The organism is Streptomyces filipinensis, assembly GCF_014649495.1.
Classification (GTDB): Bacteria; Actinomycetota; Actinomycetes; order Streptomycetales; family Streptomycetaceae; genus Streptomyces; species Streptomyces filipinensis.
Genome location: NZ_BMTD01000002.1, coordinates 284,884 through 342,554 on the forward strand (window position 1 = coordinate 284,884; position 57,671 = coordinate 342,554).

Below are 57,671 nucleotides of genomic sequence, written 5' to 3' on the forward strand. Positions count from 1 at the left end.
CCGGCCGGCACCACACCGGCCGCTTCCACGGCGGCGACGAAGTGCTTCAGGTCCTGCTCGTCCCAGTCGATCACCAGATGCGCGTCGCACAGATCGCGGTTCGGGTCGTTCGGACGCTCGGAAACCAGAACGGGCCGTTGCCCCTTCTCCCGGAGCACCTCGACAACCGCCCGTACCGCCCCCGCGCCCCTCCTGGAAAAGACGAGTACGCCCTCGAAGTCGTTCACTGGAGCCAGCCCTCCCCATGCACCGCCCCGTCCGACGGGGCCGCGCTCTGTCAGTTCTGTGCCAGGGACGCGTCCCTGCTGCGCGCCGTCACATGCGACAACGCCGGTATCCGAGATCCGTCGGGGACCGATGTGGTCACCACCGAGTGAGCCCCTACGAACGTGTGCGCGCCGATATGCACCGGACCCAGAACGCTGGCACCCACCCCGATCACCACGTGGTTTCCGACCACGGGATGCCTGCGCGCCGATCTTCCCCGCGCCGTGTCCCGCCACCAGCCCACCGAGCCCAGCGTGACCTGGTGGTAGACCATCACGTCGTCACCGATCCGTGCGGTCTCCCCGATCACCACACCGCTGCCGTGATCCACGAAGAACCGGCGGCCGATGCTGGCTCCCGGGTGGATCTCGATACCGGTGAGCCAGCGTCCGACCAGGCTGATCAATCGCGCCACGATCCGGTGATTCGACAGATAGAGGGCATGGGCCGGCCGGTACAGCCACTGGGCGAGCATGCTGGGGTGCAGCAGCGCCTCGACAGCGGACGCGACGGACGGATCCTTGGCTCGCACCGTGTCGATGTCCTCGGAAAGGCGAGCCCTCCATGCCTTCACCACAACGGTCCCTTCGCCGGGTACGCCAGCTTCGTTCAGGAGAGGGTCACGGTCCCTTCCTGCTTGAGACGGCGGAGCAGCCTCTCCACCACGAGGAGGCCGACCGCGTAGGCGCACACCCCCAGCAGAAGCAGTGCGGTCAGCCTGCCGCCGAGATCAGCCACGGGGTCCGGGCGCACGGTGGACCTGAGCAGATCGGCCGCCCAGGTCAGGTAGATCACCTTGCTCACCGGATGCAGCCAGGACGGGAGCGAGGAAACGGGCACCATCACCCCTGAGAGCAGATAGAAGGGGTACCCGAGAGCGTTGGCGTAGACACGCGCCGACCTCGCCACCACGAACATCGCGGACAGCGAGGTGGCGACTCCGAAAGTGGCCAGTGCGGTGGCGGCCAAGGTCATGACGAGCGGCCAGAAATGGTAGACGGAGATGTCGGCGTCGAAGACCACTCGGGCGGTCGTCCAGGACTCGGCGAACATCAGGAAGAACAGCGACGATATGACGGCCACGCGGCCGCCTATCATGAAGGTGAACCGTGCGGGGGCGGACAGGAAAAGTTCGAGGGTCCCGTTGGTGCGCTCCGCGTCGATAGCCGATCCTGCCAGGTCCAGCGAAACCAGCCATACCCCCATGAGCGCCGGCGCTATGGCGGCATAGGATTCCATGCCGGGATTCCCCGCCCATCTGACCGTCGACAGAAGAATGGCCGTGAAGAGCGGTATGGTGGCGAAAATCTGCAGCTGACCGGCGCTGCGCCGAAAGAGCCGGAACTGCAACCGCCCTCCTGCGATGACCTCGTTCATGCCGCGCAGCTCCGATTCCTTGCCTGTAATCGCTATCGTCCGGACGTCAGTGATGTTCCGCAGGCCCATTCCACGATACGGGAGCTCTATTCCTCCATGGAATGGACGGATTGTGCCAAGGCCGAAAGAGTCCTCGGGTCAGGTGCCAGGAACCGCCGCACACCCGCCGCGACGGCCTCCGGGTGTTCCAGGTGGAAGAAGTGGCCCCCGGCGAACATGCGGCAGGCGAAGGACTTCGACGTGTGAAGCCGCCAGGCCGACAGCTCCGCGCGCCGGACTGCGTCGCGCTGCCCTCCCATCGCGACGATCGGCACGGCAAGCGGAGCGTCGGTCCTCCACAGCGGGGCCGTCTCCCCCATCTCGAAGTCCGCCTGCAGGACGGGCAGGAAGACGTCGAGCAGGGTTTCGTCTTCCAGGATCCGCTCCGGGGTGGCGCCCAGGCTCCGCATTTTCGCCGCCAGTTCCCGCCTGTCCAGCGGATGCACCAGCGGAAGGTCGGGCGGCATGTGCGGCGGCCGGCGGGCAGCCGCGAACAGGAGCGCCGGCAGCGGCAGCCCTCGCCGTTGCAGCACGGCGACCGTGCGGTGGGCCAGAAGCGCGCCCATGCTGTGCCCGTAGAAGGCGTACGGCTCCCGGCACCACGGTGCCAGGGCGTCGGCCACCGCACGGGCCATCACCTCGATGTCGCGGACCAGCGCCTCCCGCCGTCGCGCCTCCCGGCCGGGCAGGTGCAGCGGCAGCACCTGCGCCACGTCCGCCAGCAGGGGGACCCAGGGCCGGTACGCCGCCGCGCCGCCTCCGGCGAACGGGAAGCAGAAGAGGCGGATACGGCCTTCCGCGTGATCGGGGACGCGCAGCCAGGGCGTGCCGGGCACACCTGTCCCGCGGCCGACCGGACCGCTCATCGGCCGTTGCCGCCCGAGGCGACCAACTCGGTCAGGGCCGCCACATAGGGATCGCCCCACACCACTCGGGGCTGGACGTTCACCCCGAACTCGTCCTTGAGCCAGGCGACGAGGACGAGAGCCTCCTTCGACGTCAGGCCGTGGTCGAAGAGGTCGGCCCAGGCGAGTTCGTCGTCCGTCAGTGCGTCCGGCACCGCCAGGAGCGACCGGACCTGTCGTCCGATGCGCCACGCGATGTCACGGTCGTGGGCTGCCTGCGGAGTGTCCATGGGTGGGATTCCTCTCGAAGGACTCGAAGGACTCGAAGACCGGTCAGAAGCGTGGGGACAGGGCGTCGATCCCGGCCCGGGCGGCCTTGCGCCGGGATCGGGCGTCACCGCCGGCCCCGGCGGGGGCACCGGCCGCGCCCGCGTCGGACCGGTCGCCCTGCCGTTCCAGTGCCTCGGCCTGCCGCCGCACGGTCGAATGCTCGAAGACGAGAAGCGGAGAGACCTCGATGCCCAGTTCGGTGCGGATGAGTGCCTGCAGGCGCACCGCGGTCAGTGAACTCCCGCCCAGGTCGAAGAAGTTGTCGTCGAGGTCCCACACGGGTCTGTCGAGCGCCCGTCCCCACAACCGGCGCAGGTCGTGTTCCAGCTCGCTCCGGCCGCGGCCGTGCCCCGCGGGTGCCGCGGGTGGTGCGGGGGACGACTGCGCGCCGGGAAGGTCGAACCCGCTCGGGTCGAGCTTGCCGTGGTGGGTGAGGCGGAACTCCCCGACGATGCGTATGTCCTCCGGCAGGTGACCGGCCGGGAGACGCTGCGCCAGGGCCGCCATGACGTCGTCGCCTGAGAGCGAGGCACCCGGCTCCGGCATCACATGGGCGACCAGTCGAGTCGTACCGGAGGAGTCGTCGGGCCTGACGACGGCCTGGGCGACACCCGGCAGGGCGCGCACCTCGCCGGCGAGCTGCGTCGGCGACACCCGGTTTCCGCGTACCTTCACGAGGGATTCGCTGCGCGCCACGAACGACACGGTCCCGTCCCAGCGAAGCCGGCCGACGTCCCCCGTTCTGAACAGTCCGCGTGCGGGGTCGCCCCCCGGATCGGGCCCGTACGACCGCATCGTGGCCGCCGGCTCGTCCAGGTACCCGAGGGTGAGCAGGGGGCTGCGAACGGCGATCTCACCCAGGTGGCCGACCGGCACAGGACTGCCCTCCGGGTCGACCACGAGCAGCTGCGCCTCGACCGCCCCTGCCCCCAGGCAGCCCTCGCCACCGTCGAGCGGACCGTGTTCGTGCAGGCTCGCCGCCTGGGGGGTCTCGGTCGTGCCGTACACGACCACCGTCCTGGATCGGGGAGCGGCACGGTGCCAGGCGCCGGCGACGGCCGGCGTCAGCACGTCACCGCCGAAGCACGCCAGGCGTACGGATGTCAGCGGGGTCCGCGCGGCCTCGGCCGCCCCCGCGATGAGCGCACCGACCGGCGGAGTCAGGTGCACGACCGTGATCTCGTGACGGGCCATCCAGTGCACCAGCCGCGTCCCGTCGAGCCGAGTCCGCGACCCCGGGACGACGGCGGTGCCTCCGTTCCACAGCGGGAGGAGGAGATCCCGCAGCAGAGGGTCGTGCGACCGTCCCGACAGGACGGAGAACCGGTCCCGCGCGGTGATGCCGAACCGTGCCGACCACCAGTCGAGGAAGGCGACCAGGGGGGTGTCGGTGCCGAGGACCAGGCGGGGCCGGCCGGTGGATCCGGAGGTCGGCAGCACGTACCAGGGAACACCACGGGTGGGTGCCGGTGCACCGACGCGCTCCTGCGGCAACGGGGCGCCCGGGTCGACGGCCCGTACGCTCGGCCCCCGCTCCTCGCACCGTACGAGCCAGTGGGGCCGGGCCGCCGCGCTGAGGCCGTCCTGCCAGGCCGCCGGTGCCTGCGGGTCGGTCGGCATACAGATGCCGCCCGCCCGCCAGACCGCCAGGATCGCGGCCGGCAGGTCCCGGCCGTGGGCGTCCCGGATCTCCACCAGCTGCCCAGGGGTCAGCCCTTCCCGGGTGAGCTCGGCCGCCAGTGCCTCGACGCGTTCGGTGAGCTCCCCGTAGGTGCACGTTCCCTGCTCGTCGACGACCGCGGCCGACTCCCGCCGGTGGCCGAGGACCCGCTCCAGCAGCTGGGAGCCGTGGGCCCGTACCGGCGGCGGTTCGGCGGGCCCCGGTATCTCCCGGGGCGCCGGGCGGGGCATCTCCCGGGGCGCCGGGCGGGACGGACCGGGCTGAGGCCGGCGCACCCAGTCCGTCACGGTCTCCACCAGCTGGTCCAGCAGTTCCCCGGCCCACGGCGGCGCGAGACGCGTGGCGTCGAACGCCAGGTCCAGGTCGATCTCCCCGTCCCGGGAAGCGATGTACAACGACAGGTCGAACGGCAGGCCGGGCAGCGGCGCCACCTCGCGTGCGGTGTGCACGCCGTCCAGGCGAAGCCCGCGCCGCGGGTAGCTCAGCGCGTTGAACCACACGGAGAACAGCGGCCCCCGCCCGTGTCCGGAGGCGCCGCTCAGCGCGACGATGTCGTCGAACGCCACGTCCTGGTTCATCTGGGCGTCCACGAGCGTCCGGTGGGCGCGCCGCACCCGCTCGTCCGGCGAGGCGCCGTCCGGGACGGCCAGCCGCAGCGGGACGGTGGCGTTGAAGAACCCCACGGTGTCGTGCACGTCGGCCTCCGTGCGACCGCTGAGCGGCGCGCCGAGCACCAGGTCGGCCGTACCCGACCACCTGCCGAGCAGGGTGGCGAAGCAGCCGAGCAGCACCGCGACGGGAGTCGCGCGGACGCGCCTGGCCAGCCGGTCGATCCGTGCCGCCGTGTCCGCTTCGAGGGTGCGCGTGCTCCGTTCGATCCTGGGCGTCGCGGACGGGGGCCCCATCGGCAGGCGCAACGGTGCGGGGAGGTCCTCCAGCGTGCGCTTCCAGTAGGCGCGCTGCTCCGGTGGCGCCGGCCGGGCGGCGGAGCGTCTGCTGTGCTCGGCGAAGGACAGGGCGGCGGGGCGCGGACCGGGACCTTCACCGTTCCTGCGGGCCGCGTAGCAGCGCGACAGGTCGGCCCAGAAGATCTCCGCCGACCAGCCGTCCATGACCATGTGGTGGGCCGCGAAGACCAGTTGGTGGTGCTCCGCTCCCCGTGGCACCAGGACACAGCGGACGAGCGGTCCGGAGCCGATGCGGAAGGCGGTGCATGCCACCCGCCGCACCGCTTCCCGGGCGGCGTCGGCGCCCAAGGGGCCGGGCAGGACCTCCAGTTGGGACAGGGGTAGCGGGTGCACCCGCTGGACGGGGCCGCTGTCCGTGTCGTGGACGGTGATGCGCAGGGCGTCATGCCGGGCCATCACATCGTGTACGGCGGCTTCGAGGGCGGCGGTGTCGAGCGGGCCGGACAGGGTCCACACGTCGACGACGTTGTAGTCGACCTGCCCCGGTGCCACCTGTTCGGACAGCCACAGCCGGCGCTGGGCCACCGACAGCGGAGCCGTCCCGCCCGCCGGGAGGCGTGGGCCTTCGGCCGGGAGGCGTGGGCCTTCGGCCGGGAGGCGTGGGCCTTCGGCCGGGAGCCCTGTACCGTCCGCCGGGTGCCCCGGCTCGTCCGCCGAATGCCGTGGACGTGGACCGTCCGCCACGTGCCCTGAACCGCCCGCGGGACGCCGAGACCCGTCCGCCGAATGCCCTGGCTCGTCCGCCGGCTGCCCTGGGCCGCCTGCCGCGAGCCGTGGACCGTCCGCCGGGAGCCGTGGACCGTCCGTCAAGTGCCCCGGCTCGTCCACCGTGTGCCCCGGGCCGCCCGCCGGGTGCCCCGGCTCGTCCGCCAGGTGCCGAGGCCCGTCCGCCGGGTGCCCCGGCTCGTCCGCCGAATGCCGTGGACGTGGACCGTCCGCCACGTGCCCTGAACCGCCCGCGGGACGCCGAGACCCGTCCGCCGAATGCCCTGGACCGTCCGCCGGGTGCCCCGGACCGTCCGCCAGGTGCCCCCGGCCGTCCGCCGGGAGCCCTGTACCGTCCGCCGGGTGCCGAAGCCCGGGTGCGGTTCGGATGCGTTCGCTCATGCCGTGGACCGTGGGCTCGGACAGCAGATCCCCGATCCGGACCTCCACCCCCAGTTCGTCCCTGATCCGCACCAGCATCCGCGCCGCGATCAGGGAGTCACCCCCGCCGGCGAAGAAGTCGTCGTCGGGCCCGGCTCCGTCGTCCGCCAGCAGCTCCCGCCACAGCCGCAGCACGAACTCCTCGACCCGGTCACCGGCCGGCGGGTGCGGGGCGGGCGGCTCGCGTGTCTCCAGGAGCGCCAGCAGGGCCGACCGGTCGAGCTTGCCCGAGGACGCGATCGGAAGCTGTCCGACCACCTTGATCCACGACGGCATCATGCCGGGGGTGAGACGCTCGTCGAGCCGCGCGCGGATCTCCCGTACGCCGGGCAGTTCGCCCGCCGGGTCGACCAGGAAGGCGGCCAGCCGCACCCCGCCCGCCGCGTCCCGCACCGGCAGCACGGCGGCCTGCCGCACGTCCAGCGCCTCCAGGAGTTGCTGCCGTACCTCCGCCGGTTCGATCCGCTGGCCGCGCACCTTGACCTGGTCGTCGAGGCGCCCGTGGTACTCCAGTGCGCCGTCGGGGCCGCGCCGCACCAGATCACCCGTCCGGTACCAGCGGGCGCCCGGCCGTGCGGGGTCGGGGAGGAAGGCCTGCCGGGTCAGTTCGGGCCGGCCCAGGTAGCCACGGCCGACGCCGGGGCCGCCGATCCACAGTTCGCCGCTCCGCCCGGCCCCGACCGGGCGTCCCGCCTCGTCCCGGATGTCGATCCGGGTGCCGGCGACGGGCGTGCCGATGCTGACGGCGCCGGCTTCGTCACCGGGCTCGTGGATCCAGCAGGTGGCGAAGACCGAGCACTCCGCGGGGCCGTAGAGGTTCACCACCCGCGCCGCCGACCACGTCCGCAGGCCGGCGAGGAGTTCCTCGGGGAGCGCCTCGCCGCCGACGACGAGGACGCGCAGCCGGTCCAGCGCACGGAAGCCCGGTTCCTCCATGAGAACCGACAGCATGGAGGGCACGAACTGGGCCACCGTCACCCCGGAACGGCGCATCTCCTGTACCAGCCTCACGGGGTCCGCCTGTGCTCCCGGCGGCGCGACGCGCAGCCGGGCACCGCACGCCAGGGTCCAGAAGACCTCGCACACCGAGTAGTCGAACGTGTAGGCGGTCTTGTGCAGGGCGACATCGCCGGTGGCCAGGGGCAGCCGGTCCGCCAGCCACCTGATCTTGCCGGCGATGGCGCCGTGCTCGTTGAGCACCCCCTTGGGGCGTCCGGTCGAGCCGGAGGTGAAGACGGCGTAGGCCGCCTCCTGTTCCGTTACGTCGGGAAGGGTGAGGGGGCCGGGCGCGGCCCGGTCCAGTGCGGTGAACGGTACGACCCGGCTGCCCGCCGGAACGGCGGGCAGGTCGTCGCCGTCCTCCACCACGACGAGCTTCGCCCGGGCGTCCTCCAGCATCCCCCGGGTGCGGGCGGCCGGCTGGTCCCGGTCGAGCGCGAGATACGCCGCGCCGGCGCGCAGGACGGCCAGCAGAGCGGTGATCACCCGGGTCCCGCGCGGCATCACCACGGCGACGACATCACCGGGCGCGGTGCCCAGGTCCACCAGGCAGGCGGCGAGCCGCTCGCTGTCCGCCCACAGCCGGCGGTAGGTCAGGCTCCCGGTCCCGTCCTCGACGGCGACGGCGTCCGGGGTGCGCGCCACCTGCTCGGCGACCAGGCCGTGGAGCGTCCGGGCCGGGTGCCCCGGACGGCCCCGCGTCATCCCGTCGGCACCCGGCGCCGGCACCCGGGCGGCGCCCGCCGTCGCGGATTCCATGCCGGTCACCTCCTGCGCTCCGCCTCGGTGAGCAGTTCGGCCAGCGTGGGGTGGTCGAAGAGCACAGCCATCGGCAGTTCCACGTCGAGCTCCACCCTGATCCGCTCCACCAGCTGGACCGCGGCGAGGCTGTCACCGCCCGCTTCGAAGAAGTCGTCGTCCGGTCCGCTGGGGGCACCGACCACCTCCGACCACAACGCGGTGAGCCGGCCGGCGAACGCGCTGCCGCCCGCTCCGGCCGGTGCCGCGTCCGTCCCCGGGACGGCGGCGGGTGCCGCACCCGGCCCGCCCGGCCGTGCCGCGGACGTCATCGACGCGGATGTCATCGACGCGGCCGTGTAGTCGTCGGCCCTGCGGAGCTTCTCCGTCAGGCCCTCGGGCGCGACGATCACCTGCGGGCCGCGGTCCACGGCCAGGAAGGCGTCGAACAGCCGGCCGCCGGTCTCCACGTCCAGGAACGAGTCCCGGGCGACGCCCGACGAACGCAGCGGGGCCGGCTCCTGGGCGCGTGCTCCCTCGCCGTCCAGGGCGCCTCGCACCGCGTCCGTGGCCGCCGCGCGCTCGACACGGCGCAGCGTGAACCCGGAAGCGGTGACGATCTCACGTCCCGAGGCGTCGATCAGGGACACGTCCCGCAGCAACGTGCCCCGGCCCTCCTGCCGGTGCTCGCGCACCAGGGCGGTCACCGAGGCGGGCAGCCGGTCCCGCACCACCAGGCTCTGGTAGGCGAACGGAAGGGCGTTGGTCCCCTCGGGCAGCGGCACCAGGAAGGAGGTCGCGCAGTCCAGCAGCGCCGGATGGAGCAGGTGGTCCTCGGTGTCCCGGCGGAACCGGTCGGACAGGGCCAGCTCGGCCAGCGTGCCGGCGTCACCGGTCCTGACGCTCGTGACGTTGAACCACCGCTCCCCCACGGTCATCAGCCCGGAGCCGTCGTTGAAGCGGGGTCCTTCGGCGTGCGCCGGGTGGGCTGCCCGCAGTGCGGACAGGTCGTGCCGTGGCACGTCGCCGTCGTCCGCGCTCACCCCGCCCGTCACGTGTACGACGGTCTCGCCGGACGCGGTGAGCGTCGTCATGCGGAACCGCCAGCCGTCGGCCGCGGGGGTGAAGCGGACGGTCAGCTCCGTCGGGCGTACCACCGCGAGCGGCGCCGTGAAGGTCACGTCCGTGCAGCGGACGGGCCCCGGCCGGACCAAGCCGACGGCACGCAGCAGGAGTTCGAGGAATCCCGTACCGGGGAGCACGGGCGTGCCGCCCATCCGGTGTTCGTCGACCAGCCAGGCGTCCGGCGTGACCCGCGCCAGGAAGACGTGGCTCTCGCCGGGCTCCGCGGCGACGGGCTCGACCACGACACGTGCGGCGCCCTGCTCCTGCGGGCGGCGTCCGGAGCGCTCGGACTCGGCCCGTACGGCCATGCCCGCGCCGTCCCAGGAGGGCCAGTTCACCGAGACCGTGCGTCCCGGACGGCGGCGGGCGCGCTCGTGGGCGAAGGCGTCCAGGAAGGCGTTGGCGGCCGCGTAGTCCCCCAGGCCCAGCTGGCCGGTGATCGCGGCGACCGAGGAGAACAGGATGAACGTCTCCGGCTCGTCACCGAGGAGTTCGTCCAGCAGTACGGTGCCGATGGTCTTGGGGCGCAGCACCCGCTCGGCGGAGCCGGGATCCTTGACGGCGAGCATGCCGCCACCGGCGACTCCGGCGGCGTGCACCACACCCTTGACCGGGCCCAGTTCGGCCCGGATCCGGTCCACGGCGGTGCCGAGTGAGGCACGGTCGCAGACGTCCGCCGCCAGGGGCAGCACGGTGCAGCCGGCCCGCTCCAGCCGGGAGACGGCGGCGACCGCCGAGAGCTGGTCGTCGGTCAGGCCGGCCGGGTCCGTCCACCGCCGCCGATCGGGAAGTCCGCTCCGGCCGAGGAGAGCCAGCTTGACCTGTCCCAGGGCACCGAGCCGTTCGGCGGCCACCAGTCCGAGGGCGCCGAGACCACCGGTGATGAGCCAGACCCCGTCGGCGGTGGCCCTGTGTGCCGCCGCGAGCAGGTCGTCCTCGTCGATGTCGGCGTAGGACGGGGTCCAGCGGCGCGTGCCGCGCAGCGCGGTCCGGTCCATCACGGTGCCGTCGTCCGCGCACAGCAGCGCGGCCAGCGACCGGCTGGTGGCGCGATCGTGCTGTCCCAGCGCTCCCGGTACGTCGATCACGCGGGCGCGGAGCCCGCTGATCTCCCTGGTCGCCGTGTGCAGCAGGGAGACCACCGGCGCCTTGGCGACGTCGAGCGGTTCGGTGCCCGACACGTCCCACAGCCGGTCGGCCAGCACGGTGAGGCGGACGGACCGCTCGGCCGGGCGGTGACGCGCCAGGTCCTGGACGACCGACTGGACGGAGCGGTAGCCGCGGTCCAGCCAGTGCTCGCACCACGCCTCGGACCCCGGCTTCGCGGGTGGGGCGCCCTGCAGCAGGAGGTGCACGATCTCCAGGGGCTCGGTGGCGGCGCCGAGCTCGGCGACGAGGTCCTCACTCACCCGGTGCGGTGCCTGCTCGTCCGCCTTCACGAGCATCGCGTGGACACCCGCGTCGGACAGCTGGTCGAGGAGCGGGGCTGCCGCCCCGGCGTCGTCGGTGACCACCAGCCAGCGTCGGCCCCGGACGGGTTCCCGCGGTACGCGGGGCGCCTCCTGCCACACGGGCACGGTGATGCGGCCCCGGGTCGTGCCGGCGGCCTGCCGCGCGGGGGCCGGGTCGTCCGTGCGGCGGTCCTCCACCGGGTCGGGGGAGATCCAGAAGGACGTGCGGTCGAAGACGTAACCGGGCAGGGGGACCGGCTCGTGTCCCTCGTCCTCGGTGAGCGCCCGCCATGCGACGTCGACACCCGACTGCCACAGTGCCGCGACCGCCCGGTACAGCGTCTCCAGCGGTGCCGACCTCCCGCCCGCCGCCGGCAGACAGGCCACCGGGCGCCGGCGGTGGGCCACGACCTGCGGGGCGCGGCGGGCCAGCTGCGTGAGCGTCTGCCCGGGGCCCACTTCGACCAGAACGCCGTCCTCCAGCCCGGCCGCGTGCTCCAGGGCCTCGCGGAACCGGACGGGACAGCGCAGGTGCCGGCCCCAGTAGGCGGGGTCCTGCGCCTCCTCGTCGGTGATCCACCGGCCGGTGACATCGGAAACCCAGGGGATCCGCGGCCGGTTCAGGCTCAGCCCCGCCACGAACCGCTCCAGTTCCGCCGCGGCGTGCTCGGTCAGCGGGGTGTGGAAGGCCCGGTCCACGTCCAGCTCGATCCAGCGCCGCCCGGACCGGGCCAGCCTCGCGGTGAGCTCCGCGACGGCCTCCGTGGAGCCGCCCACCGTGCAGGAGCGCACCCCGTTGTCGGCGCTCACCCACACGTCGTACCCGTCGGTGAGGCGGGCGGCCTCGTCGGCGGAGACCGCAAGCCCGACCAGGGCACCGGCCGGTGTGGCGGCGAGCAGTTCTCCCCGCCTGACCACCAGGCGGGCCGCGTCCCGCAGGCTGAACACCCCGGAGAGCGCGGCGGCGGTGATCTCGCCCACGCTGTGCCCGACCATGGCCACCGGCCGGATCTCCCAGGAGGCCAGCAGCCGGGACAGCGCCCACTCGACGGCGAAGAGGGCGGGCTGCGTCACGGAGGTGTCGCGCAGTCGTCGCGCCGCGTCCGGCGCGCCGCCCAGAAGCACCTCGCGCAGCGCGGTCGCCGTCGGCGTCCCGAACAGGTCCAGGCACTGGTCGAACGCGTCCCGGAACACCGGTTCCCGGGCGTGGAGTTCGCGGGCCATCTCCGGGTGCTGCGCCCCCTGCCCGGGGAACATGAACACCGCCCCACCGGCCGTCTGCGCCGCGCCGCTCACGGGGGCGTCGGCCAGTGCCTCGGCCAGCGCGTCGGTGTCCCCTCCCACCACGGCGAGACGATGCCGGTGGCGCAGCGGCCGGCGCTGCAGGGTACGGGCCACGGCTGCCGGGTCGGGCCGCTCCTGCGACAGGTGCTCCGACAGCTGCCGGGCCATCGCCTCCAGCGAGTCGGACGAGGCCGCCGCGAGCGGCAGCACCACCGCGGGCCGGTACGACGCCGGCCGGGGGGCCGGACGGTCCGGCGGCTGTTCCACCAGGACGTGGACGTTCGTACCACCGATGCCGAAGGAGCTGACGCCCGCGATGCGGGATCCGGGGGTGTGCCAGGGAGCGGCCTCGGCGCGGACGTGGAAGGGGGTCGACTCCAGCTCCATCAGCGGGTTCGGGGAGGTGAAGTTCGCGGTGCCGGGGACGATGCCGCGCTGGACGGCCAGCACGGCCTTGATGAGGCCCGCGATGCCGGAGGCCGGTCCGAGGTGCCCGATGTTGCCCTTGACCGAGGAGAGAAGGCAGTAGCCGGACCGGTCGGTGAAGGCACGGAAGGCGCGGGTCAGTGCCTGCGTCTCGATGGGATCGCCCAACGCGGTCCCGGTGCCGTGCGCCTCGACGTATCCCACGTCGGACGCGTCCACACCGGACACGGCGAGGGCCTCGTACACCGCGGCGAACTGCCCTTCGGCGCTCGGAGCCGCGAAGCCCGCCTTGCGGTTGCCGTCGTTGTTCACGGCGGAGCCCCGGATCACCGCCATGACCCGGTCGTTGTCGCGCAGCGCGTCCTGCAGCGGCTTGAGCACCACCGCGCCGGCCCCGTCACCGAAGATCGTTCCGTCGGCCGCCGCGTCGAAGGGGCGGCACAGACCGTCCCGGGAGAAGATCCCGCCCTGTACCCACCGGTGACCGCCGCCGTGCGGGAGTTCCAGCTGGACGCCGCCCGCCACGGCCACGTCGCACTCCCCGTTGCGCAGCGCCTGGCAGGCGAGGTGTACGGCGAGGAGCGAGGTGGAGCACGCGGTGGCGACGGTGAGCGCGGGTCCGCGCAGGTCGAGTTTGTAGGAGGCGATGGTGGCGATGTAGTCGTTGTGGTTCCCCGCCTGGATGCCCACTTCGCCGTAACTTCTGACCGCGGTCGCGTTCCTGCGCACGTTCAGCTCGGCGTAGCGGTTGGTCGCGCCGCCGGCGAAGACTCCGACGGAGCCCGCGCACGCCGGATCGATCGCCGCGTCCTCCAGGGCCCCGTACACCACTTCCAGGAACACGCGCTGCTGCGGGTCCCTCAGTTCGGCCTCCCGGGGGCCGAATCCGAACAGACCGGCGTCGAAGCCGGCGACGTCGTCCAGGAGGGGCGCCCGCCGGACGCGATGAGGGTCGGCGATCTCCGACTCGGACAGTCCCGCGGCACGGAGCATGTCGTCGGACAGTTCCGTGACGCTGACGGTGCTGTCGAGGAGATTGGCCCAGTACGTCTCCGCGTCGGGGGCCCCGGGGAAACGACCGGCCAGCCCGATCACTGCTATGCGGTCATCCTCTGCCGCGCGACTCATCAGATACCTCCGGAACGGGGCGCCGTGTTCGACGGCACCGGGTGCGGCCCGGTCGCCGGGCGGGGTTGCTCACGGGAAAGGTCCTCCTCCAGTTGCCGGGCGATCACCGCCAGCAGGCCGCCGACCGCGTCGCCGAGGAGGAAATGAGGGCCTGGGACGGTCAGGCGCCGGTGCTCCGAGGTGGTCCAGGGGGACCAGCCGGCGGTGCCGGGTTCCAGCACCTCGTCGCTGTCGCCGCGTACTTCGAGGACCGGGGCGGCCAGCGGCCGGCTCGCCTCGTCACCCGGCTGCCAGGTCTCCAGGGCCTGGAAGTCGGCGCGGATCGCCGGTTCCGAGAGCTCGAACAGGGTCCGGCCCCTGTCGGTGTTCTGCACCGCGCCGTAGCGGGCGAGCTGCTGGAAGAGCGCGTCACCGCTGAGCCGGTGGGTGTCCTGGCCGACCGTCCTGTCCGGGGCGGGTGCCGCCGCGACGACCAGACGCAGGATGTCGTCGCGGCCCGTCCGTTCCATCAGCCGGGCGGCCCGGTACGCCAGGACCGCTCCGAAGCAGTGCCCGAAGAAGACCAACGGGCCGTCCTGGGCGGCGAGTTCCCCGGCGACTTCGCCGGCCGCGGCGTCCAGCGACGTGAGGGGGCTCTCCCGCAGCCGGCTCTCCCGGCCGGGCAGCCGTACCGCGATCAGGGACACCCAGGAGGGCAGGTGATCGGTCCAGCGGTTGAAAGGGGCGACGCCCGCACCGGCGTGGGCCACGCACACCAGGTGGACGCGGGCAGGGCCGGCTCCGGGGAACCGGACGAGCAGAGGCCTCTTCTTGGTGACACCGTGCATCGTCTGTTCCCGTTTCATGCCGAGAGTTCGATCGTCCCGCGACGGCGTTCGCCGGCTATCGCCCATCTGAGCGCCGCCACCCCGGCCATCAGCCAGAACGCCCCGATCAGCGCTTCGGTGCCGAGTTCGGGGAGCACAGCCGACGCCGGGGACCCGGCCAGCAACGCGCGCAAGGCCCTCAGCCCGTGGGTGAGCGGGAGGAGTTCGGCCGCGAAGGTGATGCCGCTGGGCCAATATCCGGTCGGGACGTTGACGCCGCAGAACGCCATCATGGACAGATAGGACAGATTGAGCACCAGCCACTGCATCCCGGGACGGCGCAGCACCCATGCGCCGATGAACGTTCCCCAGCCGTACGCGGACGCGCCGATCACGCCGAGGAAGAAGGGGACGCACAGCACCCGCGGGACGGGTGCGGGCAGGGAGAAGAACACGGTGGCCAGCGCGTACACGAGCGTGCCGCTGACGATTCCGATGAGCAGGCAGTACGCGCCGCGGAAGAGGTAGGTCACCGCGAAGTCGGTCGGCGCCGCCACCTGCAGAGCCAGTGTCCCCTGGTCCCGTTCGCGGACCGTGGTGGTGATCACGACGAGTGCCTCGACACACACGATGACCGAGGCGTTCCCCACGGCCAGGTAGCGGACTCTCTCCCCCGAACCCGACAGGGAGCCGACGGCGGAGAAGAACACGACCTGCGTGACCAGACGGAGGAACCAGCCGAAGACCCAGGTCCGCCAGGTGTAGAACGCGGCGAATTCACGGAACCCGATCCGTGACGCCGTGACGCCGACACCCAGCCACCTCGCCAGGGCGCCTTCGCGCACCGAGATCCCGCTCATACACTCAGACCCCGATTCCCGACGAGCTCCAGGTACACGTCCTCCAGACTGGGCAGTGAGGTGTGCACCGTCGTGACGTCGGCATCCACCAGAGCCCTCAGCACATCCCCGGCGGCATGGGGCTGGTTCGTGGCGATCCGCGTCCATCCTTCCGGGAGTTCGTCCACCCGGAGCACGCCCTTCATCCCCCGCAGCCGCTCCTTCACGGAGGCCGGGACGTCTCGGGCGTCGACGCGCTCGTACGCGCTGACCCAACGGCCGACCTCGGAAGGCGCCTCGGTCCCCACCACCTGGCCTCGGTCGATGAGGGTCACACGGTCGCAGACCGCCTCCGCCTCCCGCATGTCGTGGGTCGTCATGAGAATCGTGATCCCGTCGGCTTGCAGCTCTCCCACCAGATTGCGGAACTCCCGCGCCGAGACCGGGTCCATGCCGACCGTCGGCTCGTCGAGAAAGAGCACGCTCGGGCCGCCCACGAGCCCCCGGGCGAGATGGAGACGCTGTTTCATGCCGCGCGACAGCTGATCGACCTGCATGTCGCCCCGGTCGCTCAACCCCACCCGTGCCAGCAACTGGTCGACGAGCGCCCGCCGGCTCGCGGCCCCGTACAGGGAAGCCCAGTAATCGAGGTTCTCACGTGCTGTCAGGCGCCCGTAGAGACCTCGCTCACCGCCGAAGACGATCCCTATGCGCGGGCGGAGCCGATCCGCCTGGGCGACGACGTCGCGCCCCAGCACCAGGGCTCGGCCGCCCGTCGGCAGCAGGACCGTGGAGAGAATCTTGACCAGGGTCGTCTTGCCGGCACCGTTGGGACCGAGCAGGCCCCGCACCTCTCCCTGCCGCACCTCCAGGCCGATGCCGCGCAGGGCCACCGTCTGCTCGCCGGAGGACCGCCGCCAGCCTCGCTTGCGGGTGTAGGACCTGGCGAGATCGAAGGTCTCGATCGCTGCGGCCACTGTCAGTCATCTCCTTGGGGAGTCCGGGGAGAGGCGATGAACGGGTCCGACTGCAGGTCCCCACTGGGCACGGGAAGGGAGATCCCGCCGTCCACGGAGAGGTTCACGCCCGTGATGAAGGAGGCCGCGTCCGAGCAGAGGAACAGCGCCGCGGAGGCCGTGTCGTCCGGTGTGGCCAGCCGCCCCAGCGGGGTGCGGCGCATCTGGATCTCGAAGGACGGTGGATGGTCGGGGCGCCCGACCGTCATCCCGTTCAGTCCGGCCTCGGTGGGAGTCGGTCCGGGACCGATGGAGTTCACCCTGATCCCGTGGTGGCCCCATTCACGAGCCCAGGTGGTGGTCAGCCCCAGAACGCCCGACTTGGCCGCCGCCGCGTGCGCGAAACCCGGGAATCCCCGGTGTGGATCCGTCGTCGTGACGTTCAGGATGCACCCGCCGCCCTGGTCGATCATGTGGGGCACCACGGCACGAGCACAGTGGAACGTCCCGTACAGATCGACTTCCACCACGGTCCGAAAGGAGCGCGCCGACATGCTCTCCGCCGGAGACCAGAAGTTCGCCGCCGCGTTGTTCACCAGCACGTCCACTGCGGCGAAACGGTCGACCACCTGCTCGACCACACGCTTCACCTGTGCTTCGTCGCGCACGTCGCAGACCATCGTCTCCGCTTCGACGCCGAGCCCCCGCAGCCGCCTCTCCGCGGCGGCGAGTCGCTCTTCCTTCCGCGACACGATGACGACCTGGGCGCCGTACGACCCGAAGGCGCGGGCCATGGCGAACCCGATGCCGGTCGCTCCTCCGGTGATCACCACTGTGCGTGAGTTGTACAACCCCTCCGCGAAGCAGCGCACTCCACCAACCAGCCTCTCCAGTGCGAGAAAAGTACGAGCCCGGAAGGGATGAGGCTCCGGACACGGTCAACGGACACGACCGCTGCGCCTCGTCGCGGCAGCCGGCCGTGGTGGGTTCAGCGGCTGCCTACTGGGCAGCGATCCAGCCCTGCTGGACCGCGCGTACTCCCGCCTCGAAGCGGCTACGCGCATTGAGTCGCTCCATGAGGTCCGCCGCGATCCGGCGGGCCGTGCGGTGGGACACTCCCAGCCGCTTCGCGATGGCCTGGTCCGTGAGCCCCTCGGCCAACAGCCTTATCACTTCCGCCTCTTGCCCGGACAGTCCGTGGTCGTCGAGAGCGGGCTCACTGCCGAACGGCCGCGCCTCGTCCCAGATCGACTCGAAGAGCGCGCAGAGCGCCGCCACCGTCGCCTCGCTGCGGATCAGCACCGCACCGGCCCTCGCGTCGTCCCTCTGCAACGGGAGCACGGCCTGGCGCTGGTCGACGACGATCATGCGGACGGGCAGGCTGGCTGCCGTCCGTACCTCCGCCCCCCGTTCGCTGAGCCACCGCACGTGGTGCAGGGTCGGCTGATGGTTGCGCAGGCTGTTCAGGTAGATGGTGCGCATGCGGATGCCGCGCTCCAGCAGTCTCGTGTTGGGCCGGCGGCTGGCCGCGAGGTCCTCTTCCGGGTGTCCCCCACCCGGCGCGAAGGTCATGACCTCCTCCTCCGCGGAGGTGCCGAAGGCCGCGAGACGGTGGCGTATCTCCTCGGGGCCGACCAACCGCTCGAAGTCCCGGTCGTCGAGGGGCGGGCGGAGGGTCGAATACGCGGCCAGGAGCTCGGTGGCAGCGGCCTTCGTCGCCTCCAGCCTCATACGGGCCGTGGCGAGTTCGGACTCCTGACGGGCGAGGAGACGGTCCACCGCCGTCTCCGGGTTCAGGACACGGAAGCCCTCCACCCCCGCCGAAGTGGAGATAAGGGACAACTCGCTGAGGCGCTCAAGGGCCTGGCGTACACGTACCTCACTGGCGCCCACGAGTTCGGTGAGCCCGTCGATTCCTCTGTCGGGGTGCGCGAGCATCGTCCGGTATATCTCTTCACTCAGCGCATCCAGACCAAGGATGTTCAGCATCGCAACCCTTCGCCGCCGGACTGGACCACGGATTGCCTGATAGTACTGCGGCACGAAGCCACCCCCGTTGGACGGTTTGTGTCATGACCGATTCCGTCCACGAGGCTACTCTAGGCAACGCGTTTGCCAAGTAAGACGATTGCAGGCATGTACCTTGTCCATGCCCGGCTGGAATCGGACGAGCACACCGAAATCCCCGCAGGCACCGTCGACCTCCTGACCCGAAGCGCGACGCCTGATGATCAACTTGAACACGTGGTCATGCATACGCACGGTGACCCGGGTCCGGTTCTCGGCTTCTTTATCCTGGCGCAGTCCCTCGAAGAGGCGGAAGGTGTGGCGGCATCCCTGTGTCAGCGCGTTCTGGATGAAAACGCAGAACTTCACAGGTTTCGCATCGCGTCATGCAACGCGACCGCACCGTGGAGCTACTACGAGCGCATTCTTCGAATGCCGAGCCCGAGGCGCCGGCCGGATGAATGACAGGCACCCGCGGACGGCCCCCACCCTGTCGCTGGAAGCCGCGCCGCCGTCTACCGGCCGACGGCCACTCGGCCACGAACCTCTCGGCAGATTTCCCGCACGATCCGGTTCTCCAGACGGCTCTCCCCGCTGTCGGGTGGGACCACGCTGCTGGACAGGAAAGACACGACCAGGCGTTCCTCCAGGTCGGCCACGACCATTCCACAGCCGTAGGCGGTGTGCCCCACCACCTTGCTTCCCCTCGGCACACCGAACCAGGCAGGGTCGGTGCACATACCGAACCCCCAGTCGAGGTCGATGTCTCCGAAGTTCCGGTCGGGCAGGCCGGTCCGGTAGGTGTCCGTCAGCGCCCGGACCGTCTCGGGCGACAGTCCGAGGACCTCGCCCGCCTGTGGCACGGTCAGCCACTCGACCAGCCGTGCCAGGTCGGAGGCCGGCCCCCAGGCCCCGGTCCCCGGCAGGCGGGGCGCCAGCACCCCCGGGAAGACGTTCTCGCTCGGTACGTGGCGTCCGTCGACCCGTTCGAAGAGAGCGGGTGAGCGCGGGACGGGGGCCGGACCGAACACGGTGTGCCGCATGCCGAGCGGCTTGAGGACATGGTCGGCGACGTATTCCGCGTACGCGCGGCCGGACAGCCGGCGGACCACCTCGGCCACGACGACCCAGGACCCCATCGCGCTGTACCAGCCGCCCGTTCCCGGCGGCGCCGCCATCTCGACCGCACAGGACTGCGCCAGCGCCTCCTCGTCCTCCAGTCCGGAGTACGGCCGATTCGCACTCTCGGGCTCGAAGGGCAGCGCATGGGACATCAACTGGGCCAGTGTCGCCTCCCGCTTTCCGCCCACCGCGTACTCGGGAACGATGTCGGCCACCGGGTGATGCGGCGTCAGTCCGTGTGCCTGGAGCTGCTGCGCCATCGCGAGGGCGCCCATCAGTTTTGTGCAGCAAATCCACGGCAGAGCGTCTCGCTGATGCAGGGAAATACCCGGCCGGACATGCCCGAACGCCTCATCGGCAAGCACCTCGCCGTCCAGGGAGACATACAACTGGATGCCGAGCTGCACGTTTTTCGATATAACATCCGCAACTCTTTCCAAACTTCCTTCGACGGCACGCAACTTGGCACCTCGCCCTTCGCCGGCTTGTGATGGGAAACGATAGTGCCAACCGCAGAGGGGTTCGTCAATGCAACACATTGTCCCGCTGGGAAAGTCCGGATGGTCGCTGTGGCGAGACGTCATGCTGCGCAGTGCGGGTTTTCCAGTCCCGCAGGTGCTGCGGTTGAGCGATCCGGAATTGGCCGCGACGGCGGATGAACTCCTCGCGGGCACAGCGAGCAGGCACGCGTACGATCAGGTGTTTCTCGAAGCGACCGAACGCCTCTCCACGAACATACAGGCCATTGCCGGCGACCCGATTTTCCGCGAAGCGGTGGCCTGGCAGAACCGGCGGCTCCTCACCGAGTGCCTGGACAAGGCCGCCGCCGGGGAGCCCAGAAACGCCCGCGGACGCAACCACGAGCGCACCATCACCAGTTATCTTCAGCGATACACGATGAAGAACGACACCATCGGTTTCTTCGGACCGGTGGGCTGGGCCGCCTGTACCGCGGACGCCCAGGCCGTGACCGTGACGCACGGGCCGGACCGGCTGGCGCGCAGGACGGTGTACTTCGAATCCTGGGCCGTGGACGCCGTCGCGCTGTCCCTGAGCCGGCGGGAGGACCTCCGGCCGTGGCTCGTCCCCCGCATCGACACCGCGCACCGGCTGACCGGCTCCGTCGTGCTTCGCCCCGGCAAGGACCCCCTGCGTCTCAGCGAATCGGAGGCCCTGTTGCTGGGGCTCTGCGACGGCTGTCGTCCTGTGCGGGAGCTGGCTCGTCTCCCCCGGACGGCGGGGCATCCCCACCTCGGGACCGAGGCGGGAGTCCTCGACGCCCTCGCGGCCCTGGAGGCGAAGGGGGTCCTTTCCCTCGGCTGGGAAGGCGGGGTCGAGGCACGGCCGGAGAGGACACTCCGCGCCAAGCTGGAGCGTATCGGCGATCGCGCGCTGCGGGAGGACGCGCTGCGCGTCCTGGACGACCTGTGCGGCGCACGGGACGAAGTCGCGGCGGCCGCCGGCGACGCGGCGCGGCTGTCCAAGGCCCTGGCCCACCTCGACGACGTGTTCGTGGCCGCGACCGGGGAAGCCGCTGTCCGCCGGCACGGCCAGAACTACGCCGGACGCACCCTCGTGTACGAGGACACCGTCCGGGCGGTACAGGTCGAGCTCGGCAGGCCCGTGCTCGACGCGCTCGCGGCGCCTCTGGCTCTCGTACTCGACAGCGCCCGGTGGCTCGCGAACCGGATCGCCGACGAGTACACCGAGCTCTTCACGGGGCTCCACGATCGATGGACCTCCCGCAACGGGGCTCGTCCCATGCCGCTGGCGCGGCTGCTCGCCGCGGCCACCCCCCACCTGTTCTACTCGGCGCAGCGGCTGCCCTCTCCCGTCAGGACGGCGGTGGCGGAGTTCCAGTCCCGGTGGCAGCGCGTTCTCGGAGACCCGGAGCACTCCGCCGCCCGGGAGTTCACCAGCGATGAGCTCCGCGACCGCTTCTCCGCCCAGTTCCCGGCAGGAGCGCCGGCCTGGGCCGCCGCGATCCATCACTCCCCCGATGTCATGCTCGCCGCCCCCAGCCCCGAGGCGATATGCGCCGGCGACTACATCGCGGTCCTGGGAGAGCTGCACACCGCGTGCAACACCCTGGAAAGCCGCGTCTGCGTCGAGCAACACCCCTTCCCGGACCGGCTGCGGGAAGCCGACAGCCTCGACCACGGCACCCGGCGGATCTACCTCGTGCCGCCGAAGGACTGGGCGACCGTCACCTCACGGCTGGCGCCCCCTTCGGCGTTGCTCGCCCCCGGCTACACCTACTGGACGCTGCGATCGCCGAGCACCGACGCGCCGGGGCGCCTGCTGACGCTGGCGGATCTCGACGTGCACCGAGAACAGGGGCGGCTTGTGGTGCGCTGCCGGTCGGACGAGTTCGAGGCTCCGCTCATCGAGATCTTCGGTGAACTCCTGTCCGGCGTGACGGTGAACAGCTTCAGCCCGTTTCCCGCCGGCACGCATCGTTCCCGCATCACCATCGACAATCTGGTCGTCGCACGCGAGTCCTGGTCGTACCCCGCCGCACAACTCACCTGGGTGACCGAAGAGCGAGAAGCGGACCGGTTCCTCGCGGCGCGTGCGTGGCGGGACGGTGCGGGGGTTCCGGAGCGCGTTTTCTATCGCACCGCCCACGAGGACAAGCCACTCTTCCTGGATTTCAGCAGTATTTCCCTGGTGAATCTCTTCGCCAAAGCCGTACGGAAAGCGGCTGACAGTCCTGATGGGACGGTCAGGGTGACGGAGATGCTCCCCGAGATGCACGACACATGGCTGCACGATCGATCCGGAGTCGGCTATACGTCGGAACTCCGCTTTCTGGCCGTGGATCCTTCCGTCCGTGCGCGGACGGATCCTCCGCACGAGCAGGGCCCCGCAGCCGGCACATCGTCCCGTGCGGCACGGGGTGCCGTGTAGAGCAACTCCACCACAGGGGACGGCGGTTGGCCCGCCGGGGCGGTCACCGCACACCGGACCGCCGTCCGGTCAAGGCCAGTGGCATATGGCCGGAATGGTACTTTGACGTGCTCGATCGATGTCAGCAGCATGTGGAGATGCCCCGGCGATGCCGGCCCGCCGCCCTGGACGGATCAGGCCAGGAGCGAAAACGTCCACCGCGTCGACCTTTCCCCGTGGAGGTCAGTGAGGACATAGTAGCCATGATCAGTAACGGCGGACGGTTGACCAGGAGACTCGACGGTCGACCCGGCCTCTGCTCAAGCACAGGGGGATGCATTGACTCGCTTTACCCATCTCTTTCTTCCCGCCCTCATACTCAGCGGCCTGTTCATCGTCGGGCCGGGGCAGACGGACGAGCACCACATCGATTCCGCTAAAGGCTTTTCCGCCGCTGCGCTTCCGGGCGATGTGACCTGGGGTCCCTGACTTCGGTCCGGCGAGGCCACCATGACTGGCCGACGCTTTCCATCTGATGACTTCGCCACTGTGTTTCCGCATCTCATATGCGGGGCCAGGAAGGAGCGCTGAAGTATGTCAGCAGGCACGGAATTGCGAATTCTCGGACCTTTCGAAATCGTAAGGCGTGGCGTGAGCGTGCCGCTGGGCGGAACCAAGCAGCAGGCCCTTCTCGCCTACCTCTGCCTCCATGCGAACCGGCATGTGCCGGTGCGCCGGCTGATCGACGCCATGTGGGGCGACGCACCTCCGGCGAGCGCGCGAAAGAACGTGCAGCTCTACGTCAGCCGCATCCGCAAGCTGGTGGAGGGGGGTGACGGCATCACCCTGATGACCGTGGGTGACGGCTACGTCCTGTCCGTCACCCCCGGTCAGCTGGATCTGGACTGCTGCAGGCGTCTGTGGGACCGCGGTCAGGAGTACCTGAGGACAGGCGCCGTCCAGCAGGCCAGTGCGCTGTTCCACGAGGCCGGGCAGCTGTGGCGCGGAGAGGCGTTGAGCGGCCTGGCCACGACCGTGGCGATGCAGGCCGAGACGGCGCGACTGGAACATCTGAGGATCTCCCTGCTGTCGGACCTCTTCGCGTCGCAGCTGCACCTCGGCCGCAACGCCGAGGTGATCCCTGATCTGGTCCGCCTGGTGGCCTTGTATCCCCATCAGGAGAGACTCCGCGGGTACCTCATGACGGCGCTGTGGCGCTCTGGTCAGCGGGACGAGGCCCTGGCCACCTATCTCAACGCCTACCACCTGATGGTCGAGGATCTCGGTATCCAGCCCGGCCGGCACCTGCAACTGCTCTACCAGGCGATTCTGGCCGACGAGGCCAGAGAGGTCTCGGTGGAGCACAGCGTGTGGCGGCTCTCCTCCCCGGAAAGGGCCCGCGTACTCCACGGTTGAGGGAACCGGGTACCGTTCCGGCCCGCCTAGGCCATGTTCTCGATCTCGACCGCGGCGTCCGGTACGGCACCGGTGAACCCGAGAACACGGCCCACGAAATACAGCTCGGCACGTATGCACCGATGGATGTTCTCGGCCACCCGGAATCCGTGCTCCTCTCCCTCGAAGGCGAGGAAGGCGCACGGCACACCGTTCTCACGCACCGCCTCGTACATGGCACGGGACTGGCCCGCGGGCACCACGGGGTCGTTCAGCCCCTGGAACATGATCAGGGGGCTCCTGAGCAGGTTCGCCGAGTACAGCGGCGATCGCTCTCGGTAGACCTCCTTGGCCTGCGGATAGGGCCCCACGAGGTGCTCACAGTAGTGCGACTCGAACTTGTGCGTCCCCTGGTCGAAAGCGACGAGGTCGGCAATGCCGTAGTGGCAGATACCGACGTGGAACGTGTCGTGGAAGGCCAGGGCGTTGAGCACGGTGAAGCCGCCGGCGCTCTCGCCCTGGATGATCAGGCTGTTCGCATCCACCTCGCCGCGCGCCACCAGGTGCTCGGCACCCGCGATGCAGTCCAGCGCGTCCGTCTCACCCCACCGCCCGGCCAGCCGCTCGCGGTACGCGCGGCCGTACCCGGAGCTGCCCCCGTAGTTGACGTCGAGGACGGCTATGCCCCGCGTCGTCCAGTACTGGACGGCATAGTCGAGCATGGGGCTCGACGCCGCCGTGGGGCCCCCGTGCACGCGGACCAGCAACGGGGGCAGCGTTCCGTCGGGCGCGTGGAACCCGGGGTTTCGCGGCCGGTAGAAGAAGCCGAACGTGGTCCTGCCCTCACTGCCCTCGAAGGCGACCTGCTCGGGCTCCGAGAGAAACTCCCGCGGGACGGACGCCGCCGCCTGCGCCCGGCCGAGCACCTGGGACGCACCGGTCGCCGGGTCGACCTCCACCACGGACCGTGACGCGAACGGCGAGGCGGCGTCGAGCACGATCCGGCCACGCCGAGACCGCACCACAAAGCCCGCCTCGGTGTAGGGGAGAGGCAGTTCCCGTGCCGTCGCCGTCGGTGTGTCCACCACGTAGACACGCCAACGCCCTCGGTCGGACCCGGCCGCGGCGATGGTGGTCGCGTCCAGGAACGCGTAGTTGACCAGATGGAGGACCCACTGCGGCCGGCCGAAGTCCACCTGCAGCGAGGTGACGGGCTCGGCCGATCCGGAACGAAGCCGATGGATGTTCCAGAAACCGGACCGGTCGGAGACGAAGTACAGCAGCCCGTCCGGCCCCCATTGCGGCTGGATCACCGACTCGGCCGGACCGCCGGCCACCATCCGCGCGCCCACGGGCCGTCCGCCCTCGTCCAGCTCGGCGAGCCACAGTTCCGTGCCGTCCCACGGCATCCTCGGCGCCGACCACTGGATCCAGCAGAGTTGTCCCCCGTCCGGGCTGACCCGCGCGGAGCAGAGGAACTCCCGGTCGCCGACCAGGACTTCCGGGTCCGCCGCCTCGCCCAGGGGCACGGCCACCAGGCGGTGGTCGGGATGTCCACCGTCGTCACCGTGCACCTCGGCCAGACACACCAGGCGATCGCGCGCGCGGTCGAGAGAGAAGTCGGCGTACCGCACCCGGGGGTCCCCGGGCGTGAGCGGAGTCTCCCCGCCGTCCCGTCCGAGGCGCCACAACCGCTGGTCGCCGGCGCTGACGACATAGGCGGTGCCGTCCTCCACGAGGAAGCTGCCGCCACCGTACTCGTACACGCTGCTGCGCACGCTCAGTGTCGCGGGGCCGACGTCGCCGACGGTGCCGTCCGCACGGCGTCGTACCAGGGCGGTCCGTCCGCCTTCCTCCGGCCGGGCCTCCGTCCACCAGACGTCTTCCCCGTCGACCTGGATGTCGCCCAGCCGGAAGACGCTGTGCGCCGCATGCTCTTCGGAGACCGGCGAAGACCATGTCCCGTACGTCGCTTCCCGCACCTGCATCCCGGACTCCTGTGCCTTCTCCGCGGCTTCACGCACTCCGCTCGACCACCATGTCGTGGACGAAGCGCCCGCCGAAGTCCACGTTCCACACCGCGCTGAGAGGCGGCAGGTCCTCCAGCACTCCTCTCGCGGCGAGTTCGAGAGCCATCTCCCGCATGACGTTCCGCGTCAGCGCGGCCCCCAGACAGGCATGCCGGCCGCGGCCGAACGCGACGTGCCGGGCACCCATCCTGTCGGTGCGGAACGTGAGCGGGTCCGCGAACCTTCGCGGGTCGCGGTTGGCGGCCGCCAGGACGAGGACGACCCGCGATCCTGCCCCCACGGTGTGCCCGTGGAGGGGCACATCGGTCAGGGCACGCCGCGTGGCCAGATGGAAGGGGGTGGCCAGTCTCAGCGCCTCGTCGGCTGCTTCGTCGACCTCTGCCTTGAGGTCGGCCGTGGCCCACTCCGAACCCGTCACCGCCTCCAGCAGGCGCGCGACGGCCGCGGCGGCCGGCTCCAGTGCCCCGCTCACGAGCTGCGCGTACACCGCGGTGGCGTCCAGGAGGTTCAAGGTCCCCTCGGACAGCGCGCGGCTCAACGCCGTGGCGAGCGTCCCCCGCGGCGCCTCACAGCGTCGCGCGACAAGTGCGGTCAGCTCGTCCAGGGCCTGCTCCGCACGGAGCCCGGCCTGAGGGTCGTACGTCTCGATCGGTCCGAGGGCGAGGATCCGGGTGGCGCAGTCGGCGAGCTCCGCCAGCGCGTCGGCGGGCTCGTCGAGCAGGCGGCACAGACCGGCGGCCAGAGCCGGCCTGACCACCGCGCCGAACAGGCGGCCGGCCGGCACCCCGGGGCTCGTCACCGCGATCGACTCGGCCATCGCGGTGACCACCTGTTGTACGACGGCGGGGGTGAACAGCGGCAGGAGCAGACGCCGCATACCGGTGTGCCGTGGTGGGTCGGAGAACACCGGCCAGAGGTCCACGAACTCCGTCACCCGCCAGTACGTCCTCCGCTGCGCTTCCGTCAGACCGGGCGGGCAGTAGGTCTCGACCTGCGCCCCGAGCCGTGGGTCCCGGAGCAGCTCGTACACGTCGTCATAGCGCGTCACGTACCACGTGCTCGTGCTCGCGTCCCAGACCACGCCACGGGACTCCCGCAGTTCGTCGAACCACTCCAGCGGCGCGGTCTCCCGGGACGGTTGAACCTGTGTCACCAGCGCGGAGCTCCGTTCCCCGCGCGCGGGAAGTACGGCACACCGGACGCGGACGGAAGGCCGAGGAGCACGGCGACGAGCCGCTCCCATCCGAGGAAGCTGGCCACCATCCCCGACGGCGCCGCCTCCAGCGCGGGCAGGAGGTACTCGTAGCGCTCGCGCAGGTTCGGCAGGCCCGCGTGCTGGAGGTTCTCCAGGAACTGGGCGTGGTCCGCGTACCCGCGGATGTGGATGACCTCCAGGCCGCCCAGGTACAGCTCCGCGTCCGCGATGCACTCGCCGCCGTCGGCGGCCTTCTCCCGGCGTGAGGTGATGGACCGCACGTCGTAGGTCGAATCGGTGACCTCGCCGGGCCGCCAGCGGAACGGCGGATAGATGTTCCACGTCGCGTTGAGGCCCGGACCAGCGGCTTCCCCTGCGATCTCCTCGATCGCGGCACGGTGGTCGGCGTCCGTTTCGATCAGGAACCGTTCCCGGGCCGAGGGTGAGCCGGTGCTGGACATGTCCGCGGATCCGTCCAGCGCGTAGACACGGGCGCCGGCCTCGCCGAGCCTCTTGAGCAGCTGCTCGCGGCCCGAGGGGGTGCTCTCCTCGGAGAAGGTGAGGAACACGAGGGACTCGACGGCCAGACCGTTGGTGCTGTGCTCGGGCACCAGACCGCTGGGGCCGAGGTGGAAGAACTCCCGTGGGTCGACCTCGATTCCGGCGACCTTCGCCAGGCGGATCACCAACTGGTCCGTCAGAGCCGCCATCTCTTCGACCGTCGTGCCGCTCTGTGCGAAGACCAGCTGCTCGAACTCCATCAGGTAGTTGCCGTCGGAGAACGAAGCATCCTGTTCGTAGCGGTAACAGCGGCCGAACGTGTAGCTCGGCCCGAGCCCCTTGGCCATCGCGTTGAACAACGGGAACTCAGGGGACTGGAGGAGCCTGAGGTCGAGCTCAGGGCCTTTCCTGCTGTGGGCGAGGGTGAACTCTTCGACCCCGTACTCTTCGGACCGGGTCCAGACCGACGGCAGCACGATCTCCGCGAAGTCCTGCTCGTGCAGCCACTTGTGCGCCTCCCACCGCAACTCGCTGATCAGCTGCCGGTGGGGCGCCAGTATTCCGGTCTCCGCCGGTACGTCCTTTGTCACAAACCGTCCCTTTCCATCCATTCGTTCGAGAAAGCGGTGGCCCAGGCGTCGGTCTGCTACAGCACGGACCGGTCGGCAAGGAGGTAGTCACTCAGTTCCTGCCGGGCTGCCATCGACTCCGGGACAGCGGTGTATGTGGTGGTGATCTGCCGCCGGTTGTCGGCACCCCCGAACGACGCGTGATAGGAATGCGGATCGAAGGCGATGAGGTCGCCTGGCGAGGATTCGATGACGAAGGCCGGCACCTCGGTCGGCTTCATCCCGAAGTGCTGGTCCGGGTTCGCCATCTCCGCGGCGAAGGTGTCCCAGCTCCCGCCACGACGGTGCGTGCCCGGGATGATCCGGAGGGCCCCGCTGTCGGGACCGAGCGGTTCCAGGTACTGCACGATCTTCAGCAGCCGGAGATTGCGGTGGTTGCCGTCGCGGTGCCAGTAGGTGGCGCCGTCGTAGCGCACCCCGTCACCGCCGACGTAGGCCACGTTCGTACCCAGCAGCTGACGGGCGACCTGCGGGCATCGGCCGTCGGCCAGCAGTGCCTCCTGCAGCACTTCGTGGCGCTCGGCGATACGGGCCACCCCTGCGCGCCCCTGCCGGCCGACCAAGGGAAATCTCTCGAAGACGCCTTCGAAGGCATCGGCGATCTGCGGCGCCACATCCTTCTGTACCCCACGCAGATGCAGGAACCCGAACGTCCTGAAGTGGGTGACATCGGCTTCGGTCACCGACAGGGGAGCAAGTTTCATCCGATTGGCACCGACCCGGAGACGTAGCGGTTGAGGAAATAGCGACGCGTGTCGCGTTGCTCGGTCTCGGTCACCGGTTCACCGACGCAGTTGAACGCCAACTGCCGTCGCATGCTTCCGTGCCATGCCGAGTGCAGGACGTTCGTGTCGAAGACGATGACGTCACCGGGCTGGGATTCGACCACCACGCCCGGCACGCCACCGCCCTCCAGGCCGAGGTCCTCCCGGTGCCTGATGACGTGCCGGGTCGGATCCCCCAGCCAGCCGTTGTCGGCGCGGTGCGATCCCGGTAGGAAGCGCAGTGCTCCCGTGTCGTGCGTGGTGGCTTCGAGGTACAGGACGAAGCGCAGGAACGGCGTGTCGTAGAACCCGTCGGAGTGCCAGTACGAATCGCCGACCAGCAGATTGGCATCGCTGGCTATCACCTGGAACTTGCGCTCGAAGAGGGCCCCGCAGACGGCGCGTACCCACTCCGATTCGGCGATGAGCCCCAGTTCGGGCATCTCGGTGAGAGCGTCGAACTTGGTCACCCGCTCGGCCGGGGCGTCCCCGGCCGGCAGGTCCATCACCCGGTCGAACGCGCGCCCCAGGTCGTCGATCACGGCGGCGGCCGCCTGCGGGACACGGGCGAAGCCGAACACCCTGAGCTGCTGGGCCACCTCGTCCTCAAGCGCCGACATGGGTCTCCTCGGCCGAAGGCTGCTTCCCGGCGACCGCCGTCCAGGCGGGCCCTGCCCGGTAGTCGTCCAGCTGCTCACCGGTCCGGGGCCCGATGACGACGGCCTCGGGGGCGTACGTCTCGCGTATCTCGGCGATCCTGACGGCGATGGACTCTTCTCGCGCGTCCGGCGACACGTCGTGCAGCCGGGAGCCGCCCGAGAAGAGGCTGCGCACGACGAGGCGGTAGTCCGCGAGCAGCTTGAGCGTGCGCGTGTCCTCGGGATCCAGCTGGTCCGCCTCGCACATGACCAGACTGCCGGCCGGCAGCTTGCCGACGATCTGAGGCAGACTCACCTCCGGCAGCAGCACACTCACGCCGATGACATCCGCCTGGCCCGTTCGCGCACAGTGCCTGGCGAACCCGGCGAAGTCGATGTCCGAGACTCTCGTCGGCTCCGGATTGTGCACGAAGGCGACATCGACACGATCGCGCCTCAACCGTCCGAGGCTGCCCTGCAAGGACTTGGCCAGCCCGTCCAGGCTGTAGTCGAGCGTGGGGAGCGGAGTGGTGATGTCGACACCGACCTTGGTCCACACGGCGGCCTCGCGGGGGAGGTGGGTGCCGAGGTCCTCCTCCGCCCCGCCGCGCGCATAGATGGGAGACGTGTCGAAGGTGGCGAAACCCTGCGCGAGCGCCCGCTCGATGAACGCCCGTGCGTCCTCCGGGTCGCGGCCCAGAACCATCAGGCCGTTGAACGATCCGGAGCACCGCATCGTGCCCACCACGACCGCCGGCTGTTCCTCCGTCATGCCCATGTGTGCCTCACCCCTCGTGCGTGTCCGAACGGCAGATCGCCATGCAGGCGAGACCCGTGGTCGGCGGTTCACAGAACGATTGCTCAAGCGCGTCACGGATCTCCTGCCGCCCCGCGAAGACCGACACCTGCCGGGAACTGTCGTACGGGCAGCGGCGCAGGAACCCGTCGGCGGACAGATACAGCCGCTCGGACTCACAGGAACGCACCACGCTGCCGTGCAGCCATGCGTGGTAGTCAGCCACCACCGTGCGCAGCTGGTCCGACATGCCGAACGACGTGGATATCAGGTCGAGGTCGCGCGCGAGGTTCGGGTTCTCGAACCGGAACGTCGGCGACGGCAGGAGGGGGCTGACCTCGACCGGGACCTCAGCCGTCTTGACCACGGTGGAGATCGCGTCGAGGTCGTCGCCGTCCAGGGCGTAGGCGGTGACGTGCAGGCTGGCCCGGTGGTGCCCCAACGCCTCGAACACCGGAGGGGTCGAGGAGATGGTCCGGCCCGTACGGCCCAGTTCCTCCGCCTTCTGGCTGTCGGCGGACACGGTGACATGGCTCAGCATGCCGGCGACCTCGGCCAGCGCGTCGAGCCGCGGCCCGGTCCTGGCGGCCGTCACCACCGATGCGCGGAAGCCGAACTGCAGCGCCACGCGGACGAGTCGGCCGAAGTCGGGGTGGTCGGTCGGCTCGCCACCCGAGAGGCACAGCTCGTCGATGCCGATTTCACGCAGCCGCGACAGGGCCCGGGAGTAGGTGTCGAGGCTCAGGACATCGCGTCCGACGTCGGCCCGGAAGCAGAACCGGCAGTTCACCGCGCAGTTGTCGGCTGTCGAGATCAGCACCCCGCTGAGTGCACCCAGCCCGTCGCTCACTGCAACCCCGTGTGGTCGGTGAGGGCGAGCTCCAGGCCCACCTGGAAGAAGTCACACATCTGGGGGTCCGGCTCGGGATTGTTGCGCAGCGAGACATCGTTGCGGGAGGGGCCACCGCAGACGGCGGCGGCGGGGCAGTCGCCGCACTGCTGTGCCGGCAGCAGGTTCTTGGCCGCCTGCCCCAGCAGCTGTGGGTTCTCGCGGAGTTCGCTGATCGGGAAGACGAACGAGTCGTCACGCCAGTTGAGGTCGAGGATCGAGATCCGCCCTCGGGACAGCAGCGCGGCGTTGAGGCCGCCGTCCTGCTGGATGTGCTCGTACATCTTCGGCAGGCGCGTGTCCAGTGCCTGGTAGATGCGGTCGAGCGAGGAGAACAGCATGGCGCCGCGGGACAGCGCGAGCAGACGCGAACGGAAGACCGCGCGGCACAGCGCCTCGCCGTCGACATGCCAGCGGCCGGAGATCGGTATCGGCGTGTTCACGTAGATGAAGTTGATGCCGAGCGAGAGCACGTACTCGACCGTGTTCGGCAGATCGCTCACGTTGGCGGGCGTGGGGGTGAGGTTGCAGCCCACGTGCACGCCTGCGTCGCGCAGCCGCTGGATGTTCCGGTGGATCCGTTCGTCGGCCGGCTTGCCCGAGAGCAGGAAGCGCTCGATCTTGTTGTCGTCCGGCCGGCCGTCGAAGGAGACGCCGACGCCGTACTTGAACTTCTTGAAGTGCTCGATCATGTGGTCCTTGACCAGGACACCGTTGGTGACCACGGTGAACTGCACACGCCCGACGCCGTGCTTCTCGGCGAGTTCGAGGCTGTACTCGTCGCCGTACTGCATCAGATCGAACCGGGTGGTCGGCTCCCCGCCGAACCACTGGATGGTGACTTCGTCCTGGCCGGCGTTCTGCTCGAAGAGGTACTCAAGCCCTTCGCGCAGGTCAGGGATGGTGATGTCATCGGCACCCGTGTTGGTGTCGACGAAGCAGTACGTGCAGGTCATGTTGCAGCGATCAGTCACCACGATGCGGTAGCCACTGATGCGCTCCGGCGTACCCGTCATGCCCAGTCCGCGGACCCGGTCGAGGACGCGATCGCGCTGAGGTGCCGAGGGGGGATCCGGAGAGAAACCGAGCTTCTTCATCTCGGCCAGGATCTCGGGCTCGTTGCCGTTGAGCCGCTTCATTTCATCGGCCGTGAGGCTGGCACTCTCCAGGGAGACAGGGTCGAAAACGATACCCTCAGCCCCCTGTCCAAGAAGCAGGTATTTGTTCCAGAGTCGATCGGCATCGCTCTTCATGGCGACCTCCTAAAACACGCGGAACCAGCCATGCGCCAGAACGAACCGCATAGCAGAGGAGCCTGTTGCGGTGTCATCGCGAACTGCCAAGGACACCGCAACAGGAGGGGTGTAACTACTCTTCTTCCGCGATGTCCGCGGCCTTCAGGACGTCCTGAACGATCTCGGTGTAGTGCTTCTTGAGATGCTCGGTGTTCTCGGACGTGGCACCGTCGGCGAGGACGATGATGCCGGGCAGCGACGGGTTGGGCGCCATCAGCACGATGCCGGGCGGGTCAAGGCTGATCGCCATGACGGCGTTCTCGACCGGGACCCACTCGACGCGTTCCTTGACGGCGTCCATCACGCTGGTCTGCTTGGTCTTGAAGTCTTCACGCTCGCCGAACCAAACGCCCGACTTACCACGTGATGCGACTGCATCAGCGTAGAGCAGGTGGTTGTCCTTCTTTTCGCGCGGCTTGGGCATCCAAACGCCTCCTAAGAAAGGGCAGGATTTGGTCCGTGCTACCTCGGAGCGGTTTTCTGATCGCTGCGCGGTGTTGTTGAGTGCACGTTGTGACCACTGAAGGCCAGCCTCACACGTCGAGCCACAATCACGGTCTATGGCCGGTATATTTCGAATATGTGCGCCGATGACCGGCGTCGTGACCAGCACATTCCTCATGAAAAAGGGCCTGCAACCGATTCCCACGCAAAAGCGTGAAGATTCGGTTGCAGGCCCCTCTCCTGCCCTCTTCAGGGGCGGCCCCTCCTCAAGGGCGAGCCCTCTTCAGGGACCGGGCGTCCGTCCTCAGACGAGCGCCTCCCAGTCGATGATGCCTTCCGCGAGGTCGCGCACGGCGGCGAGCAGGCCCAGCCTGTTCGCCCGGACGCCGGGCTCCTCGGCCATCACCAGGACGTCGTCGAAGAAGGTGTTCACCGCGTCGACGAGGTCACCCGTCTCCGTGCTGAAGCGGACGAGCGAGGTCTCTCCGTCGAGAACCTGCCGGCACTTGGTCAGCGCGGCGTGCAGAGCCTGTTCGGCCGGTTCCGCGAGCCGGTCCGGGTCGTAGTCCGCGGCCACCCCGGCGGGCACGATGCGCCGCGCACGCTGGAACGCCGCCAGAACCGTGGCGAACCGCTCGTCGCCCTGCAGGCTCTCCAGTTCCTCCAGCGTGCGCGCGGCCAGCAGCGGCGAGTCGGCCCGCACCAGAACCGCCCGCACATCGGTGGTGGAGTGCCCCATCTCGATGAGCTGCTGCTCGAAGCGCCGCAGTACGAACTGCGCCGTGTCGTCCAGGGTCTTCGGCTCGACCGGGACGGCCTGCTCCTGCGCCGCGATCGCCAGTCCCTCGCTGAGCGTGAGCCCGGCCAGGTCGCTCCTGCGGAGCAGGATGTTGACCACACCGAGTGCGGAACGGCGCAGGCCGAACGGGTCGGAGCTGCCCGTGGGTTCCGCTCCGATCGCGAAGAGACCGGCCAGCAGGTCGAGACGGTCCGCCAGGGCCAGCAGGGCGCCCGGCAGGGTGGCGGGCAGGTTGTCGCCGGCGGAGCGCGGCAGTTCGTTCTCGAAGAGGGCCTGCGCCACCGCCTCGCTCTCGCCCGCACGGGCGGCGTACTCCCGTGCCATGACGCCCGCGAGGCTCGACAGCTCCGTCACCATCTGGGAGCCGAGGTCGAACTTGGTCAGCTGCGCGGCCCGCTCCAGCACCTCGCGGTCCGCACCCGAGACGCCGAGGACCTCCGCGAGCCGGCGGGCCACGGCCGAGATGCGGTCCGCGCGGTCCGCCATGGAGCCGAGCCGCTCCTCGAAGGTGAGGAGGCGGATCTTCTCCCTCATCTCGGTCAGCGGCGTTTCGAGATCCGCCTTCCAGAAGAACGCGGCGTCCTCGTAGCGGGCGCGCAGGACGGCCTCGTTACCGCGACGGACGACATCGTGGTCGCAGTGTCCGTTGGCGACCGCCACGAAGTACGGCAGCATCCTGCCTTCCGCGTCCACGACGGGAAGGTACCGCTGGTGCTTTCGCATCACGGTGACGAGGATGTCCGCGGGCAGCCCGAGGTACTTCGCGTCGAATCCGCCGAGGATCGGGGTCGGGAACTCGACCAGGTTCGTGATCTCGTCGATCAGCGCCCCGTGCCGGTCCACGTCGATACGTCCGCCCACCTCGGCGGCGAGCCGAGTCGCGCCGTCGACGACCAGCCGCCGGCGCTCCGCGGCGTCCGCGAGGATCCCGTGCTCCTTCAGAAAGGAGAGGTACGCGTCCGCCGTCGGCACCTCCACCGCGGGAGCCACCGCGTCACGGTGGACCTGCGTCGTCCGTCCCGACGTCAGGCTGGACACCGTGAAAGGGATGACCTGGTCTCCCAGCAGGGCCATGATCCAGCGGATCGGTCGGGTGAAGGAGAGCCGGGGGGCGTTCCACCGCATGTTCTTCTCGCCCCGGAGGCCCGTCACGACCTCGGGGAGGAGGGACGACAGGACCTCTTCGGCCGAACGTCCGACGACCTGCCGCGTGAGGGCGACGTGCTCGTTGGCCCCGACGGTGACGCGACCGAGGTCCGCCGGGTCCGCGCCCTGGCTCCTGGCGAAGCCGACGGCCGCCTTCGTCGGGTTTCCCTCCGCGTCGTAGGCCGCCGAGACCCGCGGCCCGCGCACCGTCTGCTCGTAGTCCGCCTCGCGGGGCTGCACCTCCGAGACGACGGCGACGACACGCCGGGGGCTGGCGGAGACGCTGATCTCACCGTGCCCCAGCCGGGTGGTGGCCAGCTTCTCCGTCAGCGCCGCCTGCACCGCCTGCGAGGTCCGGGTGACCTCGGCCGGCGGCATCTCCTCCACGCCGATCTCCAGCACCAGCGTGGCCGGCGCCGGCCCGGCCGGTAGGACGGGCTCCGAAGCCGCCCCCGCCTCCGCCTCGGTGGACGCCCCGGCGTCGGCGTGGCTCCGGGTCTCGGCCGCCTGCGCGCCGGAGGTGGCGGGGCTGGTGCCGGAGCTCGTGCCCAGGGGGAAGCCGAGCTCCTCACGGCGGGCGACCCACAGCTCGGCGACCTCGTGGGCCAGCCCACGCATCCGGGCGAAGGAGCTCGCCCTCTCGGTGGTGGAGATGGCGCCCCGCGCGTCGAGCACGTTGAAGGTGTGCGAGCACTTGAGAACGTACGAGTACGCGGGCACGGGCAGGTTCGCGTCGAGCATGCGCCGCGCCTCGCTCGCATAGGCCTCGAACAGGGTCCGCTGGGTCTCCAGGTCGGCCTCGTCGAGGTAGTAGCGGCTCATCTCGTACTCGGCCTGGCCGAAGGCCTCGCCGTACGTGACACCGGGCGCGTACTGGAGGTCCTTGAAGTGGTTGACGCCCTGCAGCGCCATCAGGATCCGTTCCATGCCGTAGGTGATCTCGACGGACACCGGGTCCAGGGCGATGCCGCCGGCCTGCTGGAAGTAGGTGAACTGGGTGATCTCCAGGCCGTCGAGCCACACCTCCCAGCCGAGCCCCCAGGCCCCGAGCGCGGGAGAGGCCCAGTTGTCCTCGACGAAGCGGATGTCGTGTGCCGCCGTGTCGATGCCGATGGCGCGCAGGCTGCCGAGGAACAGTTCCTGGGCGTTTCCGGGCTCCGGCTTCAGGATCACCTGGTACTGGGTGTGCGTCTGCAGGCGGTTGGGGTTCTCGCCGTAGCGCGAGTCATCGGGCCGGACGCTCGGTTCCACGTAGGCGACACGCCACGGCTCCGGTCCCTGGACCCGCAGGAACGTGGCGGGGTTGAGCGTTCCCGCGCCTACCTCAGTGTTCATGGGCTGAACGACCAGACACCCGTGCTCGGTCCAGTACTTGTTCAGCACCAGTAGGGCTTCCTGCATAGTCAACACTGAGATCATTCCTCCACGGACGCGGCACGGACTCAGAGAACCTCCCAGCCGAAGCACAGGAGACCTTGGCCTGCCAGAGTCTACCGATCGGGGGGTCCGCGACCGGCATCAGCGGCGGACCGTCCCGGTGCAGCGCGGCGCCCGCGACAGCGGGGGATTCCGGGCTCGTCGCGGACCGGTGCCGGTGGAGAGCTGCCAGGTCGTGCCGGTCGAAGGGCGGCTGCTCCAGACACTTGACGGAGCCGGCGAAGAGCAGCTCCGTCATACACGTCCAGGGCTCTCATGCCCACCTCGGGCGGAACCTTGGACCAGGGAGCCGGCGGCCAGCGGCGCTCCTTCCGCGTCAGCGACGCCGCCAAGGTCCGCCTCACCATCGAGTCGGCCTACGCGGCCTCCACCCGCAAACAGGCCGCCCTCGCGGAGATCGGGTTCTTCGGCCCGTCCAGCGCGAGCAGCGGCTGACCGCCGCACCCGCGACCTGACTGTTTGCCACATCGCTGGAGAGCGGGCCGGTCGAAGGGGTGCCGAGTACCCGCTAGAGGTTGAAGCGGAATGCCTGCGGCCTGATCCTGACCTGCGGCGGAGCCCCGCGCAGGGCCCTGACCTGGGACTCCTCGTTGGCATGCGTTGGTTCCCGACGGCCGTTTACGGGTGTCCTGCGGACTGGCTGCGGACTGGCCGGGGGTCCCGAGGCTGAGAAATCCATGGCACACGGGCGGGACCTGCAACGAAACTGCGCAGGTGAGCGACTCCTACCCCTGCCCGTGCTGCGGACACCGCGTGCTGAGCGCGATGCCCGGCTCGTACGAGATCTGCCCCGTCTGCTTCTGGGAGGACGACGGGGTCCAGTTCCGCTGGCCGACCATGGCCGGCGGGGCCAACAAGGTCTCCCTGCTCGAGGCCCAGCGCAACTACCAGGACTTCGGCGCCTGCGACGAGCACGGCCGCCGGTACGTCCGCCCGCCGGCTGAGGACGAGCCCTTCGACCCCGCCTGGCGCCCCATCGATCTGACACGCGACTCCTTCGAGGACTGGGAAGCTGCGGTCCGCGCCCCCTGGCCCGAGGACCGCTCGGTGCTCTGCTGGTGGCTGCCCACCTTCTGGCGCCGGGACCGCTCCGCGCCATGACCTCCCACATCGAAACACTCGTCCAGCAACTCGACGGCAAGGCCGACGAGTCCTACGACGCCCGCGCGGAGCTGATCTGGATCGGCGCCGACGCCATACCCGCCGTCATCAACGGCCTGCCTTCCCTCGGCGGCTTCGGTCAGCTGACCGCCATCGAGGTCTTCGAGGAGGTGAGCGATCCCCGTTGCGGCCCTGCTCTCATCGGCCTGCTGGACAGCGACAACCCGACCGTCCGCGAATGGGCGGCCATGGCCCTGGCGAGCCTGGAGATCGACGGTGCCATCGAGCCCTTGCGCCGCGCCTACCGCGCCTGCTTGGAACGGGCGACCCCACCGGACTGGACCGAGTCCGTCGGCATCCGCTGGGCCCTGACCGAACTCGGCGCACGCACCCCCGTCGTCCCAACGCTCACCGCATGCCTGCGAGCCGCCACCGCGGACGACGTCCCTGGCTGGCCCTCGACCCATTTCACCGAGATCATCAACGACCTGGCCGACCATGCCCAGGTGATCCTCTACTCCCAGTTCTGGCGGGTGGACGCCGGCCGCACGTACAGCGTCTCCGGCCCCGGCCTGGACTGGGAACTCGACTGGACCGCGCCCTGGGAGCACCTGGTCGAAGAGTCCCGCACATGGTCCCTACTGGAAGCCTCCGAAGCCCCTGCCGGCGACAACATCTTCGTCGTCCCCACCTGGATCGACCGGACCGACCTGCACCCGGAGAGGTGACCGATGCCGTCCCAGCACCCCGAGGAAGTCGGCTACGGCCACGCGGTCGAGAGCTACGTGACGAGGATGTACGGCGGCCTCCCGCGCTATCTCGTACTGGGCGGTTCCTGGGCCCCGGTGGTGGCTCACCACACGCTTTACCCGGCACCTGATCGCTGACGCTGCCGCGATCAACGACGAGGAACGGGAAGCCCTCCTCGGGTACGAATGGCGCTCGCGTCTCACCGCCAGCTGGCGGATCGGCGTCGACCGCCGCGAACGGTTCCGAGCACGCATCGGCGACCTGCTCATGGCCAGCGAGGTCTGCTATTCCGGCGGCGCCTACTGCTTCACCTTGGCCCGCTTCGGCACCCACGCCGACGCTGCGGCCTCCAGGTCCGCCGCGCCCGCTCCCACTACGGCCGGCTGAACAACCTCGCCTTCGTCGCCGGCCACGCCCTGCACCACCTGCACACCTCCGACGAGCAGTTCGACGCCATCTACTCCGTCTTCGGCGCTGTCGGCCTCGTCGCCCCCGAGCTCCTGCTCCCGGCCATCACCCAACGCCTCACGCCCGGCCGGGTGCTCGCCTTCTCCGTCCCCCACCCGCAGCGTGGCGGCCGAAGCTCCTCCGGCGACGACCGGCCCCGCCGCGACTACGTCACGCTCCCCGACCGCACCCGGCTCCCCATCGCCCGCTGGGAGTTCTCCACCGACCGCTGGGAGAAGCACCTCAGCCAGGCGGGCTTCTGGCTCACCTCGGCCCAGGAGTTCCATGATCCCCGCATGGGCCACTGGCCCACCACCCTGCTGATCCGCGCCCGCAAGCTCTGACCAGCCATTCGCCCCGGCTTCCCTTGGAGGAACCGATGCGCTCGCCCTGTCTGCTCCTCGACATCGACGGCGTCCTCATACCCTTTCCCGACGCGGACGGCTCGACCCCAGCCACCCACGCCCGCCACGACGTCGTCCCCACCGGCCGGAGCGCCGACAACCCGGTCACCGTCTGGCTCGACCCCGCCCACGGCCGCCTGCTCATGGACGTGATCCGTACCGGCCTGGTCACCCCCGTCTGGTGCACCAGCTGGCGGCAGGACGCCACCACGCTGATCGGGCCCCTCCTCGGCCTCCCGCCCCTGCCGTACGTCGACCTACCGCGCCCCCAGATCGCCACCAGCCATCCCAACGGCTACCTGTGGAAGCGCGACCACGTTGACGCCTGGCTGGCAGACGCCCCCGCCGTCTGGATCGACGACGACTTCACCGGCCTCGACCACGCCTGGGCGGCGGAGCGCACCGCCGAGGGAACAGCGACTCTCCTCGTTCAGCCCGACCCACCCCACATGGTGAGCGGCGGGCGCGGTTGAACGCCATCGCCGCCCTCCGTAGTTCCGCCCGGTCGGCGCCGAACTCCGTCCCCGCGCTGACCTACACGGGGACGGATGCGGCGGATTAATACGGAGCTAGTGTCAGCGAGCGGGCCTGGGGCCGGCAGGCCCGCCGGGCGATGCAGAAGCGCAGGCCTGGCGAGAAGGTCGCTCCTTCCGATCCCGGGCTCGCCCTGGGCTCGACGTGCGACCACGGTCTCGCCGGCTGCGGGGGCCGCCGGCTGGGCGGGGTCGGGGCAGTAGCGGGTCCAGGCGTCGAGGTCCGGTCACGGACGGCCGCCCGGAAGACGGCGTTGACCGTGTTGAAGACTGCGATGAAGGCCCACCTACGGGACTTCCCCGCCGATGGGTCCAAGGGCCTGGTTTTCACGGCGCCGCAAGGCGGACCCGTGGTCTACACGCACTTCATGGACGGGTCCTGGCGGCCCGCCTGCGCGAAGGCCGGCATACCGAGGGGCACCGGACCCCACGCCCTCCGGTACCACTACGCCAGCCTGCTGATCAAGCACGGCGAGTCCGTGAAGACGGTCTCCGAGCGCCTCGGCCACACCAACGCGGCCATGACGCTGAACATCGACACCCACCTGTGGCTCGCCTCCGAGGAGCGGACCCGAGCGGCAGTCGACCAGGCGTACGCGGACCGGTCCGCCGATGCCCAGCCACAGGTCGACGAAGCGACGTAGCCGCCACCCCGCGCGTTGACCGAAGTCAGCACGCTGCGGACTCTGTGCGGACCGCAAAGGCCGCCCTACCCGCTCCGTCGCAGGTCAGACGGCCTTTCGCAGGACGTATCAGACGTTGAAGCGGAACGTTCAATGCAGCGCTCCCACCTGCGGAAACGTTCCTTCGGGTGATCGTATCCAGCACCCATCCAGCACCGTCGGAACTGATCCAGCACATCCAGCACTTCAAGCCGCGGAGACAGACCCCTCCGAGTACTCGACTACAGGACGCATGGCGTTCTGCATGACGTCTCGACAACGATCCCACGCCTCGGGGACCAGGTGACCGTAGATGTCCACGGTCGTCTTGATCGACTTATGACCGAGCCAGCGCGAGACCTCGCGGATCGGGACCCCGTTCGCCAACGCGGTCGAGGCGAAGAAGTGCCGCAGGCTGCCAGGCGTGTACTTGGCCTTGCCGTCCACATCGACCAGGCCAGCAGACACACACGCCTTCCCGAAGTGGTAGCCGTAGGTGGAGGCGGTGGGCATCACGCCCTTGCCACGCTGGCGCGGGGCGAAGAAGACCTCCAGTCGCCGTGGTCTGCCCTGCTGACCGGTGAAGGTCACGGGCACCGGCTTCCACCGTGACAGGTGGTTGTCGATCTCCTGCTCGACGAACGGAGCGGCCGGGACATCCCGGTACTCACCCTCCGTCCGGTGCTTGAGCGGCACGAAGACCGTGTGGCAGTCACTGCGGCGAGCCTTGGCGCTGACCTGCCAGCGGATCCTGACGAAGCCCGACCGTCGGCACTCGGTGGAGAAGGCCAGGGCTTCGCTGGGGCGCTGGCCGGTACCCGATTGAAGGTAGACCGCGAGCCGGTACTGCGGGGCGATGTGCTCCGCGATCAGATCGACCTCGCCCAGCGTGGGAATCTCGTCCTCGTCCACCGCGCACGGGGCCGCCCGGGATACCCGGATGCCGCGCGCGGGATTGTCTGGGATGCGTTTGTCAACGACGGCCGCCTCCAGCATGGCGGCCACCATCACCATCCGGTCATTGACCGTGGAGACCGCCAACCCCACACCGGAGGCATGCAGGTCCTTGGCGAACTCTTCGAAGTCGCGCCGCGCTAGCCCGGCCAGCATCTTCCGTCCCAGGCGCGGCACGAGATGGTTACGGATGAACCCTTCGTAGTTGCGATGCGTCGACTCACCGATGCCCCGTCGCTCGAGCCACTCCTGAGCCCAGGCCCGCAACGGCACAAGTCCACGGACAGGATCGAAGTGGATGCCGGCTTTCTTGTCGTTCTCGACCTTGTCGGCGAATGCGTCCGCGCCGTCCGAGCCCACCCGACGGGGAAACGACCTCTCCCGCTGCCGCCCGCGCCTACCGCCCGGTTCCCGGTACCGCACCGTCCACCCGTGCCGACACCGCGGACGATCACAGGGAAAGTTCCGGTCCCGGACATCCCTCTTGCACCTCTGAAAAACGCTCGCCACCCAAGCCCCGATCCTTCGCCCGGCCCGTGCTCGAAACCGTGCACCGCCACCTCACGACTGAGCAAGACATCCACCACCAATCCGCACTTTCCGGCGAATATGCACCTAGCCCCCACTCTCAGCCCCGCAGGCCATCGAGTCGGCGAGACCCTACTCGCTGGATGCGCTCACACCCTCCGCGCTAGCTGCCACGTGATCCGTGCATCAGCACCAAAGGCCATACCGCGCTATGGTTGATGTATGGCTACCAAGAAGGTGACTATCACGCTCGACGAATCCCTGGTCGAAGCCCTGGCCGGAGCCGCCGAGGAAGAAGGCATCCCGCTCTCCCGCCTCGTCGCAGGAGCAGCCGAACGCGAGCTGCGCCTGCGAGCCGGCCGGGCCGTCATCCAGGAGTGGCAGGCGGAGCACGGCGCCTTCACCCCGGAAGAGCTCGCCGCCGCCCGCGCGGACCTGGCCGCCGCCGACGCCGAGTACCTCAGCAGCTCGGGAGCTTCCGCCGCGTGAACATCCCCTACCTGTACGACGCCGGCGTACTCATCGCCATCGACAACGACGACCGACGCATGTGGGCCCGCCACAGCCTGGCCCTCGAAGACGGCCGGGACATCCACGTCCCGTCCGTCGTCGTCAGCCAGGCATGGCGGGACTCCCGCCGCCAGGTCAGACTCGGCAAGTTCCTCGCCGGCTGCCACGTCGTACCCGTCGGCCTCGAAACCGCCAAAACCGCAGGCATCCTCTGCGGCAAGGCCGGCACCTCCGACATCGTCGACGCCATCGTCGTAACCATGGCAGCCAGCCTCAGCGCCATCATCTGGACCTCGGACCCAGACGACATCCGCAGCCTCATCGACGCCCAGGACATCAAACCGGCCACTGTAATCCGCACCGTCTGAGCACCGATCGTCTCCGACGACCAGCCCGTACAGGCTCAGAGATCGCCGAGGCGGAGACAGGTGCGGCCACCTGCTCGCGTAGCGTTCTTAGACGTCATCTCAATTGGTAGCTGGCGGCGTAGATAGTCGCTGGCAGGCAGGCTGGGGGGACGGTTGAATGCCTGGGTGAGCGACTACTGGACACCCGCGCATCGAGCAGTCGAGCAGGAGGATGCTAAGATCCTGGACCGGTTGCTGGCCACCGGCTCAAATCCCGACGAGGTCTTCGGCAACATGACGCTGTTGACCCACGCAATCGACGCCGAGGGTGATGGCTGCTTGCAGAGCGGGCAGCCGTTGACTGTGCACACCACGGCCGTGTTGCTGGCCTTCGGGGCTGATCCTGAGCTCGCAGACCCGGAGGGCCGCACCCCCATGGACATGGCCAATCGCTACGGCCACGACCTGGCGGTGAAACTGCTGCAGGCCCACATCAGCAGACGAGCCGCCGGTAACAGATGAGGGTGCAGGCGATGCTGGTGAAGGCGAGGAAGTGATCGGCCTTGCGCTCATAGCGGCGATGGAGGCGGCGGCAGCCGGCGAGCCAGGACATGGTGCGCTCGATGGTCCAGCGGTGGCGGCCGAGCCGCTGCGCGGTCTCGATCCCCTTGCGGGCGATGCGGTGCTTGATGCCGCGCCCTCGTAACCATCGGCGCAGATGAGGATAGTCGTAGCCCTTGTCCGCGTGGAGCTTGTCGGGCCTGCGTCGCCGCCGCCCGCGGCGGGAGCGGATCGGTGGTACGCCCTTCACCAGGGGGATCAGTGCCTGGCTGTCGTGCAGGTTCACCACCGAGATTCCGACGGACAGGGGCAGACCCGTCCGCTCGGTGATCAAATGGATCTTCGATCCGTACTTGCCCCGGTCGACAGGATTCGGGCCTGTCAGGTCCCCCTTTTCAGGGCCCGCATGTTCACCGAGTCGATCGCGCAGCGGGACCAGTCCAACTCGCCGCGCGAACCGAGCTCGTCGAGGACCAGACGGTGGAGCTTGGCCCACACCCTGGCCTTCGTCCACTCGGCAAAACGGCGGTGAGCCGTCGCCCCCGACGGACCGAACGACGCGGCGGGCAACTGCTGCCACGTGCAGCCCGAGGTGGCCACGAACACGATCGCGGCCAGCACCTCACGGTCGCCATGCCGACGGCGGCCACCGCCCTGAGGCCGCGAAGGCGCCTCCGGCACCACCCGCTGGAACAACTCCCACAGCTCATCCGGCACCAGCCGCTCAACGATCCCCACCACGCCTCACAGCCTACAGAGGCAACCAATTGAGATGACGTCTTAGTGCCCGCCGACACGACGTTCTCCACATCGTGACCTGCACTCTCCCGAAAGGACGAAAGGCTCGCCCTACATGCACCGCCACTCTTGGCATCGACGCTGAAATCGTCACCGCCCTCTCGATCAAAGCCCGTTACAGCCAGGCCCCGCAATGATTCATCTGGCGCAGCTTGTAGCGGAATGAGGGAATCCGAATACTGGATCCACCCGACACCCCGAGGCACCTAGATCGCCACCAAACAGGGGAACATCAGTTCGTGAACGATGAATTTCGGCCCGTGGCTCAATCATGAGCGAAGGAAGTCGTCGAGCCGGGTATCCGAGGATTCCCCTTACGGCGGTGTAGGGGGTGCTAGCGTGACTGATCGTGTATCACGATCTGCCCCACCCGCCTCACTTGCCTGATGAAGGACTGGTTCGCCGCGTCAAGGCACTGGCTTGTACAGCACCATTGCAGGCATTGGATCAGCGCAAGGCATCGCTGGATTGGGCAGATGCCAAGGTCTATCACATGGCCGAAATCGCGTTGCACACGATCGATCAGGTCACCATCGCGATGGACTTCGACGCCGGAGCCGAACACACCAAGGTACTTGAACAGGTAAAACACTTCGTCGCGGCTCAGGCGCCCGACAGAGACGACGCCGAGCACGCCGCTGTGGCCGACTGGGTACTCCAGCGGCTGATCAATGTCGGCACCATCGAACGTGGATTCTCCTGGCACTACGGGCTTGTCGGAGACGAGGGAACCTACGACCGCTTCGAGTTCGACTTCAAATTGCTGGTGGAACAGTCGACACCCGACGGGTTTTCACTGCGGGCCACCGACGAGGCCATCAACGTACTCGTCGGCGCATTGGATACAGACGTGGAATCCGCGCAGATCGCCGCCGAGGTCAAACTCGACAATCTCATCAGGCGCGGTCGGCTCGCCGACGCCAAACTCGCCGCCGAACAGGCCAGGTACCGCACGGTCCAATATGGAGAGACACTACGTCGCTACCTCGATGCCACCCGTCGCGACGTTCGCACGGTGGACTGGGAACGGGTGGTACCAGACCTGCTGTTGGACGCGCTTGAGCACATCGAGGGCCGCTACACGGCGGAACACGCCATCCTGACCAATATCACCGCCGCGCGGGACGACTCTGACGATCCGCGCCACAAGCAGCGGGCAGCGGAGCTCGTGGAGATCGTCCGCGACTGTATCCGCCGTCATATGCAGCTCCAGAAAGCCGTACAGGAAGCGGGCGATCAGTTCCGTTCCGAACAGGACCGTCAGCTGTTCTCCGGCGAACCGCAGCGCGCCGCGCTCCACTTGCACGGACAACTGCTGGTACCGCTACTTGGACTTCCTGTGGGCAAAGCACTCGGGCCGGTGTACGACTTCTTCCGTGGGGCGGTCGCCCCGGCACCCCCCGAAGTTCCCACGCTGCCGTCACTCGTGGAGCGTCTCCTGCAACGGCCCTCGGAGCCCGAGAGATTCGCCGGCGAGGTTCGAGATCCTCAGTTCGACCCCGTGCCGGAACGGGAATTGTTCACTCCCGAACATTTCAGGCTAGCGAGCGAGATCCTCTCCCTGCCCGGTGGCTCCGCGTCTCTGAGCGACTTGCTCGCACGTGCGCGCCGCCATGAGCCCCAGGTCGCCCGGCTGGTGATGCATCGGGCGGCACACGCTTTCAACCCGTCCGTCGGTGACGCGGTACGTGAGCACGTACCTGAGGTGTTGATCGCCGTACCCACCGGGGATCCCCTGCACAGCCCGCAGTTCGGCGGCGATGAACTGTGGCTCACGAAAGCAGGCGTAAGGCCAGTCGTTCCAGGATCGGAGGAGCCAGGTACGGCTCGGCACGAGGAGTTCGGTGATGAGATCTCGCTTCACGGATGACGACGCCGAGCAGGCCGCGCAGCTGCTCGCTTTCGCGATGCGCCCTCGGCTGCTGCCGAGTCGCGACAACGCCTATCGAGAGCTTCTGCGCCGCTACCGGCACGACGGCGCGTTCCGAACGTTGACCGGACGGATCGCCGCCGGTCTGGGGCTCAGGGTGCTGGGGGAACACGAGGACATCGGCCTCGCGATCGCGGCCGACGGCGGTTCTCCCTTCGAGACCAGGATGGAGACCTACGCCCGCCGCACCCAGAAGGAAGGCGGCTACGCCGAGCGCTTTCTGCACGGCATCATCCACCTTGCTGTCGCCGCGGTGTCCTTTCCCCGGCCGGACGACCTCGCCGAAGACGAGTACGTCGGCAGGGTCAGTGTCGACGTGGTCGACGCCGTCGTTCGCGAAGCCTGCGACCGGTTGCGTGAAAAAGCGGCGTCCCGTGAGGAGTCGGCCGACGTACCCAGTGACGCACCGGAACTGGAATTGGCGTGGCACGCGTATGCCAACCGTCCGGAGGCATTCCCCACCAAGGACAAGCGTCGAGCGATGAACACCACCAAGGGCATGGTTTCCCGAGCTCTAAACTTCCTCGCGGAACAGGGCTTCCTGACGCCGATGAAGAACGCCGGCGAGGACGTCTTTCAGACCACACGGCGTTACCAGCTTCAGGTGCGTGAACTTGCGGCCACCAGCGCTTTCGAGGAGTTGGTGGCGCTGGGCGTGGTCCTTCCCATGGCTGTGACGACCGGACCGGGAACCGTGGCGGAGGCTCCGGAAGATGTATGAACTGTCCCGAGTGCTCCTGCAGTCCGTCGGGCCCAAGGCGGCGCGCTACGAGAACGTTCTCCTGGACTTCAGCGGCGTCGGAGACCCTATCGCCGACCGCCCCGCCACCTTGTTCAGTGTCAGGGACGAGCAACCTGTCCGGCGCCCCTCCCCGGCCACGGTGCTCTTCCTTGAGAACGGCGGCGGCAAGTCCGTACTGATCAAGCTGATCTTCTCAGTCCTGCTGCCCGGACGCCGTCAAGTGGTGGGTACCCGTGATCCTCGCGCGCTGAGCGGATTCGTACTCGACAACGATGTGGCCCACATCGCGCTGGAATGGACACACACCCGCAGCGGGCGTCGACTGGTGACCGGCAAAGTCGCCGAGTGGCGCCACCTCAAGGCGACTCAGGACCCGTCCAACTTGATTGAACGCTGGTACCACTTCCGCCCTACACGGGAGACCACACTCGACACCCTCCCCGTGGCCGAGGACGGACGATATCTGCGGCTGGCCGACTTCATCGGCGAACTCGACGAGGCCCAACGGGCTGATCCTGAACTTGAGTTCAATCATTTCCGCGTTCAATCCGAGTGGACAGAACGACTCACAGACCTCGGCTTGGATCCCGAACTCTTCCGCTACCAACGGGCAATGAACGCCGGGGAAGGTGAGGCGGCCGACGTCTTCTCCTTCGCCAGCGACGCTGCTTTCGTAGAGTTCCTGTTGTCAGCCGTGGTGCCCACCGGACCGGCACAGGATCTCGCCAACCTGCTGAGCTCCTACGGCGACAAGCTCGGCAGGCGTGGTGCGCTGACCTTGGAACGGGACTTCGTGGCTGGCGCGCTGGAGTTCCTCGAACCGCTGGCCGGCATCCACATCACCGCTCTCACTGCCCAGGAGGAACAGCGGGCCGCGAGGAAGACGCTGGACGCCTTTGTCCGTTCGGTGAAGGTACGCGCGTTCCGTGAGGTCGAGGCCGCCAAGGCGAGCGAAGAGGTTGCCAAACGCCTTGGCGGCGACCTGCGGCGGGCCGTGCTCCACCACGAGAAGCTCGCGGCCGCAGCCCGTGAACTGGGCCGACTCACAGCCTTGTTGAAGCTGGCCGAAGCCGAGGAGGAACAGCAGAAGGCCCGCGCCGCGTGGAACCGAGCGCAAGAGACCGAACGCGCCTGGAAGGTCGTACCCCGCCTGGCCAAGAGCCTGGAAGCGACCGCCAACGCGAACCGGTTGCGTGAGCTGGTCCGGCGTACTGAGGAAGCCGCCCTTCCGGCACTTCAGGCCCGGGACGCCGCGCTGGAGGTTCTCGTCGGGGCATTGCGCACCATGTCACGGCGCCTCACTGAGCAGGCGGAGACGGCGCGGCATCAGGCAGAGAGCGAACGCACGCTGTCCGAGCAGGCCCAGACCGAGCACAACGCGGCCGTCGGCCTGGCTGCCGAGCACCGGGCGCAGGCCAAGGCGCTCGACACCCGTATCCAGGAAGTGCGGGACGCCCTCGCGGACGCTGTGCGCGACGGTCTGCTGAGCGACGGCGTGACGGCTCGTGACGCCGCGCGGCAAGCCGAGGAGGAGGCCCGTAAGAACGCCGAGGAGATATCCCGTCTGGAATCCGCCGCCGAGGACGCGGCGGGGCTTCACGATGCTTCCCACCGAGCTTGCCGAGCCGCTGAGCAGACTTTGGCCGAGGCCCGGCACTCTCTTGATCTGGCCCGCCGCGACTGGACGAGAGCCGACGAGCGCACCCGTGCCCTGGAAGCGGAGATCCAGCCGCTCGCACTCCTGGACATCGAACGTCTCGACCTTGAGGTGGACGCTCCCAGGCTGGTGGGCAAGCTCGCTCAGCGACGTGACGCCGCGGATGTGGAAAGGACCGAGATCCGTATCGCCATGGTCCGTGACGAACGTGCCAGGCTCGCGTTGGAGACGAACGAACTGCTGCCGCCCTCACCGGAGGCCGCGGAAGCGTGCGAGACTTTGCGAGAAGCCGGTGTCGACGCCTATACCGGCTGGGACTACCTCGCCGGTCTGCCCCGGGTCGAGCAGCGCCGTGCGCTCATCGAGCGCGTGCCGCATCTGGTCACGGGCGTACTCCTGAACGATCCCGAGCAGACGGCGCGGGCAACGGAGATCCTGGTCGCCCGGAAGCTGTGGCCCAGCACGCTGGTGGCGCTGGGCACCACCACGGACATGCACGAACCCATCGCATCACTCTCCGGGCTGGATTTCGTGGTGCCTCCGCATCCGGCGCTGTACGACGAGAGAGCAGCCGCGGAGGAGCGGCTCGCTTTCGGTCGTCGTCATGACGAACACCGCGCGCGGATCGCCGAGTGGGACGCTCGGCAACGTATGTTTCTCTCGCTGCTCAACCGTCTAGAGGAGTGGCGGGTGGACTTCCCTGAAGGAAGGCTCGCCGAACTGCGTGAGATCGTCACCGTCCGGGTGCAGGCTCACGACGAGGCCCAGGAGGCGCTGACCGAGCAGACCGAGAAGCGTGAGGTTGCAGCCGCCCGTCTCAAGACCATCCGCGAAGCCATTCCGCCGCTTCGTACGGCGCAGTCGGCACTGGAAACCCGTAAGTCCACGTTGAGTGGGCTGGCCAGCCAGGAGGAGCGGATCCCCAACTGGCAGACCGCTGTGGACCAGGCTCGGACGGCGGAGGTTCGAGCACGAGAGGCCGCTCAGCAGGCGGAAACAGCTGCCGAAAGTCACCGGGCCGCCAGCGCCGAGCACGTGCGCACGATGGACCGTCTGACCGGCTCCGCGCACCGTATGACCGCCGAACTGAATGAGCTTCCGGGCGCCGACGCCGTTACGGAGAACAGGACAGAGGTTCCGGCGGAACCGCTCCCCGTGCTGCGCCGTGCCTACGAGGCTGCGGCCATCGAGTATGAACGCGCATCTGTCGGTGCCGACCTGCTCCTCGACATGCGTCAGGCGGAGCAACGCGAGAAGCAAGCGGCGCAGGAGCTGGGTGATGATTCTCCCGAAACACAAGCAGCCGCCCAGGCGTTGCTGAACGGTCCTGACGGAGTGGACGGCGCGAGCCGGGCCGCCGCTCAACGCCGTGCCGAACAGGCGGTCTCCGACTGCCAGACCTCACTGTCCGAGGCAGACGCGAGTGTCGCGGAACACCGAGCGGTCCTCAAAGACTTTCCGGAACCGCTCACCGACGTGGACCTCGCTCCCTACGGCCCGCCTCTGCACGTCTTACACGGTATGCGTCTGATCGAGGCGGCGGAGCACGATCGGGACGAGGCAGAACGTATCCGGCGCGAACTCGACTACCACAGCGAGCGTGCCGAGCGCACCGCCGCCGCCCTGCGCTCCTCCGCGAAGAACTTCACGGACCTGATCACCGTCTTGTCCCGGTCGGGTGAGCCCCGCGAAGACGACATACCGTACGAGGGCGGTGTCTCGGCCGCCCGGGACCGGCACACCGTACTGAAGACCGAGTACGACCGGATCGGGACAAAGGTCGAGACGGCACTCGCCGAAGAACGAACGCTGACCGACCAGCTGGTCGGGTTCGCCGCGGACGCGCAGTTCGGGGGGCTGCCCTCCCCCAGCCGCACCGTCATCCAGTCCTGTCCTCGTGCCGAACTGCCGGCGCGGGCGGCCGAATGGAGCGATAGCCTTCGCCCCAGACTGCGTAGCCTCACCGTGGACCTGGACTCCATCGAACGGCACCGCCGGCAGATCGTGCTCCAGCTGTGCCAGCAGGTGCAGGAGGCACTGCGGACCTTGAAGCGGGCGCAGTCCCTTTCCCGGCTGCCCAGGGGGCTGCAGGAGTGGTCCGAGCAGGAATTCCTGCGGATCCGCTTCACCGAGGTCTCCGAACAGGCGCTGGAGGACCGGCTCGGCACGGTCGTGGACGAGACCGCCGAAGCCGCGATCCACAGAAAAGAGATCAAACGGGACGGCCTGGCCTTGCTGTTACGCGGCGTGACCGAAGCAGTGGCTCCTAAGGGGTTCCGGGTGCGGATCCTCAAACCGGACGCCGTTCTACGGACGGAACGGGTGCCCGTCTCGGCCATGAAAGACCTCTTCTCGGGCGGCCAGGTGCTGACCGCGGCCATCGTCCTCTACTGCACCATGGCAGCGCTGCGCGCGAACGAGAAGGGCAGGGTGCAGCACCGCCGGAACTCGGGCGTGCTGTTCCTGGACAACCCGATCGGTCGCGCCTCGGCCGGTTATCTGTTGAGGCTTCAGCAGTCGGTCGCCCGCGCGCTGGGTGTCCAACTCGTCTACACCACAGGGCTGAACGACCTGGCGGTCCTGGACTCCTTCCCGCTCGTCATCCGTCTGCGCAATGACGCCGACCTACGCGCACACCGCATGTACCTCACCGTCGTGGGCGACAGGAGGAAACATCTCCTCGAGCCTCTTGAGGAGGGCGAGAACCCGGTGATCACGTCCATCAGGTACCACGCCCGTGCTGACGCAGAGCACAACCACCACCAGGATCCCGGGGAAGAGAGCGTTGACCGATCTGAGTCGTCCCGCGCGTGAGCTGCTGAGCGCGCTTCACGAACACGCCCATTCGCAGAAGAAGTGGGACGGCACGCGTAAGACGAGCGTCTCTCTGCCGGAGTTGCGCCGTGTCTTCCGTACGGTGCCCCATCCGAAGGTGGAGGACGAGCTGGAGTCGGTGGTTCTGAGGCGTCATCTGGACGAGCTGTACGAGTGCGGGGCCATCACGGCGATGAAGGGCGACGACGGGGAGAGAATTCCGTTGCCGAAGGGCGTGTGGGTGCTGCCCACCCACCAGGCGGCGAAGAAGGTGCGGGAGCCGCTTCCACCCTTGCATCCGAACATGCGCAAGGTGGCCGGGTACTGGGACAACGCCGCGCCCAGGACCCGGATCGGCTACCGCGCGGTCAACAACTGGTTCCTCTCCGAGCCTGATATGACACCTGCACCGAAGCGTGAGCGTGCTCTTGACATCTTCGGTAGTCGCACCTATTCGGGATGGTTCGATGCCGAAGAAAAGGCATTCGACGAGTTGGGGGGTCCGTTCTTCTCAGACCGGGAAGCTCTGTACAAACTATTGCAAATGTATTCGGCGCCGCCTCAAATCCTCACCGAGAGACTCATCGCAGAGAGCGACGGTTACTACGGGCGCATCGGCGACGGTGACGTTCTCCTGGTCGTAGAGAACGTCACCACATGCTGGTCGTTGATAGAGGCGTTGGACAGGATGAAGGACCACACAGTCGGCTACGTGGCCTGCGGGATGGGAAGTTCGTTCTTGGCCTCACTCGCCGGTGTCAAGATGCTTCGACGCGGCAAGATCGCGGAGATCCGCTACTTCGGCGACCTCGACCCGACCGGATTGTCAATCCCGGCGGCGGCTGCCGAGGAGGCCGCCAAGGACAACGACCTCCCCGCAGTTTTGCCTGCGGTCGGGCTCTATGACGCGCTGCTTGGCACCGGCACCCCGTTGCCGCGCAAGGAGAGACGCCTTACGACGCAACAGGCAACCGGCCGAGTCCGATGGCTTGATCCTTCGCACCAGGCCATGGCGACTGCGCTGTTGTGCGGCGAAGATCGCCTCGCCCAGGAATGGGTCAACCTGCGGTATCTGAAGTCGAACAGCGAGTGGCTCAGGGACATGCACAGATGAACGAGAGTTTTGCGCTCCCGCACCGCGATCCGAGTTTCCTCGGACGGTCCGAACTGGTGGACGATGTGCTTCCCGGGTATCTCGACCGGGCAGACGACGGCGTACCGGTCGTACTCAACGGGCGAGTGGGCATCGGGAAAACAATGGTGAGCAGTGAACTGGCTCATCGGCTGCACTCTCGGTACGCAGACGTGAGCTGGATCGACGTGACAACTGCCGGTTCTGGTCAACCGGCCGAGCGGATCGCCGCCTGCCTGACCACCGTCCACGGGAGAACGGGACCTCATCTTCTGGTGTTGGACGGGGTCTCGGACCCGGACGACGTCGTCCGGTGTCTACCGCGGGACGAAACCAGAGTACTAATCACATCGCGGGCCGACACGGGGGTCTGGCATCGGATCGCTCATGTCGTCCAGGTTCCGGTACTGCCCCGCGAGGAGTCGGTACGCCTGCTGAGGAAACGGGTCCATGGGCTCACAGAGGCCGATGCCATGCACCTGGCCGGCGCGTTGGACGACCTGCCGCTTGCCATGGAGAACGCAGCGAGTTGGTTGACGAGCGGCATGACGCCGGGACAAGTGCTGGAACAGTTGAAGTCGAGTGCTTCGAAAATCCTCAGCGGGTATCGGTCATCCGATTTCCCAAGGTCGCTCGCAGGCCGGCTGTCGAAGGCAACGAGTGTGCTTGCTGCCGGAGCAGAGGAAGACCGGCGGATGCTTCATCTCCTTCACGCACTAGCCGTTCTCGGACCCGCTCCTTTTCCTACCCGTGCATTGAGGGGGGACCGATGGGAAGTATCGGATTCGGATGCGCAATACCTCCTGACTATTTGCGACCTGCATCGCAGACTGGGAGGTCTACGTGATCGAGGGCTGGTGATTTTACAGACTGGCGTGGCGAGACTCGATGAAATCAGTGGTGCAGTCATCCGTGACCTTCTCGTCGCCCGCCCGGAAGACGAGGCCGCCGCCTTTGCAATGGCGGAACAGTTGTTGGTGGCAGCGGTGCCAGAGCGGGCCGCAGTGGAGGGAGCGTGGGGCGACTGGGCGCTGGTGACTCCATCCGTCCTCGCTCTCGATCCTGCGCATGTCCACACGAAGCCTGGTCGCAAAGCGATTCTTGACACATACGCTTACTTGGTGGACAGCGGCAGATACAAGGAGGTCATTGACAGTCTAGGAAATCTTCGCACTGCATGGGAGGAGTATTTCGCGCAATGTCGTGCCGATGAACTGGTGGTGATGTCAGTGCTGGCTCGCGCCCACTTCGGACGTGGGCACTACGAAGACGCCGAGCGACTCAACTTGCAGGTCTACTGGGAAAGGGAGAGAAACCTGGGGCCGCGCGATCCCAGCACCCTGGTTGCGTCAGCGTATTGCGCGCTCGACCTCGGCGCCAAGGGCCACCACTCTGACGCGTGCCAGCTTGCCAAAGATTCCTGGCTGGAGCAGTGCAATATTTTCGGCGAGGAAAGCCGACCAGCGATGCGTGCGGGAAGCTACCTGGCACGGCTTCAGACACCACAGGACCCCAACCTCGCTTATCGGCTGGGCCTGCGTATTCATCGCCTCCAAATTACCCACCTCGGCGTCCGCCACCAGCACACCCTGGACACAGCTCACCACCTGGCGCTCTGTCTCGTCGCTCTGAACGACTTCCGGAAAGCTCTCCCCCTACTGGAAGAAACCCTGAAGTATCGGCAGGAGACCTTGCCTCCCGGCCATCCAGACACTCTCTGGACCGCCGCACACTCCTACCTGCTATCGGCGGACCTGGGTCGTCCGGTGCACCAACCGGCCCTACGTTGGGCCTGCGACGGCCTTCGCAGGATTTTCGACAGGGATCATCAGGTCGTACGCCGCTTGATGGCAATGGTCAAGTATTGACCAGACAGCTGGCATCTCGGTAAGCAATGGGAGCTGCGGGAGAATTCCTGCGGGGAGCTCACCATACCCGCTTCATTCGTCAACTACACCGCGGCGTCAAGCAGAAGACACGGCATCGGGATTCGAGATGGTAAGACCACCTCGACAGCACGGAGTATCAGCACGTCAGAGCGCCACGACAGCCTCCAGTCCACCGGGTCGGTGGCCTGTCGACATCGCCGCCGGTACGCGACGGGTCGAAGAGGATCGCTCGCCCGGCATGGAAGGGGCCGAGCTCCCGAGAGGGCTCGACCCCGGACGCACACATTGCATTAACGTGCAGTGATTCACCGATCACACATTGAAGCGGAACTCCACCACGTCCCCGTCCTGCATGACGTACTCCTTGCCCTCCATGCGGGCCTTGCCCTTGGCGCGGGCCTCGGCGACCGAGCCGGTCTCGACCAGGTCGGCGAAGGAGATCACCTCGGCCTTGATGAAGCCCTTCTGGAAGTCGGTGTGGATCACGCCGGCCGCCTCGGGGGCCGTGGCGCCCTTCTTGATCGTCCAGGCGCGGGACTCCTTGGGGCCGGCCGTGAGGTAGGTCTGCAGGCCGAGGGTGTTGAAGCCGACGCGGGCCAGGGTGGCGAGGCCCGGCTCGTGCTGGCCGACGGACTCCAGCAGCTCCAGGGCCTCCTCCTCGTCCAGCTCGGCGAGGTCCGCCTCCAGCTTGGCGTTGAGGAAGATCGCCTCGGCGGGGGCGACCAGGGCGCGCTGCTCGTTCTTGAACTCCTCGTCGACCAGTTCGTCCTCGTCGACGTTGAAGACGTAGAGGAACGGCTTGGTGGTCAGCAGGTGCAGGTCGTGCAGGAGCTCGTTGCGCTCGGTGCCCTGGACGATGCCGTGCGCGAAGAGCGTGTCGCCCTTCTCCAGGATCTCCTTGGCCTCCTCGACGGCCTTGACCTTGGGGGCCACGTCCTTCTTGATCCGCGACTCCTTCTGCAGGCGCGGGAGGACCTTCTCGATCGTCTGGAGGTCGGCGAGGATCAGCTCGGTGTTGATCGTCTCGATGTCGTCCTTCGGCGAGACCTTGCCGTCGACGTGGACGACGTTCTCGTCCTTGAAGGCGCGGATGACCTGGCAGATCGCGTCGGACTCGCGGATGTTCGCGAGGAACTTGTTGCCGAGGCCCTCACCCTCGGAGGCGCCGCGCACGATGCCGGCGATGTCGACGAAGTCGACCGTGGCCGGAAGGATGCGCTCGGACGAGAAGATCGACGCCAGCTTGGCGAGGCGGCCGTCGGGCACGCCGACGACGCCGACGTTCGGCTCGATCGTGGCGAACGGGTAGTTGGCCGCCAGCACGTCGTTCTTGGTCAGGGCGTTGAACAGGGTCGACTTGCCGACGTTGGGCAGGCCGACGATTCCGATCGTGAGCGACACGTTGCGACTTCCCGTAGATGAGTGGGCCAGAGGCTGCCAGGGGCCAGAGACCGACACTGGCCGATCCACCAGTCTACGGCGTCCGCGCCAGGGGGCTCCCGGGGACGTCGAACACATGACCGAGCTCTTTCCCTCGGCGTGTCTGATGGCCTATTCGGCACATAAACAGACCTAAGTTGGTCCAGTGGAGCAACGCAGAACGCGACCCCCGAACGACGGAGCGCGACGCGGCTCGCCGAAGCCGTCGCACCTGCCTCCGCAGGCGCGGCGCAGGCCCGGCGGCGAGCGCAGGCCCGGCCCGGGGGCGCGGCGGCCGGGGCGCCGGGAGCGCGCCGCTCGGCCGGTGCCGCCCGGTCCGCCGCCTTCCGGCGCCCGGCTCACCGGGCTCGGCAGCGGTCTGTTCTGCGCCGTGGTGATGTTCCTGCTCGGCTGCCTGGACTCGCTGCTGTTCGGCGCGTCCCTCACGGTGTACGGCGTGCTGTTCCTGCCGGTGTGCGTCCTGACCGCGCTGTGGGTGCGGGCCGGGGACGTGCTGACCGCTCCGGTGGTCATGCCGATCGCGTTCGCGGTGGGGCTGGTGCCCGTCACCGACGGCAGCGAGGGGCTGCTCGGCCGGCTGATGGGGCTGTTCACCGGGCTCGCCACCCAGGCCGGCTGGCTCTACGGCGGGACGCTCGCCACCGGGCTGATCGTGCTCGTGCGCCGGGTGTGCTGGGTACGGGGGCGCCGGCGCCGGGCCTGACCCCGCGCCCGCGGCCCGGCAGGATCCGCAGGAGAGCCCTACGCCTGCTGGGCCGCTCTCATCGCCGCCCCCACGATCCCCGCGTTGTTCTGCAGCTGGGCGGGGACGATCTCGGCCTTGACGCCCTCGATGAGGTGCAGGAACTTGTCGGACTTGCGGCTGACCCCGCCGCCGATGATGAACAGCTCCGGCGAGAACAGCATCTCCACGTGCGCCAGGTACTTCTGGACGCGGCGCGCCCACTGCTGCCAGCTCAGGTCGTGGTCGTCCTTGGCCTTGCTGGAGGCGCGCCTCTCCGCGTCGTGGCCGCCCAGTTCCAGGTGGCCCAGCTCCGTGTTCGGGACGAGGACGCCGTCCACGAAGACGGCGCTGCCGATGCCGGTGCCGAAGGTGAGCAGGATGACCGTGCCCCTGCGGCCCTGGCCGGCGCCGAACTGCATCTCCGCGACACCCGCCGCGTCGGCGTCGTTCACCACGGTCACCGGGAGGCCGTCCAGCTTGCCGCTGAACAGGGCGCGCGCGTCGGTGTCGATCCAGCTCCTGTCGACGTTCGCGGCCGTACGGACCGTGGCACCGCCGGTGACCACTCCGGGGAAGGTCAGGCCCACCGGGCCGGTCCAGCCGAAGTGGTCGACGACCTGCTTGACCCCGTCGGCCACTCCGTCGGGTGTCGCCGGATGCGGGGTGAGCACCTTGCAGCGTTCCTGGGCCAGGTCGCCCCTGTCCAGGTCCACAGGGGCGCCTTTGATCCCGGATCCGCCGATGTCCACACCGAAGATCTGCATGGCACCACGTTACGACGGGCGACTGACGGTCACGCCTCGGCGGTGCCGGACCCGCCGCGCTCGGCGACCAGGGCGGCCGCCTCCTCGCGCAGGTCACGGCGGAGTTCCTTGGGCAGCGAGAAGGTGATGGACTCCTCGGCGGCCTTGACGATCTCCACGTCGGCGTAGCCGCGCTCGGCGAGCCACTGGAGGACCTGCTCGACCAGGACCTCGGGGACGGAGGCGCCGGAGGTGACGCCGACCGTGGTCACGCCCTCCAGCCAGGCCTCCTCGATCTCGCTGGCGAAGTCCACGAGGTAGGCCTCGCGGGCGCCGGCGAGCTTGGCGACCTCGACCAGCCGCTTGGAGTTGGAGGAGTTGCGCGAGCCGACGACGATGACCAGCTCGGCCTCGGCGCCCATCTGCTTCACGGCGAGCTGGCGGTTCTGCGTGGCGTAGCAGATGTCGTCGCTGGGCGGCGAGACGAGGCCCGGGAACTTGGTCTTCAGGGCGTCGACGGTCTCCATGGTCTCGTCGACGGAGAGGGTGGTCTGGGACAGCCAGACGACCTTCGACTCGTCACGGACCTCGACCTTGGCGACGTCTCCGGGGCCGTCGACCAGC

Annotated in this window: 47 protein-coding genes and 1 pseudogene (2 of these 48 only partly in view); 20 read left to right on the forward strand and 28 right to left on the reverse strand. The window is 68.9% G+C overall.

Annotated features, from left to right (window positions below; all coding sequences use genetic code 11):
* From IE244_RS06305 to IE244_RS06360, 12 genes are all read right to left on the reverse strand, one after another.
* A protein-coding gene (locus IE244_RS06305; RefSeq protein ID WP_191871635.1) for an ATP-grasp domain-containing protein crosses the window boundary here: on the reverse strand, window positions 1-227 show its beginning. The gene continues 985 nt to the left of window position 1, outside the view; 227 of the gene's 1,212 nt are visible here — the first part of the coding sequence; the start codon lies at window positions 225-227; its stop codon lies beyond the left edge, outside the window.
* Between the two features lie 50 nt (window positions 228-277).
* A complete protein-coding gene (gene epsC / locus IE244_RS06310; RefSeq protein ID WP_229853974.1) occupies window positions 278-844 on the reverse strand; it encodes a serine O-acetyltransferase EpsC in 567 nt (188 codons plus the stop codon).
* Window positions 845-876: 32 nt separating this feature from the next.
* Complete coding sequence (locus tag IE244_RS06315; protein WP_191871636.1) at window positions 877-1,644, reverse strand: ABC transporter permease; 768 nt, start codon at window positions 1,642-1,644, stop codon at window positions 877-879.
* 86 nt (window positions 1,645-1,730) lie between these two features.
* A complete protein-coding gene (locus IE244_RS06320; RefSeq protein WP_229853975.1) occupies window positions 1,731-2,549 on the reverse strand; it encodes a thioesterase II family protein in 819 nt (272 codons plus the stop codon).
* Entirely contained in the window at window positions 2,546-2,818 is a 273-nt protein-coding gene (locus IE244_RS06325) for an acyl carrier protein (protein WP_191871638.1), read from the reverse strand. Before IE244_RS06325 ends, IE244_RS06320 begins: the two co-directional genes overlap by 4 nt.
* A gap of 43 nt (window positions 2,819-2,861) precedes the next feature.
* A complete protein-coding gene (locus IE244_RS42720) occupies window positions 2,862-8,411 on the reverse strand; it encodes a non-ribosomal peptide synthetase (protein WP_191871639.1) in 5,550 nt (1,849 codons plus the stop codon).
* A gap of 5 nt (window positions 8,412-8,416) precedes the next feature.
* Entirely contained in the window at window positions 8,417-13,804 is a 5,388-nt protein-coding gene (locus tag IE244_RS06335) for an SDR family NAD(P)-dependent oxidoreductase (protein WP_191871640.1), read from the reverse strand.
* Window positions 13,804-14,649, reverse strand: a complete 846-nt coding sequence (locus tag IE244_RS06340) for a thioesterase II family protein (protein ID WP_191871641.1) — start codon at window positions 14,647-14,649, stop codon at window positions 13,804-13,806. The genes IE244_RS06335 and IE244_RS06340 overlap by 1 nt, the downstream gene beginning before the upstream one ends.
* On the reverse strand, window positions 14,646-15,470 hold the full coding sequence (locus IE244_RS06345) for an ABC transporter permease (protein WP_191871642.1): 825 nt from the start codon (window positions 15,468-15,470) through the stop codon (window positions 14,646-14,648). Before IE244_RS06345 ends, IE244_RS06340 begins: the two co-directional genes overlap by 4 nt.
* Window positions 15,467-16,426: an ABC transporter ATP-binding protein gene (locus tag IE244_RS06350; RefSeq protein WP_229853976.1), complete on the reverse strand. Its 960-nt coding sequence runs from the start codon at window positions 16,424-16,426 to the stop codon at window positions 15,467-15,469. The genes IE244_RS06345 and IE244_RS06350 overlap by 4 nt, the downstream gene beginning before the upstream one ends.
* 2 nt (window positions 16,427-16,428) lie before the next feature.
* A complete protein-coding gene (locus tag IE244_RS06355; protein WP_191871643.1) occupies window positions 16,429-17,238 on the reverse strand; it encodes an SDR family NAD(P)-dependent oxidoreductase in 810 nt (269 codons plus the stop codon).
* Between the two features lie 166 nt (window positions 17,239-17,404).
* Window positions 17,405-18,394, reverse strand: coding sequence for a helix-turn-helix domain-containing protein (locus IE244_RS06360; RefSeq protein ID WP_191871644.1), 990 nt, complete (start codon window positions 18,392-18,394; stop codon window positions 17,405-17,407).
* 147 nt (window positions 18,395-18,541) lie between these two features.
* Between IE244_RS06360 and IE244_RS06365 the strand changes: the two genes are divergently transcribed.
* The gene (locus IE244_RS06365; protein WP_191871645.1) at window positions 18,542-18,877 is read left to right on the forward strand and encodes a hypothetical protein; all 336 of its coding nucleotides are present in this window, start codon (window positions 18,542-18,544) and stop codon (window positions 18,875-18,877) included.
* A gap of 50 nt (window positions 18,878-18,927) precedes the next feature.
* On the opposite strand, the gene IE244_RS06370 is transcribed toward IE244_RS06365, so the two are convergent.
* Window positions 18,928-20,118: a serine hydrolase domain-containing protein gene (locus IE244_RS06370; protein ID WP_308436254.1), complete on the reverse strand. Its 1,191-nt coding sequence runs from the start codon at window positions 20,116-20,118 to the stop codon at window positions 18,928-18,930.
* Here IE244_RS06370 and IE244_RS06375 point away from each other — a divergent pair.
* Both IE244_RS06375 and IE244_RS06380 read left to right on the forward strand, forming a co-directional pair.
* Window positions 20,063-22,444: a lantibiotic dehydratase gene (locus IE244_RS06375; RefSeq protein ID WP_191871647.1), complete on the forward strand. Its 2,382-nt coding sequence runs from the start codon at window positions 20,063-20,065 to the stop codon at window positions 22,442-22,444. The genes IE244_RS06370 and IE244_RS06375 overlap by 56 nt on opposite strands.
* Before the next feature lie 630 nt (window positions 22,445-23,074).
* Window positions 23,075-23,839: an AfsR/SARP family transcriptional regulator gene (locus IE244_RS06380; RefSeq protein WP_191871648.1), complete on the forward strand. Its 765-nt coding sequence runs from the start codon at window positions 23,075-23,077 to the stop codon at window positions 23,837-23,839.
* 26 nt (window positions 23,840-23,865) lie between these two features.
* On the opposite strand, the gene IE244_RS06385 is transcribed toward IE244_RS06380, so the two are convergent.
* The 10 genes from IE244_RS06385 to IE244_RS06430 all read right to left on the reverse strand — a co-directional run bounded on the left by IE244_RS06385 (window position 23,866) and on the right by IE244_RS06430 (window position 36,363).
* Entirely contained in the window at window positions 23,866-25,842 is a 1,977-nt protein-coding gene (locus tag IE244_RS06385) for a S9 family peptidase (RefSeq protein ID WP_191871649.1), read from the reverse strand.
* On the reverse strand, window positions 25,835-27,001 hold the full coding sequence (locus IE244_RS06390) for a cytochrome P450 (protein ID WP_191871650.1): 1,167 nt from the start codon (window positions 26,999-27,001) through the stop codon (window positions 25,835-25,837). The genes IE244_RS06385 and IE244_RS06390 overlap by 8 nt, the downstream gene beginning before the upstream one ends.
* Entirely contained in the window at window positions 26,998-28,134 is a 1,137-nt protein-coding gene (locus IE244_RS06395) for an amino acid--tRNA ligase-related protein (protein WP_191871651.1), read from the reverse strand. Before IE244_RS06395 ends, IE244_RS06390 begins: the two co-directional genes overlap by 4 nt.
* A 56-nt stretch (window positions 28,135-28,190) precedes the next feature.
* Window positions 28,191-28,877, reverse strand: a complete 687-nt coding sequence (locus IE244_RS06400; protein WP_191871652.1) for a phytanoyl-CoA dioxygenase family protein — start codon at window positions 28,875-28,877, stop codon at window positions 28,191-28,193.
* Window positions 28,874-29,557, reverse strand: coding sequence for a phytanoyl-CoA dioxygenase family protein (locus IE244_RS06405; protein ID WP_191871653.1), 684 nt, complete (start codon window positions 29,555-29,557; stop codon window positions 28,874-28,876). The genes IE244_RS06400 and IE244_RS06405 overlap by 4 nt, the downstream gene beginning before the upstream one ends.
* Window positions 29,544-30,353 carry an aldo/keto reductase gene (locus IE244_RS06410; protein WP_191871654.1) on the reverse strand — a complete coding sequence of 270 codons (810 nt, stop codon included), beginning with the start codon at window positions 30,351-30,353 and terminating at the stop codon, window positions 29,544-29,546. Before IE244_RS06410 ends, IE244_RS06405 begins: the two co-directional genes overlap by 14 nt.
* A gap of 7 nt (window positions 30,354-30,360) precedes the next feature.
* Entirely contained in the window at window positions 30,361-31,221 is an 861-nt protein-coding gene (locus IE244_RS06415) for a radical SAM protein (RefSeq protein WP_191871655.1), read from the reverse strand.
* Window positions 31,218-32,399 (reverse strand): radical SAM protein, encoded by a 1,182-nt coding sequence (locus IE244_RS06420; RefSeq protein ID WP_229853977.1) that lies wholly within the window; start codon window positions 32,397-32,399, stop codon window positions 31,218-31,220. The genes IE244_RS06415 and IE244_RS06420 overlap by 4 nt, the downstream gene beginning before the upstream one ends.
* A 229-nt stretch (window positions 32,400-32,628) precedes the next feature.
* Entirely contained in the window at window positions 32,629-32,979 is a 351-nt protein-coding gene (locus IE244_RS06425; protein WP_031163730.1) for a hypothetical protein, read from the reverse strand.
* Between the two features lie 324 nt (window positions 32,980-33,303).
* Entirely contained in the window at window positions 33,304-36,363 is a 3,060-nt protein-coding gene (locus IE244_RS06430; RefSeq protein WP_229853978.1) for a glycine--tRNA ligase, read from the reverse strand.
* A 294-nt stretch (window positions 36,364-36,657) separates the two neighbouring features.
* Between IE244_RS06430 and IE244_RS06435 the strand changes: the two genes are divergently transcribed.
* The 8 genes and pseudogenes from IE244_RS06435 (at window position 36,658) to IE244_RS06465 (ending at window position 40,260) form a co-directional block, all read left to right on the forward strand.
* Window positions 36,658-36,816, forward strand: coding sequence for a hypothetical protein (locus IE244_RS06435; RefSeq protein ID WP_229853979.1), 159 nt, complete (start codon window positions 36,658-36,660; stop codon window positions 36,814-36,816).
* Between the two features lie 279 nt (window positions 36,817-37,095).
* Entirely contained in the window at window positions 37,096-37,482 is a 387-nt protein-coding gene (locus tag IE244_RS06440) for a CPCC family cysteine-rich protein (protein WP_191871657.1), read from the forward strand.
* Window positions 37,479-38,210 (forward strand): HEAT repeat domain-containing protein, encoded by a 732-nt coding sequence (locus IE244_RS06445; RefSeq protein WP_191871658.1) that lies wholly within the window; start codon window positions 37,479-37,481, stop codon window positions 38,208-38,210. Before IE244_RS06440 ends, IE244_RS06445 begins: the two co-directional genes overlap by 4 nt.
* Before the next feature lie 3 nt (window positions 38,211-38,213).
* Window positions 38,214-38,369, forward strand: a complete 156-nt coding sequence (locus IE244_RS41780; protein ID WP_229853980.1) for a hypothetical protein — start codon at window positions 38,214-38,216, stop codon at window positions 38,367-38,369.
* Window positions 38,299-38,517: pseudogene (locus IE244_RS42960) on the forward strand (DUF6000 family protein); the annotation flags it as partial. The gene IE244_RS41780 and the pseudogene IE244_RS42960, both read left to right, overlap by 71 nt.
* Entirely contained in the window at window positions 38,418-39,023 is a 606-nt protein-coding gene (locus IE244_RS06455; protein ID WP_308436255.1) for a class I SAM-dependent methyltransferase, read from the forward strand. The pseudogene IE244_RS42960 and the gene IE244_RS06455, both read left to right, overlap by 100 nt.
* 35 nt (window positions 39,024-39,058) lie before the next feature.
* The gene (locus IE244_RS06460) at window positions 39,059-39,556 is read left to right on the forward strand and encodes an HAD domain-containing protein (protein ID WP_191871659.1); all 498 of its coding nucleotides are present in this window, start codon (window positions 39,059-39,061) and stop codon (window positions 39,554-39,556) included.
* A gap of 140 nt (window positions 39,557-39,696) precedes the next feature.
* Window positions 39,697-40,260, forward strand: a complete 564-nt coding sequence (locus IE244_RS06465) for a tyrosine-type recombinase/integrase (protein ID WP_268252866.1) — start codon at window positions 39,697-39,699, stop codon at window positions 40,258-40,260.
* A 225-nt stretch (window positions 40,261-40,485) separates the two neighbouring features.
* Here the strand turns inward: IE244_RS06465 and IE244_RS06470 are convergent, their stop codons facing one another.
* Window positions 40,486-41,592 (reverse strand): tyrosine-type recombinase/integrase, encoded by a 1,107-nt coding sequence (locus IE244_RS06470; RefSeq protein WP_229853981.1) that lies wholly within the window; start codon window positions 41,590-41,592, stop codon window positions 40,486-40,488.
* A 390-nt stretch (window positions 41,593-41,982) separates the two neighbouring features.
* Between IE244_RS06470 and IE244_RS06475 the strand changes: the two genes are divergently transcribed.
* The 3 genes from IE244_RS06475 (at window position 41,983) to IE244_RS06485 (ending at window position 43,139) form a co-directional block, all read left to right on the forward strand.
* The gene (locus tag IE244_RS06475) at window positions 41,983-42,249 is read left to right on the forward strand and encodes a hypothetical protein (protein ID WP_093779986.1); all 267 of its coding nucleotides are present in this window, start codon (window positions 41,983-41,985) and stop codon (window positions 42,247-42,249) included.
* Window positions 42,246-42,638 carry a type II toxin-antitoxin system VapC family toxin gene (locus tag IE244_RS06480; protein WP_191871660.1) on the forward strand — a complete coding sequence of 131 codons (393 nt, stop codon included), beginning with the start codon at window positions 42,246-42,248 and terminating at the stop codon, window positions 42,636-42,638. Before IE244_RS06475 ends, IE244_RS06480 begins: the two co-directional genes overlap by 4 nt.
* A 165-nt stretch (window positions 42,639-42,803) precedes the next feature.
* Window positions 42,804-43,139, forward strand: coding sequence for an ankyrin repeat domain-containing protein (locus IE244_RS06485; RefSeq protein WP_191871661.1), 336 nt, complete (start codon window positions 42,804-42,806; stop codon window positions 43,137-43,139).
* On the opposite strand, the gene IE244_RS06490 is transcribed toward IE244_RS06485, so the two are convergent.
* Window positions 43,111-43,910, reverse strand: a protein-coding gene (locus tag IE244_RS06490) for an IS5 family transposase (protein ID WP_191872111.1) whose coding sequence is annotated in 2 segments (ribosomal slippage) — window positions 43,111-43,571 and window positions 43,571-43,910 — 801 coding nt in all. Because the reading frame shifts where the segments join, the coding sequence is not laid out codon by codon here. The two genes, IE244_RS06485 and IE244_RS06490, sit on opposite strands and share 29 nt — an antisense overlap.
* A 415-nt stretch (window positions 43,911-44,325) precedes the next feature.
* On the opposite strand from IE244_RS06490, the gene IE244_RS06495 reads away from it, so the two are divergent.
* The 5 genes from IE244_RS06495 to IE244_RS06515 are packed head-to-tail and all read left to right on the forward strand — an operon-like array spanning window position 44,326 to window position 54,119.
* The gene (locus tag IE244_RS06495) at window positions 44,326-45,846 is read left to right on the forward strand and encodes a hypothetical protein (protein WP_191871662.1); all 1,521 of its coding nucleotides are present in this window, start codon (window positions 44,326-44,328) and stop codon (window positions 45,844-45,846) included.
* Window positions 45,824-46,627, forward strand: a complete 804-nt coding sequence (locus IE244_RS06500; protein WP_074993142.1) for a hypothetical protein — start codon at window positions 45,824-45,826, stop codon at window positions 46,625-46,627. Before IE244_RS06495 ends, IE244_RS06500 begins: the two co-directional genes overlap by 23 nt.
* Window positions 46,620-51,119, forward strand: coding sequence for a coiled-coil domain-containing protein (locus IE244_RS06505; RefSeq protein WP_191871663.1), 4,500 nt, complete (start codon window positions 46,620-46,622; stop codon window positions 51,117-51,119). The genes IE244_RS06500 and IE244_RS06505 overlap by 8 nt, the downstream gene beginning before the upstream one ends.
* Window positions 51,091-52,233: a hypothetical protein gene (locus IE244_RS06510; RefSeq protein ID WP_191871664.1), complete on the forward strand. Its 1,143-nt coding sequence runs from the start codon at window positions 51,091-51,093 to the stop codon at window positions 52,231-52,233. The genes IE244_RS06505 and IE244_RS06510 overlap by 29 nt, the downstream gene beginning before the upstream one ends.
* Complete coding sequence (locus IE244_RS06515; protein ID WP_191871665.1) at window positions 52,230-54,119, forward strand: tetratricopeptide repeat protein; 1,890 nt, start codon at window positions 52,230-52,232, stop codon at window positions 54,117-54,119. The genes IE244_RS06510 and IE244_RS06515 overlap by 4 nt, the downstream gene beginning before the upstream one ends.
* A gap of 333 nt (window positions 54,120-54,452) precedes the next feature.
* On the opposite strand, the gene ychF is transcribed toward IE244_RS06515, so the two are convergent.
* Window positions 54,453-55,541: a redox-regulated ATPase YchF gene (gene ychF, locus IE244_RS06520; RefSeq protein ID WP_191871666.1), complete on the reverse strand. Its 1,089-nt coding sequence runs from the start codon at window positions 55,539-55,541 to the stop codon at window positions 54,453-54,455.
* 343 nt (window positions 55,542-55,884) lie between these two features.
* Between ychF and IE244_RS06525 the strand changes: the two genes are divergently transcribed.
* The gene (locus tag IE244_RS06525) at window positions 55,885-56,283 is read left to right on the forward strand and encodes a DUF6542 domain-containing protein (protein WP_373305715.1); all 399 of its coding nucleotides are present in this window, start codon (window positions 55,885-55,887) and stop codon (window positions 56,281-56,283) included.
* Between the two features lie 38 nt (window positions 56,284-56,321).
* Here the strand turns inward: IE244_RS06525 and ppgK are convergent, their stop codons facing one another.
* A complete protein-coding gene (ppgK, locus tag IE244_RS06530; RefSeq protein ID WP_191871668.1) occupies window positions 56,322-57,068 on the reverse strand; it encodes a polyphosphate--glucose phosphotransferase in 747 nt (248 codons plus the stop codon).
* 29 nt (window positions 57,069-57,097) lie between these two features.
* Window positions 57,098-57,671, reverse strand: the 3' portion of a protein-coding gene (locus IE244_RS06535; RefSeq protein WP_191871669.1) for a 4-hydroxy-3-methylbut-2-enyl diphosphate reductase. The gene runs 443 nt beyond the window's last position; the window shows 574 of its 1,017 coding nt (coding positions 444-1,017); its start codon lies beyond the right edge, outside the window — the gene reads right to left on this strand; it ends in the stop codon at window positions 57,098-57,100.

Coding starts and splice junctions, on each gene's coding strand:
- IE244_RS06370 (WP_308436254.1), bottom strand. CDS start 20,118: ATGACGTCTCGCCACAGCGACCATCCGGACTTTCCCAGCGGGACAATG.
- IE244_RS06475 (WP_093779986.1), top strand. CDS start 41,983: ATGGCTACCAAGAAGGTGACTATCACGCTCGACGAATCCCTGGTCGAA.
- IE244_RS06340 (WP_191871641.1), bottom strand. CDS start 14,649: ATGAAACGGGAACAGACGATGCACGGTGTCACCAAGAAGAGGCCTCTG.
- IE244_RS06360 (WP_191871644.1), bottom strand. CDS start 18,394: ATGCTGAACATCCTTGGTCTGGATGCGCTGAGTGAAGAGATATACCGG.
- IE244_RS06515 (WP_191871665.1), top strand. CDS start 52,230: ATGAACGAGAGTTTTGCGCTCCCGCACCGCGATCCGAGTTTCCTCGGA.
- IE244_RS41780 (WP_229853980.1), top strand. CDS start 38,214: ATGCCGTCCCAGCACCCCGAGGAAGTCGGCTACGGCCACGCGGTCGAG.
- IE244_RS06455 (WP_308436255.1), top strand. CDS start 38,418: ATGGCGCTCGCGTCTCACCGCCAGCTGGCGGATCGGCGTCGACCGCCG.
- IE244_RS06320 (WP_229853975.1), bottom strand. CDS start 2,549: ATGAGCGGTCCGGTCGGCCGCGGGACAGGTGTGCCCGGCACGCCCTGG.
- IE244_RS06420 (WP_229853977.1), bottom strand. CDS start 32,399: ATGAAGCGGCTCAACGGCAACGAGCCCGAGATCCTGGCCGAGATGAAG.
- IE244_RS06325 (WP_191871638.1), bottom strand. CDS start 2,818: ATGGACACTCCGCAGGCAGCCCACGACCGTGACATCGCGTGGCGCATC.
- IE244_RS06505 (WP_191871663.1), top strand. CDS start 46,620: ATGTATGAACTGTCCCGAGTGCTCCTGCAGTCCGTCGGGCCCAAGGCG.
- IE244_RS06405 (WP_191871653.1), bottom strand. CDS start 29,557: ATGTCGGCGCTTGAGGACGAGGTGGCCCAGCAGCTCAGGGTGTTCGGC.
- IE244_RS06365 (WP_191871645.1), top strand. CDS start 18,542: ATGTACCTTGTCCATGCCCGGCTGGAATCGGACGAGCACACCGAAATC.
- IE244_RS06345 (WP_191871642.1), bottom strand. CDS start 15,470: ATGAGCGGGATCTCGGTGCGCGAAGGCGCCCTGGCGAGGTGGCTGGGT.
- IE244_RS06335 (WP_191871640.1), bottom strand. CDS start 13,804: ATGAGTCGCGCGGCAGAGGATGACCGCATAGCAGTGATCGGGCTGGCC.
- IE244_RS06500 (WP_074993142.1), top strand. CDS start 45,824: ATGAGATCTCGCTTCACGGATGACGACGCCGAGCAGGCCGCGCAGCTG.
- IE244_RS06445 (WP_191871658.1), top strand. CDS start 37,479: ATGACCTCCCACATCGAAACACTCGTCCAGCAACTCGACGGCAAGGCC.
- IE244_RS42720 (WP_191871639.1), bottom strand. CDS start 8,411: ATGGAATCCGCGACGGCGGGCGCCGCCCGGGTGCCGGCGCCGGGTGCC.
- IE244_RS06410 (WP_191871654.1), bottom strand. CDS start 30,353: ATGGGCATGACGGAGGAACAGCCGGCGGTCGTGGTGGGCACGATGCGG.
- IE244_RS06460 (WP_191871659.1), top strand. CDS start 39,059: ATGCGCTCGCCCTGTCTGCTCCTCGACATCGACGGCGTCCTCATACCC.
- IE244_RS06425 (WP_031163730.1), bottom strand. CDS start 32,979: ATGCCCAAGCCGCGCGAAAAGAAGGACAACCACCTGCTCTACGCTGAT.
- IE244_RS06465 (WP_268252866.1), top strand. CDS start 39,697: ATGCAGAAGCGCAGGCCTGGCGAGAAGGTCGCTCCTTCCGATCCCGGG.
- IE244_RS06315 (WP_191871636.1), bottom strand. CDS start 1,644: ATGAACGAGGTCATCGCAGGAGGGCGGTTGCAGTTCCGGCTCTTTCGG.
- ppgK (WP_191871668.1), bottom strand. CDS start 57,068: ATGCAGATCTTCGGTGTGGACATCGGCGGATCCGGGATCAAAGGCGCC.
- IE244_RS06400 (WP_191871652.1), bottom strand. CDS start 28,877: ATGAAACTTGCTCCCCTGTCGGTGACCGAAGCCGATGTCACCCACTTC.
- IE244_RS06430 (WP_229853978.1), bottom strand. CDS start 36,363: ATGATCTCAGTGTTGACTATGCAGGAAGCCCTACTGGTGCTGAACAAG.
- IE244_RS06375 (WP_191871647.1), top strand. CDS start 20,063: ATGCAACACATTGTCCCGCTGGGAAAGTCCGGATGGTCGCTGTGGCGA.